The 57,671-nt window shown below is 69.4% G+C and carries 50 protein-coding genes and 8 pseudogenes (1 of these 58 cut by a window edge); 32 read left to right on the forward strand and 26 right to left on the reverse strand.

The window, feature by feature from the left end; all coding sequences use genetic code 11:
- From ACQEVC_RS24680 to ACQEVC_RS24775, 20 genes and pseudogenes are all read left to right on the forward strand, one after another.
- Positions 1-269: the end of a beta-galactosidase gene (locus ACQEVC_RS24680; protein WP_432881639.1), read on the forward strand. The gene continues 2,029 nt to the left of window position 1, outside the view; only the last 269 of its 2,298 coding nucleotides appear in the window; its start codon lies beyond the left edge, outside the window; the stop codon is at positions 267-269.
- 4 nt (positions 270-273) lie between these two features.
- Complete coding sequence (locus tag ACQEVC_RS24685) at positions 274-4,008, forward strand: glycosyl hydrolase (protein WP_432881642.1); 3,735 nt, start codon at positions 274-276, stop codon at positions 4,006-4,008.
- A gap of 289 nt (positions 4,009-4,297) precedes the next feature.
- A pseudogene (locus tag ACQEVC_RS24690) lies at positions 4,298-4,615 on the forward strand (transposase); the annotation flags it as partial.
- Between the two features lie 64 nt (positions 4,616-4,679).
- Positions 4,680-4,988 carry a hypothetical protein gene (locus tag ACQEVC_RS24695; RefSeq protein ID WP_432892115.1) on the forward strand — a complete coding sequence of 103 codons (309 nt, stop codon included), beginning with the start codon at positions 4,680-4,682 and terminating at the stop codon, positions 4,986-4,988.
- Positions 4,989-5,058: 70 nt separating this feature from the next.
- A complete protein-coding gene (locus ACQEVC_RS24700; RefSeq protein WP_432881644.1) occupies positions 5,059-5,445 on the forward strand; it encodes a hypothetical protein in 387 nt (128 codons plus the stop codon).
- A 242-nt stretch (positions 5,446-5,687) separates the two neighbouring features.
- Complete coding sequence (locus tag ACQEVC_RS24705) at positions 5,688-6,233, forward strand: hypothetical protein (protein ID WP_432881647.1); 546 nt, start codon at positions 5,688-5,690, stop codon at positions 6,231-6,233.
- On the forward strand, positions 6,221-7,258 hold the full coding sequence (gene pstC, locus ACQEVC_RS24710; RefSeq protein ID WP_432881649.1) for a phosphate ABC transporter permease subunit PstC: 1,038 nt from the start codon (positions 6,221-6,223) through the stop codon (positions 7,256-7,258). Before ACQEVC_RS24705 ends, pstC begins: the two co-directional genes overlap by 13 nt.
- A 44-nt stretch (positions 7,259-7,302) precedes the next feature.
- A complete protein-coding gene (gene pstA, locus ACQEVC_RS24715; protein ID WP_432881652.1) occupies positions 7,303-8,718 on the forward strand; it encodes a phosphate ABC transporter permease PstA in 1,416 nt (471 codons plus the stop codon).
- Complete coding sequence (locus ACQEVC_RS24720) at positions 8,711-10,360, forward strand: phosphate ABC transporter substrate-binding protein PstS (protein ID WP_432881654.1); 1,650 nt, start codon at positions 8,711-8,713, stop codon at positions 10,358-10,360. Before pstA ends, ACQEVC_RS24720 begins: the two co-directional genes overlap by 8 nt.
- Complete coding sequence (locus tag ACQEVC_RS24725; protein ID WP_432881657.1) at positions 10,357-12,936, forward strand: hypothetical protein; 2,580 nt, start codon at positions 10,357-10,359, stop codon at positions 12,934-12,936. The genes ACQEVC_RS24720 and ACQEVC_RS24725 overlap by 4 nt, the downstream gene beginning before the upstream one ends.
- Positions 12,937-13,232: 296 nt before the next feature.
- The gene (locus ACQEVC_RS24730) at positions 13,233-14,279 is read left to right on the forward strand and encodes a hypothetical protein (RefSeq protein WP_432881660.1); all 1,047 of its coding nucleotides are present in this window, start codon (positions 13,233-13,235) and stop codon (positions 14,277-14,279) included.
- Between the two features lie 344 nt (positions 14,280-14,623).
- Positions 14,624-15,736 (forward strand): hypothetical protein, encoded by a 1,113-nt coding sequence (locus ACQEVC_RS24735; RefSeq protein WP_432881662.1) that lies wholly within the window; start codon positions 14,624-14,626, stop codon positions 15,734-15,736.
- Between the two features lie 507 nt (positions 15,737-16,243).
- A complete protein-coding gene (locus ACQEVC_RS24740) occupies positions 16,244-16,993 on the forward strand; it encodes an Ig-like domain-containing protein (protein WP_432881664.1) in 750 nt (249 codons plus the stop codon).
- A 92-nt stretch (positions 16,994-17,085) separates the two neighbouring features.
- Entirely contained in the window at positions 17,086-17,967 is an 882-nt protein-coding gene (locus ACQEVC_RS24745; protein WP_432881666.1) for a hypothetical protein, read from the forward strand.
- Between the two features lie 150 nt (positions 17,968-18,117).
- Positions 18,118-18,885, forward strand: a complete 768-nt coding sequence (locus tag ACQEVC_RS24750) for a hypothetical protein (protein WP_432881669.1) — start codon at positions 18,118-18,120, stop codon at positions 18,883-18,885.
- Positions 18,882-19,877, forward strand: a complete 996-nt coding sequence (locus tag ACQEVC_RS24755; protein WP_432881671.1) for a sortase — start codon at positions 18,882-18,884, stop codon at positions 19,875-19,877. The genes ACQEVC_RS24750 and ACQEVC_RS24755 overlap by 4 nt, the downstream gene beginning before the upstream one ends.
- A gap of 13 nt (positions 19,878-19,890) precedes the next feature.
- On the forward strand, positions 19,891-20,721 hold the full coding sequence (locus tag ACQEVC_RS24760; protein WP_432881674.1) for a phosphate ABC transporter ATP-binding protein: 831 nt from the start codon (positions 19,891-19,893) through the stop codon (positions 20,719-20,721).
- Between the two features lie 298 nt (positions 20,722-21,019).
- On the forward strand, positions 21,020-22,243 hold the full coding sequence (locus ACQEVC_RS24765; protein WP_432881676.1) for an Ig-like domain-containing protein: 1,224 nt from the start codon (positions 21,020-21,022) through the stop codon (positions 22,241-22,243).
- 227 nt (positions 22,244-22,470) lie between these two features.
- Positions 22,471-23,547: a WxL protein peptidoglycan domain-containing protein gene (locus ACQEVC_RS24770; protein ID WP_432881679.1), complete on the forward strand. Its 1,077-nt coding sequence runs from the start codon at positions 22,471-22,473 to the stop codon at positions 23,545-23,547.
- Between the two features lie 152 nt (positions 23,548-23,699).
- A complete protein-coding gene (locus tag ACQEVC_RS24775) occupies positions 23,700-23,858 on the forward strand; it encodes a hypothetical protein (RefSeq protein WP_432881681.1) in 159 nt (52 codons plus the stop codon).
- Between the two features lie 107 nt (positions 23,859-23,965).
- On the opposite strand, the gene ACQEVC_RS24780 is transcribed toward ACQEVC_RS24775, so the two are convergent.
- Entirely contained in the window at positions 23,966-24,100 is a 135-nt protein-coding gene (locus ACQEVC_RS24780) for a hypothetical protein (protein WP_432881684.1), read from the reverse strand.
- 723 nt (positions 24,101-24,823) lie between these two features.
- Here ACQEVC_RS24780 and ACQEVC_RS24785 point away from each other — a divergent pair.
- Positions 24,824-25,606 carry a phosphotransferase family protein gene (locus ACQEVC_RS24785; RefSeq protein ID WP_432881687.1) on the forward strand — a complete coding sequence of 261 codons (783 nt, stop codon included), beginning with the start codon at positions 24,824-24,826 and terminating at the stop codon, positions 25,604-25,606.
- 42 nt (positions 25,607-25,648) lie between these two features.
- On the opposite strand, the gene ACQEVC_RS24790 is transcribed toward ACQEVC_RS24785, so the two are convergent.
- The 4 genes and pseudogenes from ACQEVC_RS24790 to ACQEVC_RS24805 form a co-directional block, all read right to left on the reverse strand.
- Positions 25,649-26,071 (reverse strand): tyrosine-type recombinase/integrase, encoded by a 423-nt coding sequence (locus ACQEVC_RS24790; RefSeq protein WP_432891678.1) that lies wholly within the window; start codon positions 26,069-26,071, stop codon positions 25,649-25,651.
- Positions 26,072-26,468: 397 nt separating this feature from the next.
- A complete protein-coding gene (locus ACQEVC_RS24795; protein WP_432881689.1) occupies positions 26,469-26,894 on the reverse strand; it encodes a hypothetical protein in 426 nt (141 codons plus the stop codon).
- A 259-nt stretch (positions 26,895-27,153) separates the two neighbouring features.
- On the reverse strand, positions 27,154-27,438 hold the full coding sequence (locus ACQEVC_RS24800) for a DUF6225 family protein (protein WP_432881692.1): 285 nt from the start codon (positions 27,436-27,438) through the stop codon (positions 27,154-27,156).
- Between the two features lie 464 nt (positions 27,439-27,902).
- Positions 27,903-28,477, reverse strand: a pseudogene (locus ACQEVC_RS24805) (DNA alkylation repair protein).
- A gap of 197 nt (positions 28,478-28,674) precedes the next feature.
- On the opposite strand from ACQEVC_RS24805, the pseudogene istA reads away from it, so the two are divergent.
- The 6 genes and pseudogenes from istA to ACQEVC_RS24835 all read left to right on the forward strand — a co-directional run.
- A pseudogene (istA, locus tag ACQEVC_RS24810) lies at positions 28,675-30,187 on the forward strand (IS21 family transposase); the annotation flags it as partial.
- Complete coding sequence (gene istB, locus ACQEVC_RS24815) at positions 30,176-31,135, forward strand: IS21-like element helper ATPase IstB (RefSeq protein WP_432891681.1); 960 nt, start codon at positions 30,176-30,178, stop codon at positions 31,133-31,135. The pseudogene istA and the gene istB, both read left to right, overlap by 12 nt.
- 62 nt (positions 31,136-31,197) lie before the next feature.
- Entirely contained in the window at positions 31,198-31,398 is a 201-nt protein-coding gene (locus ACQEVC_RS24820; RefSeq protein ID WP_432881367.1) for a hypothetical protein, read from the forward strand.
- A 60-nt stretch (positions 31,399-31,458) separates the two neighbouring features.
- Positions 31,459-32,178, forward strand: a complete 720-nt coding sequence (locus tag ACQEVC_RS24825) for a hypothetical protein (protein WP_432881695.1) — start codon at positions 31,459-31,461, stop codon at positions 32,176-32,178.
- Positions 32,179-32,344: 166 nt separating this feature from the next.
- Positions 32,345-33,037, forward strand: coding sequence for a hypothetical protein (locus ACQEVC_RS24830; protein ID WP_432881697.1), 693 nt, complete (start codon positions 32,345-32,347; stop codon positions 33,035-33,037).
- Positions 33,038-33,116: 79 nt separating this feature from the next.
- Positions 33,117-34,234: pseudogene (locus tag ACQEVC_RS24835) on the forward strand (IS630 family transposase).
- A gap of 458 nt (positions 34,235-34,692) precedes the next feature.
- Here ACQEVC_RS24835 and ACQEVC_RS24840 read toward each other — a convergent pair.
- Positions 34,693-34,866 carry a hypothetical protein gene (locus ACQEVC_RS24840; RefSeq protein ID WP_432881699.1) on the reverse strand — a complete coding sequence of 58 codons (174 nt, stop codon included), beginning with the start codon at positions 34,864-34,866 and terminating at the stop codon, positions 34,693-34,695.
- A 128-nt stretch (positions 34,867-34,994) separates the two neighbouring features.
- Between ACQEVC_RS24840 and ACQEVC_RS24845 the strand changes: the two genes are divergently transcribed.
- Positions 34,995-35,609: a DUF4241 domain-containing protein gene (locus ACQEVC_RS24845; protein ID WP_432881702.1), complete on the forward strand. Its 615-nt coding sequence runs from the start codon at positions 34,995-34,997 to the stop codon at positions 35,607-35,609.
- A gap of 280 nt (positions 35,610-35,889) precedes the next feature.
- On the opposite strand, the gene ACQEVC_RS24850 is transcribed toward ACQEVC_RS24845, so the two are convergent.
- The 12 genes from ACQEVC_RS24850 to ACQEVC_RS24905 form a co-directional block, all read right to left on the reverse strand.
- Entirely contained in the window at positions 35,890-36,894 is a 1,005-nt protein-coding gene (locus ACQEVC_RS24850) for an NAD-dependent epimerase/dehydratase family protein (RefSeq protein WP_432881705.1), read from the reverse strand.
- A gap of 105 nt (positions 36,895-36,999) precedes the next feature.
- Entirely contained in the window at positions 37,000-37,653 is a 654-nt protein-coding gene (locus tag ACQEVC_RS24855) for a response regulator (RefSeq protein ID WP_432881708.1), read from the reverse strand.
- Positions 37,650-38,768, reverse strand: a complete 1,119-nt coding sequence (locus ACQEVC_RS24860) for a histidine kinase (protein ID WP_432881711.1) — start codon at positions 38,766-38,768, stop codon at positions 37,650-37,652. Before ACQEVC_RS24860 ends, ACQEVC_RS24855 begins: the two co-directional genes overlap by 4 nt.
- Positions 38,769-39,489: 721 nt before the next feature.
- Positions 39,490-40,185, reverse strand: a complete 696-nt coding sequence (locus tag ACQEVC_RS24865; RefSeq protein ID WP_432881713.1) for an ABC transporter permease — start codon at positions 40,183-40,185, stop codon at positions 39,490-39,492.
- Entirely contained in the window at positions 40,182-41,231 is a 1,050-nt protein-coding gene (locus tag ACQEVC_RS24870) for a medium chain dehydrogenase/reductase family protein (RefSeq protein ID WP_432881716.1), read from the reverse strand. Before ACQEVC_RS24870 ends, ACQEVC_RS24865 begins: the two co-directional genes overlap by 4 nt.
- 90 nt (positions 41,232-41,321) lie before the next feature.
- Positions 41,322-41,738 carry a Dabb family protein gene (locus tag ACQEVC_RS24875; protein WP_432881719.1) on the reverse strand — a complete coding sequence of 139 codons (417 nt, stop codon included), beginning with the start codon at positions 41,736-41,738 and terminating at the stop codon, positions 41,322-41,324.
- 32 nt (positions 41,739-41,770) lie between these two features.
- The gene (locus ACQEVC_RS24880; protein ID WP_432881721.1) at positions 41,771-42,994 is read right to left on the reverse strand and encodes an MFS transporter; all 1,224 of its coding nucleotides are present in this window, start codon (positions 42,992-42,994) and stop codon (positions 41,771-41,773) included.
- 120 nt (positions 42,995-43,114) lie between these two features.
- Positions 43,115-43,282, reverse strand: coding sequence for a response regulator transcription factor (locus tag ACQEVC_RS24885; protein ID WP_432881723.1), 168 nt, complete (start codon positions 43,280-43,282; stop codon positions 43,115-43,117).
- The gene (locus tag ACQEVC_RS24890; RefSeq protein WP_432892118.1) at positions 43,230-43,580 is read right to left on the reverse strand and encodes a response regulator transcription factor; all 351 of its coding nucleotides are present in this window, start codon (positions 43,578-43,580) and stop codon (positions 43,230-43,232) included. The genes ACQEVC_RS24885 and ACQEVC_RS24890 overlap by 53 nt, the downstream gene beginning before the upstream one ends.
- A complete protein-coding gene (locus tag ACQEVC_RS24895) occupies positions 43,577-44,683 on the reverse strand; it encodes a sensor histidine kinase (RefSeq protein WP_432881726.1) in 1,107 nt (368 codons plus the stop codon). Before ACQEVC_RS24895 ends, ACQEVC_RS24890 begins: the two co-directional genes overlap by 4 nt.
- A gap of 444 nt (positions 44,684-45,127) precedes the next feature.
- Entirely contained in the window at positions 45,128-46,330 is a 1,203-nt protein-coding gene (locus tag ACQEVC_RS24900; protein WP_432881729.1) for an epoxide hydrolase family protein, read from the reverse strand.
- A 58-nt stretch (positions 46,331-46,388) separates the two neighbouring features.
- Positions 46,389-47,303 carry a helix-turn-helix domain-containing protein gene (locus ACQEVC_RS24905; RefSeq protein WP_432881732.1) on the reverse strand — a complete coding sequence of 305 codons (915 nt, stop codon included), beginning with the start codon at positions 47,301-47,303 and terminating at the stop codon, positions 46,389-46,391.
- 114 nt (positions 47,304-47,417) lie between these two features.
- Here ACQEVC_RS24905 and ACQEVC_RS24910 point away from each other — a divergent pair, with 114 nt between their 5' ends.
- Positions 47,418-48,125 (forward strand): hypothetical protein, encoded by a 708-nt coding sequence (locus tag ACQEVC_RS24910; protein ID WP_432881734.1) that lies wholly within the window; start codon positions 47,418-47,420, stop codon positions 48,123-48,125.
- Positions 48,126-48,219: 94 nt separating this feature from the next.
- On the opposite strand, the pseudogene ACQEVC_RS24915 reads toward ACQEVC_RS24910, so the two are convergent.
- A pseudogene (locus ACQEVC_RS24915) lies at positions 48,220-48,558 on the reverse strand (S1 family peptidase); the annotation flags it as partial.
- Between the two features lie 104 nt (positions 48,559-48,662).
- A complete protein-coding gene (locus ACQEVC_RS24920; protein ID WP_432881737.1) occupies positions 48,663-49,586 on the reverse strand; it encodes an RNA polymerase sigma factor in 924 nt (307 codons plus the stop codon).
- Between the two features lie 74 nt (positions 49,587-49,660).
- On the opposite strand from ACQEVC_RS24920, the gene ACQEVC_RS24925 reads away from it, so the two are divergent.
- Positions 49,661-51,136 carry a carboxylesterase/lipase family protein gene (locus tag ACQEVC_RS24925; protein WP_432881740.1) on the forward strand — a complete coding sequence of 492 codons (1,476 nt, stop codon included), beginning with the start codon at positions 49,661-49,663 and terminating at the stop codon, positions 51,134-51,136.
- Between the two features lie 261 nt (positions 51,137-51,397).
- On the opposite strand, the pseudogene ACQEVC_RS24930 reads toward ACQEVC_RS24925, so the two are convergent.
- Positions 51,398-52,117: pseudogene (locus tag ACQEVC_RS24930) on the reverse strand (NAD-dependent epimerase/dehydratase family protein); the annotation flags it as partial.
- 503 nt (positions 52,118-52,620) lie between these two features.
- On the opposite strand from ACQEVC_RS24930, the gene ACQEVC_RS24935 reads away from it, so the two are divergent.
- Both ACQEVC_RS24935 and ACQEVC_RS24940 read left to right on the forward strand, forming a co-directional pair.
- Positions 52,621-52,794 carry a hypothetical protein gene (locus ACQEVC_RS24935; RefSeq protein WP_432881743.1) on the forward strand — a complete coding sequence of 58 codons (174 nt, stop codon included), beginning with the start codon at positions 52,621-52,623 and terminating at the stop codon, positions 52,792-52,794.
- Between the two features lie 32 nt (positions 52,795-52,826).
- The gene (locus ACQEVC_RS24940) at positions 52,827-53,285 is read left to right on the forward strand and encodes an SgcJ/EcaC family oxidoreductase (protein ID WP_432881745.1); all 459 of its coding nucleotides are present in this window, start codon (positions 52,827-52,829) and stop codon (positions 53,283-53,285) included.
- Here the strand turns inward: ACQEVC_RS24940 and ACQEVC_RS24945 are convergent.
- The 5 genes and pseudogenes from ACQEVC_RS24945 to ACQEVC_RS24965 form a co-directional block, all read right to left on the reverse strand.
- Positions 53,265-53,871: pseudogene (locus tag ACQEVC_RS24945) on the reverse strand (transposase); the annotation flags it as partial. The gene ACQEVC_RS24940 and the pseudogene ACQEVC_RS24945 sit on opposite strands and share 21 nt — an antisense overlap.
- Before the next feature lie 112 nt (positions 53,872-53,983).
- On the reverse strand, positions 53,984-56,275 hold the full coding sequence (locus ACQEVC_RS24950) for a GMC oxidoreductase (protein WP_432881748.1): 2,292 nt from the start codon (positions 56,273-56,275) through the stop codon (positions 53,984-53,986).
- A gap of 171 nt (positions 56,276-56,446) precedes the next feature.
- Positions 56,447-56,686, reverse strand: a pseudogene (locus tag ACQEVC_RS24955) (integrase core domain-containing protein); the annotation flags it as partial.
- A 119-nt stretch (positions 56,687-56,805) separates the two neighbouring features.
- Positions 56,806-57,336 carry an IS3 family transposase gene (locus ACQEVC_RS24960; RefSeq protein WP_432881750.1) on the reverse strand — a complete coding sequence of 177 codons (531 nt, stop codon included), beginning with the start codon at positions 57,334-57,336 and terminating at the stop codon, positions 56,806-56,808.
- The gene (locus ACQEVC_RS24965) at positions 57,333-57,632 is read right to left on the reverse strand and encodes a transposase (protein WP_432881753.1); all 300 of its coding nucleotides are present in this window, start codon (positions 57,630-57,632) and stop codon (positions 57,333-57,335) included. Before ACQEVC_RS24965 ends, ACQEVC_RS24960 begins: the two co-directional genes overlap by 4 nt.
- Positions 57,633-57,671: the final 39 nt, after the last annotated feature.

The following is a 57,671-nucleotide window of genomic DNA, read 5'->3' on the forward strand; positions in this document are numbered from 1 at the left end:
CGCGATTCCTGCAGAATGCCGCCAGGGAAGCGGGGGTGCACATCTACAACGACGTGGACGACGTCTTCTACGCCAACCACGAGTTCATCGCTCTCCACGCGACGCAGGACGGGCCGCGTACGATTCGCCTGCCCCGGACGGTGGGGACCGTCACCGACGCCTTCGACCCGAGTCGCACACCGTTGGCGCGCGACACCGACAGCTTCACCATCGAGTGCGGCGAGCACGAGACCTACCTCTTCCGGCTCGACCGGGGTCGGCGGGGGTGATCCGATGAGACTCGTTCGTTCACGCCGCCACCGCGCCGTCGTCTACCTGCTGGCCGTCACCGTCGCGGCCACCTCACTGGTCGTGACCGGCTCGACGGCGACCGCCCACCCCGACGTCGCATCCAGCACCCGTCCGGTCGCCGTGCCGCTGCTCACCCGGGACAGTTTCGCCGACCCGCCGACCTCGGTGCGGCCGAAGTATCGCTGGTGGATGCCGCTGGCGTACACCGACGACCAACAGTTGGCCGCCGAGCTTGACCAGATGAAACAGGCCGGTGCGGGCGGCGCGGAAGTCGCCCCGTTTCTGTCCGAGGGACCCGGCCACCGCACCAACCCGTTCCTGTCCACCTACGGCTGGGGCACGCCGCGGTGGACGGAAAAGGTTGAGACCATGCTCTCGGCGGCCCGGGACACCGGTCTGAGTCTCGACTTCACCATTGGCCCGCGGTGGCCGGCGACCGTGCCGACGGTGGCCGACGTGAACCACCCGGCCGCAGCCCAGAAGATCGTCTTCTCGCACGAGTTCGGCGCCGGTGGCACGAGGCGCACCGGAGCACTACCCACCAACTTCGACACCGCGCCGCCGGTCGGGGCCAGCCGGACCCTCATCGCCGCGCTGGTCGCGAAGTGTGTCGACCCGCAGTGCGCCAGCCAGTCATCGCCCCGGCTGCTGGACCAGGCCAGCGTCACCGACGTCACCGCCCAGGTAGCCGCCGACGGCACGCTGGACATGGTGTTCCCGGGCGACGCGGAGAGCAGCTACGCGCTGATCGCCTTCTACCAGACCCCGAACGGCGGCAACCTCAACGGCTACACCGCGACCGTCACGAACTACGCGCTCGACACGTTGAGCCCGGCCGGCGCCCAAGCGGTGATCGACTTCTACGAAGACAACATTCTCACCCCGGACGTCCAGGCACTCCTGGAGCAGTTGGCCACCACCGAGTTGTTCGAGGATTCGCTGGAGCTGGGTGCCCAGAAGTGGACGTCGAACTTCGTCGCCGAGTGGACGCGACGGCGGGGCTATTCACCGGTCAGCCTGCTGCCGGCACTGGCCGGCGCCGGCGCCCAGGGCGGACTGCCGGGTCGGTTCCCCGGCCAGCCGTACTTCGACTTCGCCGACGGTGTCGGTGACCGGGTCCGTACCGACTACCGGCAGACGCTCAGCGACCTGTACATCGCGTACCGACTCGACGTGCTGCGCGAATGGACCCGCGAGCACCACATGAAGACCCGTGCGCAGCCGTACGGAGAGGCGATCGACGCTGCCGAGGCGGCCAGCCACATCGACGTCCCCGAGGGTGAGTCGCTGGCGTTCGGCCGTAACGACAGTGCGCACAGCAACGTACAGAACTACAAAGTCGTGGCCGCCGGTGCCCACCTCTCCGGCGCCCCGGTCGTCTCCGACGAATGCTGCGCGTTCCGGGGCAACGTCTGGGGGTCCACGGTGGGCGACGCCTCCGACACCTCCAACCTGCAGGCGGTTTACCGGGGTTACGCCGGTGGCGTCAACCAACTCGTCTGGCACGGCTTTCCGTACCTGAGCCGCGGTCCGGCCGGCTCCGCCGCGCAGTCGATCTGGCCCGGAATGAGCTACGGCGGCAACGCCTCGTACTCCGAGGCGTTCGGCGCCAAGGGCGGACCGAACTGGGCCGACTACCGACAGGTCAATGACCACCTGGCCCGGATGCAGCTGGTACTGCGCCAAGGCAAGCCGCGCTTCGACCTGGCCGTGTACTGGCAGGATTTCGGCATCGGCCTGACCGGCACGTCGGCGAACAAGCTGATTCCCGACTCGTCGGCAATGGCTTCCGCCGGGTACACCTACGAGTACGTCAGCCCGGCCCACCTGCGCGATCCAGACGCGACGGTACGCCACGGCGCGCTCTTCCCCGACGCGTCCGCGTACCGCGCGTTGCTGTTGAACAACCAGACGACCCTGCCACTGGACACCGCGCGCACCATCCTGCGGATGGCCCGGCAGGGCCTGCCCGTGGTGATTCTCGGCGAGTTGCCCAGCAGCACCCCGGGCTACCAGCCGGACCAGGACCCCCAGCTGCGCGCGGTCATCGCCGAGCTGCTGCGCCAACGTGGGGTGGTGCGGGTCGACAGCGAGGCCGCTGTCCCAGGTGCGCTGCAGCGCGCCGGGATCCGCGCCGCCGCCGCTCACGTGACGCCGTCCGACGCGATCCTCGACGTACGCCGGCACGGTGCCGGGGTCGACTACTACTACCTGTTCAACCAGAGCGCGTCCACCACCTACCAGAATCTGACCCTGACCGGCGACGGCGTGCCCTACCGTCTGGACACGTGGACCGGTGGGATCACACCGATCCCCGGTTACCGCAAGGGTCGGGGGACAGTCACCCTGCCGGTGCGGCTGGCCGGGCACGACGCGATGGTCATCGCCGTCACCGCCCGCCGCGACACGACGTTCCCCGGCCCCGCCATCCGCGATTCCGTAGCCTCCGGGACCGGGCCGGGCGGCCTGGCACCGCAACCGGTGCGGCTGACCGACTGGTCGCTGACCGTGGACAGCTGGACGCCCGGACCGTCCGGCCTGCCTGGCGACACCGCGCACACCACGATCGGGCCGGTGGCCGTGTCCGCCAACCCGGACCGTACGCTGCCCGCGTGGTCGCAGCTCAATGACGATTTCGCCGACGTCTCCGGGGTCGGTACCTACACCACCCGGGTCCGGCTCGGTCCGGACTGGACCCGGGTCCGTGGTGCACACCTCGATCTCGGCACGGTCGTCGACACGGTCAGGGTCAACGTCAACGGCCGCGACCTGCCACCGGTCAACCCGATGGACCTCGGCCGCGTCGACGTCAGCGCCCATCTGCGCCCCGGCGACAACACCATCACGGTGCGGGTCGCCTCCACCTTGCGCAATGCCGTCCGGGTCGCTCCGGGCACCGGTGCCGCGTCCCAGCCCCGAATGGATTATGGTCTGCTCGGCCCGGTATCGATTCGCCCGTACGCCGCCACCGCCGCAGTGCTCACGGTGGAGCCGACGCAACGGATGCTTCCGCTGGCGGCCGGAGGGTACACCGAGGCGGGAATGCTGGTTACCAACGCCTCGAACCAGCCGGTACGGGTGAACGTCGATGCCACCGGCCCGATCGGAATCACCGCGACAGGGCCACCGGCCATCGTCGTCCCGGCCGGCGGCTCGGCGATCATCCCTGCCGCAGTACGCAACTCCGGTCCCGACTCGGGCACCAGCGTACTGACCGTAACCGCCCGGGCCAGCAACGGCCTGACCGCTACCACCCAACAGTGGCTCAGCCACTCGAACAACCTCGCCCTCAACACCGAGGGAGCGCGGTACCCACGGCTCATCGCGGAAACCGGCCAGGATCGTTTCCCCGCAGAGCTGGCCGTGGACGGTCAACCGGGCACGTACTACTCGTCGTGGGGCAAGTCCGCCGGACAGGGCCCGACCGCAGACAACCCCGCGATGTTCGGGTTCGACTTCGGCGCGCCAGTCTCGATCAGCTCGGTCACGGTCGGCGGACAGTCGGATTTCGGCGTCCGTACCTTCACCATCGAGGCCTCGAACGACAGCAGATCGTGGCGGACGGTCGCCACCGTGCCCGGCCATCCTTCCGCGGGCGGCACCGTTTCGTTCGCCGCGATCATTGCCCGGTACCTGCGGCTGCGCATCACCGACACCTGGGATCCGGTTCGTCCGACCAGGAACGTCCAGATCAGCGAGGTGGCAGCCAGGGCATGAGTGGCGGTGTCGGGTGGTGGGGCCGGCCCGAGGGCGAGCGGGTGCATCAGGCGACCGCTGGGGGACCGGTCCCATACCCGGTGTGCGGCCAGCAACTGCCGTATCGCGGTGAATACATAGCCTCCGGTGTCACCGGTGACGGGTGTGTCAGGCGAAGGGCTCTGTCTCACATTCGGCTCTAGCACTCCACCAGTGCCCGGGCGCATCAACACGCGGCCGGCGCTCGTAAAAAGGGGATCTCCAGGTCGAACCGCCGGGCGGTGTCGACACCGAGCCGGACGACCATGCGTTGGGGCGGTCCCGGGGCGGGTTGACCACGAAGCTGCACCTGGGGTGTGAGCAGGGGCAGAAGCCTCTAGCCATGGTGGTGACCGCAGGGCACCGAGGCGACAGCCGGCAGTTCATCCCTGTCCTGGACGGCATTCGGGTACCGCGTCTGGAAGGTGGCCGGCCCAGGACCCGGCCGGACCGGGTCCTGGCCGACAAGGCGTACACGTCGAGAGCCAACCGGGAGGATCTGCGTCGGCGAGGGATCAGGGCCACCATCCCGATCCAGGCTGATCAGGCAGCACACCGGCGGAGGAAGGGGTCGAAGGGCGGCCGGCCGGCGACTCAACTGGACCGGCACCGTCGGCTTCGACGTCGCACTACTCGCGGTTCTGACGACCGTGGTGACCAGCCGGGTCTTCTCCCCGCAGTACATGCTCTGGCTGATCGCGACGGCGGCGGTCTGCCTGACCCGCCGGGACACGACGCAACGCGTCGCGAGCGGCCTGGTCGTCGTCGCGACCGCGCTGACCAGCGCCCTGTTCCCGTGGCACTACGCACAGGTGTCGACGGATCCCGACTGGCCGGGCACGGCGCTGCTGGTCCTCCGGAACGCCCTCGTCATGGCAGCGCTCGGCATCGGCTTCCACGCGCTGAACCGGCGGCGCCGGGCGCTACCCCGAGATCGGCGCGGCTCGGCCGCCTGCTCTTAACCCGCCCCATGTCCGGCGTCCGTGTTGGCGTGCGCCGGTCGCCACTGGGTATGCCTAACGTTCACACCCTGTGACGATCGATATTGGCGAGTGCGACCGGGCTGGACGAGGGCACCGGATCCCGCGGCGACGCCGCTGGCGGGTGGGGCTGATCGTACTGGTCGGCGTGGCCGTGCTCGGCATGCCGGCGTACGCGACTGCGGCACCGAGACCCAGCCCGGGCAGTGCGGGACTGGACGTCAGGGTCGAGGTCGCGCCCTCCGGCAGTCCAAGTCCCACGGTCAGCCCGAGCCCCACGGTCAGCCCGAGCCCGACTCGTACCTCGCCCGGTGGGTCCGGCGGGAACCTGCCGCGTACCGGTTGGTCGCTGGTGTCGTTGTTCGCCGGCGGCGCGCTCCTCCTGGCGATCGGGGTGGGGCTGCGGGTCCTGGCGCGCCGTCGGGCGGCGGTGCCGTGAGCCGGAATTCGGTGCATCGGGCAAATCATCGGAATAAGCGACGGCAAGTCGGCTACTGGCGTTATCGAGCCAATGCAGAATACGTCCTATTTCGTGACTCCAGGTGAACTGATGTTTACCCTGTGCACGTCTGGCGTGAGCATTCGGCTCCGCAGTGCGTCATGGGTCATGCACAACATGATCGCGGTGGTTGCCGATCGGGACCATTCAGATGGGCGTGTCAAGCCCCACGGGAGGATCCGGTGCACCAGCCGAGCTTCGTCTTCCTGGCCATGTCCGCAGGGTCGGGTACCCGGGTGGACGAGGCCGCTGAGGAGGTCATCTGGATGCTCATCTCGCCCAACAACCGAAAACTCGGTCGTGGCGAGGTGGGCTACCGGACGTACGTGGAATGTTGGGCGGCCGTCAAACGGTTGCGCGAGCAGCACCACCGGGCCAGTGCGCTGGCCCTGACCGACGAGTTCACCGGCCAGTGGGCGTGGCGGTTGGACCTGGACGGCGAGACGGTCGCCATTTCCAGCCGGTCCTACCTGCGGGCCCGGGAGTGCAACTACAACCTGGAACGATTTCTCGCCGCGATCCCGCTGGCCGGAATCGTCGAGGGGACCCGGCTGGTCCGCAAGGGGCGCCGCGTGGTGTCGCAGGGTGACCGGTCGGCCGGACATGCTGTGCCACGCGTCGTCCCGCCCCGGCCGGGTGACGGCCCGGTCGACCCGCGACGGCCACTGGAGACCGACGTCGCCCGGCGGACCGGCATCGAGACGAGGATCCAGCGATGGCCACGCTAGAAGCCCCCCGGACCACGATCCCGGGGCCTCCGGACGGGACGACGGACACGCCCCGCCGGGTACGGGAGCGGCGCGGCGGTGCGGACCTGCTGTTCCGCGGTCTGGCCCGGGGCGGCGGCATTGTCGTGCTCTGCGTCATGCTGCTCGTCGGCGGTTTCCTGCTGTACCGGGCGCAGGACGCGCTCGGGGTGGCCGGCTGGTCGTTCCTGACCACCCAGGAATGGGACCCCGACGCGGGCGCCGGGCGTTTCGGGATCGCCGCCGTGCTGACCGGTACCGTGCTGATCGCCCTGGTGGCGATCGTGGTCGCGGTACCGCTGGCGACGGGTGCGGCGCTCTACATCTCCGAGTACGCGCCGAGGCGGATCAGGCAGACCCTGATCAGCCTGGTCGACCTGATGGCCGCCGTACCGAGTGTCGTGTACGGGCTGTGGGGATTCTTCCTGCTTCAGGACAACGTGCTGGGGTTGAGCAACTGGATCGCCACCTATTTCGGGTGGATTCCGATCTTCGACGTCGAGGGCTCCGATCCGCGCGACCCACTCTCGACGATGACGGTCTACACCTCGTCGACATTTGTCGCCGGACTGGTGGTGGGCATGATGATCACGCCTATCGTCTGCTCGATCATGCGGGAGGTCTTCTCACAGGCGCCGGCCGGGGAACGGGAGGGCGCGTACGCGCTCGGCGCGACGAAATGGGGCATGATCCGGGCCGTCGTACTCCCGTTCGGGCGCGGCGGCATGATCGGCGGCACGATGCTGGGGCTGGGTCGCGCGCTCGGCGAGACGATCGCCATCGTAATGATCATCTCCCCGGTCTTCGAGATCCAGCCACACATCCTGGAGAACGGTGCCAGCTCGGTCGCGGCGTTGATCGCCCTCCGCTACGGCGACTCCACCGAGGCCGGCATCTCGGCCCTGTTCGCCGCCGGACTGGCCCTGTTCGTCATGACCCTGATCGTGAACTTCCTCGCCTCGATGATCATCGCTCGCAGCCGCTCCGGCGCGGCGAGCGAGGTCTGACGGGTGCCGACGATGAGCCGCACGACAGGCAAGGTGCACCGACGATGAGCCCGAAGCACGCGATCGACGAGCAGACCGACGACGCACCGGCCGGGTCCGGCCCGGCGGCGCCGAACGGGACCGGGCCGGCGGCCGGGGACGATCCGGCGCGACCGGCCGACCCGGCGGTCCCGGTCGCGCAGGTGCGGGCGGCGGGCGCACGGACCACCACCCTTCCGGTACGCCCCGAGCAGCCGGAGGCGGTCGAGGTACGGCGGATCACCGCCACCCTCCGGCGTACCGACATCTTCGCGGCGATCGGGGCGACGGTCGCCGCGCTGAGCGTGACCACCCTGCTCTACACCCAACTCGCCCCGTTCGACGGTGTGCTCGGCTTCGTCGTGATCGCCTACCTCGCGTTCCTCGGCTTCTACGGGCTGCTGGTGTCACTGGACGAGGACGGCCCCGCCGTACGGGACCGGCTGGTCGGCGCCGTGGTGCACAGCCTCGGTTTCCTGGTCCTCGCCGTACTGGCGCTGGTGGTCCTCTACACCTTCGCCGAGGGTTGGCCGCCGCTGACGCACCTCAACTTCTTCACTGAGGACATGTCGATCACCGGGCCGCTCGAACCGCTCTCCCAGGGCGGGGCCCTGCACGCGGTCGTCGGCACGTTGCAGCAGATCGCCCTGGCCCTGCTCTTCACCGTGCCGCTGGCGGTGATCTGCGCCGTCTTCCTCAGCGAGATCCCGGGACGGCTGAGCCGGCTGGTCCGGACGATCGCCGAGGCGATGACCGCACTGCCGTCCATCGTGGCCGGTCTGTTCATCTACGCGACGGTGATCCTCGCGCTCGGCTACCGCCACTCCAGCTTCGCCACCTCGCTGGCGATCAGTGTGATGATGCTGCCGATCATCATCCGCGCCGCCGACGTGGTGATCCGGCTGGTGCCGGGAAACCTGCGGGAGGCCGCGCTGGCGCTGGGCGCCTCGCAGTGGCGGACGGTCTGGCACGTGGTGCTGCCGACCGCCCGGTCCGGGCTGACCACGGCGGTGATCCTCGGCACCGCGCGGGGGGTCGGCGAGACGTCTCCGGTGCTGCTGACCGCGGGCGGCGCCACCAGCCTCAACCTGAACCCGTTCGAGGGCTGGAACAACTCGTTGCCGCTGGTGACCTACTCGCTCACCCGTTCGCCGGAGGAGAGTTTTATCGTCCGGGGCTTCGGCACCGCCGCGACCCTGATGATGCTGGTGCTGCTGCTCTTCGTCCTGGCCCGGCTGGTCGGCGGACGCGGCCCGGGACAACTGAGCCGGGGTCAACTGCGGCGCCGGGCCCGGGAGTCGGCCCGGGACGTGACCCGGTTCGCCCGCCGCGCCGGCCGACCCGCCAGCTACCCACCCGCGCCGCGCCCCGCGCCGGCCGGCGCCGACCAGCACGCTGATCACGCCGTTTCCCCACCTGAGAAGGAGAATCGCGATGGCTGAGACCGCTACCCGGATGCGCCGGGGGGTGGCCCGGCTGCTCACGCTCGCCCTGGTCGGTGCGCCGGTACTGCTCGCCACACCGGCCGCCGCCGCACCCCGGCTCGTCTCGATCACCGGGTCCGGCTCGACCTGGAGCCAGAACGCGCTCGACCAGTGGCGGGCGGACGTCCGGCAGAACAACATCACCGTGCACTACAGCGGCGTCGGCTCGACCGCGGGTCGCAACGCCTTCGCCCAGGGCACGATCGACTTCGCGGTCTCCGAGATCGAGTTCGGTGCGGAGGCGAACGAGGCCATCCCGCGCCGGAAGTTCGCGTACATGCCGATCGTGGCCGGCGGCACCTCCTTCATGTACAACCTGAAGATCGGCGGCCGGCGGGTGACGAACCTACGGCTCTCCGGCGACGTGATCACCAAGATCTTCACCGAGAAGATCAAGATGTGGAACGACCCCGCGATCCGGGCCGACAACCCCGGGCTCAACATGCCGGCCCGGAAGATCATCCCGGTGGTCCGCTCCGACGGCTCCGGCACCACCGCCCAGTTCGTCAAGTGGATGAACAACCAGTACCCGGACATCTGGCGCCCCTGGTGCCGAGACAAGGGCCGGACCGAGGCGCAGTGCAACGTGCTGTCGTTCTACCCACCCGGGTTCACCGCGCAGGCCGGGTCGAGCCAGATCGCCGGGTACGTCGCGGGCAGCAACGCCGAGGGCGCCATCACCTACGTCGAGTACTCGTACGCCAAGGAGAACGGCTTTCCGGTGGTCAAGGTGCTCAACAAGGCCGGCTACTACGTGGAGCCGACCGCCAACAGCGTCGCGGTGGCGCTGACCAGGGCGCAGATCGAGACGGGCAACCCGAACGCGCAGAACTACCTCACCCAGAAGCTGGAGGGTGTCTACAACGACCGGGACCGGCGCACGTACCCGCTCTCCTCGTACTCCTACATGGTCATCCCGCTCGCGCACGAGAACGGGGTCACCGAGGACAAGGCGTACACGCTCGGCCGGTTCGCCTACTACTTCCTCTGTCAGGGCCAGCAGAAGGTCGACCTGCTCGGCTACTCCCCGCTGCCGATCAACCTGGTGGAGGCGGGCTTCAACCAGGTGAAGCGGATCCCCGGGGTGGTGCAGGAGGCCCGGCCGATCCGCAGTTGCAACAACCCGACGTTCTCCACCGACGGCACCAACACCCTCGCCCGGACCGCTCAGAACCCGCCGGAGTGCGACAAGAAGGGCAACGGCCAGCAGTGCACGGCCGGCACCGGCGGCGCCGCCAGCACCTCCACCGAAAACAGCAACCCCGCCGGTGGCGGCAATTCGAGCACCGGCAACACCGGCAACACCGGTAACACCGGCGGCACCGGACCGAATGCCACGGCCGGCCCGAGCGCCAGCCAGTCGGCCGGGCCGGGGCTGATCGACCCGGCCACGGGTGAGGTGATCGGCGGCGGCGACGGCGGGGGTCAGCAGTTCGTCGCGGGGGTGCCGGTCTCGCTGGACGGCGAGGGTGGATGGCGACTGCGGCACAGCATGATGGTGCTCGCCGGGGTCGTGCTGCTCGCCCTGGTACTCGGGCCACCGTTGATCTTCCGGCGGTCCGGGGTCACCCGCACCGGCACCGAGGGGCGGGACAAGTGAGGCACTGGCCCGGCCGCCCGTCGCTGCGACGGCGCTGGACGGCGGCGGTGGCGGCGGCCCTGGTCGCGCCGACGGCGCTGCTGGCCGTCGGTGGGCTGGACACCCGGCAGCCGGCCCTGGCCGCCGTACCCGGAGACCGGCTCACCGAGTCGGCCATGACGGAGAACGGCCGGCGCGGCACGTACGAGGACTTCTCCGACCTGCGGGTCACCGTCTCACAGACCCAGAACCTCGTCACCCAGGGCATCGAGATCACCTGGACCGGGGGCAGGACGACCGCCCCGGAGAGCGCGTACGGCACCAACTATCTCCAGATCATGCAGTGCTGGGGGCCTGACCCCAACGCCCCCGACTTCCGGGAGACCTGCCAGTTCGGCGGCCTGACGGCAAAGGGCGAGGTCAGCGAGGAACTCGAACTCCAGGTCGGCGTCTCGGCCTCCAGCCGATCCGTCGACTTCAACCTCGACGCCAGCGGGAACCCCGCCGGCCGCGACCCGGACGAACGTCTGCCGGCCGACGCGCAGGTCATCCCGTTCCGCTCCTCGGACGGCCAACGTACCCGGATGAAGGACTTTCCGCCGGCAGACGCACCCGACGACGGCGTCCCCGACATCGAGGACTTCTTCCGACGTGACGAGACCAACGAGGTGGTGGCGGCGCGGACCAGTTCGGACGGCACCGGCCGGGTCATCTTCGAGGCCCAGCGCGGATCGGACGCCAAGGGACTCAACTGCGGCGAGGTCGTCGCCGGGGCTCCCGGCGCCCGGCGCTGCTGGCTGGTCGTCGTACCTCGCGGTGAGCGGGACTTCCACGGCAACGTCTACCAGAGCACGAGGCGGGCGAGCGGCTCACCGCTGCTGCCGACCTACTTCGCCAACCGGATCGTGTTCCCGCTGGACTTCGAACCCGTCCGTCCACCGTGCCCGCTCGGCGGTCAGGTCTTCGACACGGTCGGCTCCGAACTGGTGGCACCGGCCGCGGTGAGCTGGCAGGCCAGCCTCTGCGCGGGCGGCCGAGCGGCCTTCTCGCACACGGTCACCACCGAGGTGACCGCGGACGCGGCCGTCCTCTCGCCCGGCGCCGAGGGCCGAGGGGTCGCCTACGTCGACGAACCGGTACTCCGCGAGGAGACCGATCCACAGGTCGTGCACGCCCCGATCACCGTGAACGCGGCGGTGATCGCCTTCCAGATCGAGGCCCGGACGTCGAAGTCGGAGGTCCCGACTTCCTCGGCGGAGGCGCAGCGGATCAACGGCCAGCCGTTGCCGGAGCTGAAACTGACGCCACGCCTCGTGGCCAAGTTGCTCACCCAGTCGTATCAGCAGGACGTGCCCAATCCCGCCGAGAATCCGGACATCGCCAAGAATCCACGGTCGATTCGGGTCGACGAGGAGTTCGTCGAGCTGAATCCGATCTTCAAGAGCTTCTTCCCGACGTCGAGGCACTATCCGATCCAGTTGCCGGACGGCGAGTCGGTGCTGGCCCGCCGGGTGTGGCAGTGGGTCCTGGCGGACGAGGCGGCCCGCAAATGGCTCTCCGGAGTCCCGGATAAGAACGGCATGCGGGTGAACCCGGCTTTCGTGCCGCTGGTCTTCGGCGACGGGCAGGGCATTTCGCGATTCCCGAAGGAAGACCCGAGCTGCCGGACCGGGGAGCCCACGACCGGCGTACCGAAGTTCCCGTACTGCATGCCGGGTTTCGCCCCCTGGGCCGAGGGCCTGGAGGTCGCCGCGCGGCAGACCCTGCGCAGCGATGCCCGGCAGCGGATCGTCTGGGACGAGACCGCCGGCGGCATCGACCCGGCGAATCCCCAGGCGAGGCTGGGCGACTACAAGGCGGCACCACCGCCGTTGCCGGGCCGGAAGTTCGGGCTCGGGATCACGGATGCGGCGTCGGCGGCCCGGTACGGGCTGGCCACCGCGAGCCTGTGCAACGACGCGCAAGGCACGAACTGCGTCAGGGCGGACACCGTCGGCCTGCTGGCCGGGGTCGGCGCGATGGAACCGAGCCCGGTCGACGGGGTGTTACAACCCAACCCGACCCAGTCCGCGCCCGGCGCCTACCCGCTCACCATGCTGACCTACGCCGCCGCCAACCTCGACCGGGCGGAGCCCGCCCGCCGCGAGTACGCCCGGTTACTGCGCTACATCGCGAGCGACGGGCAGACGATCGGGTCCAAGCCCGGACAACTCCCGCCCGGCTACGCGCCCCTGCCACAGCCGCTGCGGAACCAGACCCTCGCGGTCGCCGCCGAACTGGCCAGCACCACTCCTCCGTCGCCCACGACGACCGGTCCCGCCCCGGGGTCCGGCCCGGATCCGACACCCTCCCCGGCCCCGTCCACCCCGGCGGGCGGGGCGACGCCCAGCCCCGGCGGGACCCCGGCGCCCACCCCGACACCTCCGGTCGCCGTGGCACCGGTCGCCGCGACGACGCCGACCCCCGGCCAGCCGGTCGGATGGATGCGGTTCCTGCTGCTCGGCGTCCTCGTGGCCGGGATGGCGAGCGGAATCTCGGGTCCGATCATGTTGATGCTCGGCTATCGCCGCCCTGCCCCGGACGGGACCGGGACGTGAGGAATTCGCGCTCGCCGGTCGTCGCGTATGAATGAACCTTTTTCAACCTGAACCGCGCGGCGCTCACACACCGCGTCCGACCTCGCGCTCCAACGGACCGCAAGGGGAGATTGAAAAAGGTTCAATATATATGGCAGACGATTCATTCGGCCTACATGTTGGCGAAATTTTGCGCACTGAAACGTTCCCCCGACGCAGGTATCGCCGCCCCGGCCCGGCGATTGATGCTCCACTCGGCTCACTCAGAAAGAGCAATGAGCCGAACCTCTTTCTGGAGGAAAGGGAGAACCATGCAGGTGAGGATAATTGCCAGCGCGGTGGGCGCCGCCCTCGTCGCCGCTCTCGGCGTCGCGGCGGTGGCCGGTCCGGCCACCGCCGACCCGAACCCCGTGACCGACTACCGGACGCTGGCCGGGGTCGGTTCGGACACCACCCAGGACGTGCTCAACGGGCTGGGCGAGGTGATCGCCGTCGGCGGTCAGAAGGTGATCGCGTCCTGGGACGCGCGGGGCACCGCCACCGTCAAGACCAAGGCCACGGCCTGCGAGCTGGCCCGGCCGAACGGCTCGTCCGCGGGCCGGACCGCGCTGCGGGACTCGGAGCTGCCCGGTAGCCCCACCGCCGGCTGCGTCGACTTCGCCCGGTCGTCCAGCGGTACCACCAACGTCCCCGCCGGCACCGGGACGTGGGTCCCGTTCGGGGTGGACGCGGTGACCTTCGCGATCAACCGGAACAGCGACCTGCCGATCAACATGTCGGTGGCGCTGCTACAGAACATCTACAAGTGCGTGATCAGCCACATCGGTGGCATTCCGATCCAGCCGCTGCTGCTCCAGTCCGGCTCCGGTACCCGGCAGTTCTGGAACGGGCAGATGTCCATCACCGACCAGGAGATCGCCCTCGGCGACTACCCGTGCCTGGTTCCGACGTCGTCGACGGTGCCGGACGGGACCGGCCTGCCGGAGGTGCAGGAGCACGACGCCCGGGTGCTGGAGGGGCACACCGACTACCTCATGCCGTACTCGATCGCCCAGCACATCGCCCAGGGCAACAGTCTGGTGGGGGTCGAGGACCGGCGTGGCCCGTCGGAGCTCGGCCGGATCAACACCGTGTCGCCGTACGCGGCCGGGGCGACCCCGCCGAACGAGGTACTGAACGTCAACTTCCCGCTGCGGCGGACGGTGTACAACATCGTCCCGACCGCCGACCTGACCAACAGCGTGATCGACCAGGTCTTCACCGGTTCGGACTCGCTGATCTGCCAGCAGGGCGCCCTCATCCAGCAGTACGGCTTCGGGGTCGCCTCCGACTGCGGTTCCGTCGTGCTGCGCGGCAACCTCTGACAACCGCCCGCTGAACCTTTTCCACCTCGATCCGTTCGTGCTCGTGGCCGACTCGCGTCGGTCGCGAGCACGATTTTTCTTCGGTCACCTCCGGGGACTCCGCCGCGAGACGCATCGAGGCGACGGGAATTCCCTCGTGACCGGCCCGCGACGGCGATACACCCGCCCGTCGACTACTCTGCGTGGTCAAATCGATTCATCTGGCCTTCATGCGGGCGAAGGATTGGGCACGGAACGTTTTCGAAATACCGGTGTCGACGCGTACGGGAATCAGGGAATGCTGATTGCGGCCCATTCATATAGGGGAATGGGTCGACCTCCTGTCTCTGACGAAAGGGAGAACGATGCAGGTTAAGTCCCTCGGGAAGGCGGTGGGGACGGTGCTCGCGGCCGCGCTCGCCGTCACGGCGGTGGCCACCCCGGCCTCGGCCGACCCGTTCAGCGGGTTCCCCCCGTTCCCGACCGACGCCGCCGCCTACCGGACCCTGGCGGGCACCGGCTCGGACACCACCCAGGACGTGCTGAACGGCCTGGGAGCGGCGATCGGCGGCGGCACCGTGCTCGCGTCCTGGGACGCGCGCGGCACCTCGCCGATCAAGACCAAGGTCGACAACTGCGTGTTCCAGCGGCCGAACGGCTCGACGGAGGGCAACCGCTCGCTGTGGGCCTCGAAGGTGCAGGCCCCGGCGGCGAGCACCATCGAGGACTGTGTCGACTTCGCCCGCTCGTCCAGCAGTACGACCCTGGTCGCGGGTGGCAACGGGACCTGGATCCCGTTCGCCCTGGACGCGGTGACGTACGCGATCAACGAGAACAGCGACCTGCCGACCAACATGTCGCTCTCGTTGTTGCAGAACATCTACAAGTGCGTCACCGGGACGGTCGGCTCGTTCCCGGTCCAGCCGCTGCTGATCCAGCCCGGATCCGGCACCCGGCAGTTCTGGAACCAGCAGATGGGCATCACCGACGCCGAGATCAGCGCCGGTGACTACCCCTGCCTCGTTCCGGCGTCGACGACGGTGCCGGACGGCACCGGTGTCCCGCCGGTGCAGGAGCACGACGGTCGGGAACTGACCGGCCACAACGACTACGTCATGCCGTTCTCGATCGCCCAGCACATCGCCCAGGGCAACGCCCTGCCGGGCGTCGAGGACCGGCGTGGCCCGTCGCTGCTCGGCAGCATCAACACCGTGTCGCCGTACGCGGCCGGGACGACCCCGCCGAACGAGGTGTTGAACCCCGCCTTCCCGCTCAACCGGCGGGTGTACAACATCGTCGCCTCCGGCGAGCTGACCGAGGAGTGGATCGACCGGGTCTTCACCGCCGGTGGAGCCTTCGGCTCGCTGCTCTGCGACCAGAGCGGGGTCATCACCAGCTACGGCTTCGCGACCATCGGCGACTGTGGGTCCACCACCCTGACCGGCAACCTGAACACCGCCGGCTGGCCGCCGGCCTGACACCCGGGGCGTAGCGCCCGGGAGCATCACCGACCGCACTCGTGGCCGGCGTTCTGCGCCGGTCGCGAGTGCGATCTCGCACAACGGTGGATGACGACACCTACTTGTCGGCACCATCCGTCGGCCGAATGGCGGATCACACGTTCCGCCGGGCGCCGCGCCCGCTTCGGGTTCATCTGGCCTTCATGTTGGCGAAGCATTGAGCACGAAACGTTCGCGAAGCGCGGGTGTCGATGTACCCGGTTGGCAGGGAATGCTTATCGCGGTCCATTCCACCGGGCGGTTGGACGGGCCGAAATCGGCGCGTCGCCCCGTCCGCCCGAAGAATTGGACCAACCGCAGGTCAGCGCAGAGGACCTCAATGGAGTTCGGTTAGGGCCACCGGACCGGACTCGGCGTTCTTCCCACGTTGCGTACCACCCCGGCGGCGTTTCCGCCGCTGATTCGAGGCCCCGGGTGCGAACCCGGGAACGGCAAACACGAAACCGCACCGAGAGGAAGTGCTTCGTGAGCAAGGCCAAGTCCCTGTTCGTCCGGACGACCGTAGCGCTGTCGACCGCCGCGATCGCGACCCTGGCGCTCGCCGGTCTGGCCGGCCCCGCGCAGGCGGAGAGCCCGGTTCTCGGCACCGTCGCGCTGGCGCCCACCGGCGGGAGCGTGCACGACAACCCGTTCGTGACGGCCGCCACCACCTCGGCGGCCTGCCCGACCGGCTTCGGCGAGAACGCCGCGCTGAAGGTCGGTCCGCCCGGTGGCCCGTACAGCCCGCTCGCCCGCATCGGCGGACTCGCCAACTACGACCAGGCGCCGTTCACCCTCGCGGCGAACCGTTCGCTCGCCACCGCCCTCGGCGCGGCCCCGGCGGACGGCACCTACGAGGTGGCCGTCTCCTGCTCGGGTACGACCGGGACGGCCCCGAAGGACTTCTCGACCCTGATCACCGTCACCGGCGACAGCTGGGCGGTGAAGAACGCGGCGGCCACCACTACCCGACTGACCGCCAAGCCGGGTCTGTTCGCCTTCGAGGGCCAGCGGGTGACGCTGACCGCGACGGTGCGGCACAACGCGGCCGGCAGCGTCGAGTTCTTCGCCGGCTCCACCAGCGTCGGCACGGCACCCGTCACCGACGGCAGGGCCGTCCTCACCAGCACCACCCTGCCGACCGGCCTGCTCCAGCTCAAGGCCACCTTCACCCCGGACGACCCGCGGCTGTTCGTGGCCTCGACGTCGCAGATCTGTTACCTCGTGATCGGTTGATCCCGCGCGCCCGAGGCGCGCACCCGGGTGGCCGGAGGTCCCTTTGGGGACGTCCGGCCACACGCCCGTGTTATCGACAAGGAAGGAACGCTGTGAAGACGCCAACCCGCCGGCTCGGCCGGACTGGCTCGACGTTCGTCGCGGTCGCGCTGCTCTCCGGCGCCGGCACGGTCGCCGCGGCGCTGGTCGGGCTCACCCCGCCCGCACAGGCGGCACCCTCGCTCGGCACCCTCACCATCGATCCGTCCAGCGGCAACGTGACCGACGGCTCGGCCCAGTCGCCCGCGTTCACCGCGCGGACCTCGGCGGGCTGCCCCGCCGGCTGGGGGGCCCAGGCGCAGATACGGGTCAGCCCGGCCGGTCAGCCGGGCCGGCCCGAGGGCGGCAACCTCGACCGGATCGCCAGCGCCACCGGCTACGACGCCGGCCCCTTCACCCTCGGCACCAACCGGTCGATCGCCAGAGCACTGGACCCGACGCCCGATGACGGAAACCACCCGGCGCCGGCGGACGGGGACTACCGGATCACCATCGAGTGCCTGACCGAACTGGCCGAACCGCACGAACACTGGTTCCAGACGGTGGTCACGATCAGCGGCTCGACCTGGCAGGTCACACAGGCGCCGACCGGCTCACCCACCCCGACCGGCTCCGCCACACCGAACCCGACGGCGACGCCGACCGCGAGCCCGACCCCGACGGGCAGCCCCTCGGCCACCCCGACGGAGACGGGCAGCCCCAGCCCGACCCCGACGGGCAGCCCCAGCCCCACCCCGACCGAGACGGGCAGCCCGAGCCCCACCCCGACCGAGCCGGAGAACCCGAGTCCGACCCCGACCGAGGGGGGCGGCGGCGGCAACCTGGCGCTGACCGGCGCTTCGCTGCCGACCCTGCTGACCGGCGGGTTTGTCCTCGTCGTCGCCGGTGCGGCCGCGATGCTGCTGGCCCGACGCCGCAACACCCCGCAGCCATAGCCGGATCCCCTGAGCGAGCAGGCCGGACCGAGCGGGTCGGTGCGGGAGACCACCCGGGCGTCCACCCCCGGTAACCGGACGTGACAGCACTCGTCGTCCGCGGGGAGCCCGGGGCGGCCCGTCGGCCCGCCGGGCACGAGAGAGGAAAACATGTCCGTACTGGGATCACTGAGGTGCCGAGGGGCGGCGCTGCTGCTCCCGGCGGTTCTGGTAGCCGCGGCCGGGCTGTCGGCACCGGCGTCGGGCGCGGCGGCCGTGCCGGCCCGGCGCGGTGCGGCTCTCGGCACGCTCACCGTCACGCCGACCAGCGGAACCGTCGGCGGCAACCCGATGCTCGTCTCGGCGACCACGTCGGCGCCCTGCCCGGCCCGGTACGGCTCCGCGGTGCTGCTGCGGGTCGGCCCGGCCGGCGGCCCCTACAGCAACATCGCCCGCCCGGGCGGGGCGGGCGGCTACGACACGGCACCGGTCACCATGCGCCCGAACCGGTCGATGACGATGTCGCAGGGCAGGCCGCCCGGCGACGGTGAGTACGTGATCGTCGTCGAGTGCGTCAGCGACACCCTGGGTACCCACCCCGACCGCTTCGAGTCGCGGATCGTGGTGAGCGGCGACACCTGGCGGGTCACGAGCGGCGCCGCCGGCCAGGCCGCACCGACGGCCACCGCGCCGGGGCGGACGACCGGCTCGCCGTCCGGCCCCGACCGTGACGCGACCCCGACGGCACCCGCCGCGCCGACCGGTGCCGCCGAGGAACCGAGCGTGGGGGTCACCCCGGCAGCCGCCTCACCCGACCTGGCCTCGCGGCCGGACGAGGGCGGCTCACCGCTGCCCTGGGCTCTCGGTGGGCTGGCCCTGCTGGCCGCGTGTGTGGCCGCCGTACCGCTGATCCGCCGACGAGGGAGCAGACAACCGTGACCGCGACCGTCGACCCACCGACCGTTCCACCGATCGACCTCCACCAGGGACCGCCGGTCGCGCCATCCCGACCGTCCCGGTCGGCATCCGACCCCGACGGGTCGCCGTCGCCGGCCGCACCGATCCGGACGTCCCGGCCCGTCGAGATCCCGGCGGTACGCGTCACCGGCACAGTACTGACGCTGCTCGGCGTACTGCTGCTGGCCTTCGTCGTACACCTGACGCTGATCTCCCAGCTTCGCTACGAGCGGGCCCAGCAGACGGCGTACGCCGACTTCCGCAAGGACCTGGCCGAGGGGATCGCACCGGTCGGCCAGACCGACCTCGACGGTGAACTGCTCCGCCCCGGTACGTCGGTCGCGGTGCTCCGGATTCCCGTGCTCGACACCCGGCAGGTGGTCTTCGAGGGGAGCACCGGAGCCGTGCTGCAGAACGGTCCCGGGCACCGCCGCGACACGGTGCTGCCCGGCCAGGCCGGGACGAGCGTGGTACTGGGCCGGCACGCCGGGTACGGCGGCCCGTTCGCCGGGCTGTCGCTGCTGACCGCCGGCGACGAGATCGTCGTGGTGACCGGGCAGGGCGAGCACCGGTACCGCGTCACCGGTCTGCGCCGGCCGGGCGACCCGCTGCCGCCCCGGCTGGCCGACGGGGCGGGCCGGCTCACCCTGGCCACCGCCGACGGCCGGCCGTACCTGCCGGACAACGTCCTCTACGCCGACGCCGACCTGGTCTCGCCGGTCCAACCGTCCCCGCAGCGGCGGTTCGGCGCGCAATCCCTGACGGCGGCCGAGCACGCGATGGCCGGCGAGCCCGACGCGTGGGTGCCGCTGGTGCTCTGGGGCCAGGCGCTGCTGATCGCCGCCTACGCGGTGAGCTGGGCCTGGGCCCGCTGGGGTGGCTGGCAGGCGTGGGTGTCGGGGATGCCGCTGCTCACCGTCCTGGGCCTCACCGTGGCGGACCAGGCCGTCCGACTCCTGCCCAACCTCTACTGACGACGGAGCCGAGATGAGCCTCGACAGTACGTCCCTGATGCCCGCCGCCCCGACCGGACCGGACGGCGGTCTGGCGGCCCTGGAAGCCCGGTCGATCTCCGCGTGGTTCGGCCGGCACAAGGTGCTCGACCGGGTGTCGCTGACCATGGCCGCCGGTGAGGTGACCGCCCTGATCGGACCGTCGGGCTGCGGCAAGTCCACGTTCCTGCGGATCCTCAACCGGATGCACGAGCTGATTCCCGGGGCCTCGCTGGCTGGCGAGGTGTTGCTCGACGGCCAGGACCTGTACGCACCGGTCCGCCGGATCACCGACGCCCGGCGGCAGGTCGGGATGGTCTTCCAGAAGCCCAACCCGTTCCCGACGATGTCGATCTACGACAACGTCATCGCTGGGCTGCGGCTCACCGGTACCCGGATCGGCCGCAACGACCGGGACGCGCTGGTCGAGGAGTGCCTGGCCAAGGCCGGGCTGTGGAAGGAGGTCCGGGACCGGCTCCGTTCCCCCGGCGGCGCGCTCTCCGGCGGGCAGCAGCAGCGGCTCTGCATCGCCCGCTCGCTGGCGGTCCGGCCGCGGGTGCTGCTGATGGACGAGCCCTGCTCGGCGCTCGACCCGACCTCGACCCGGCGCATCGAGGAGACCATCGCCGAACTGGTCGCCGAGGTGACGATCGTCATCGTCACGCACAACATGCAGCAGGCGGCGCGGGTCTCCAACCAGTGCGCGTTTTTCCTCGCCGAGCACGGCACGCCCGGGGCCATCGTCGAGCACGGCCCGACCGAGGTGATGTTCGACAGTCCGCAGGACCCTCGTACCTACGACTATGTGCACGGACGGTTCGGATAGGCCGCTCCGCCGACCGGTCGGTCGCGTCCACCGGTCGGCGATGGTGACGAAAAGATGAACACCCTGCTCGCGCCGCCTTTGACATCTTCCATTCACACGGCGGATCAACTCGATTCTTCGCGCCGTCAGTCCCATGTCAGTTCGGCCGTAACCCGCAATTTTCCTGCTGCATGTCCGGCCTTGGCGTTGGCCTGCACGGCGGGTCACGGCCCGTGTGCAGCCTGATCGAGGTCGCGGCGGTGACCGCTCCCGACGGGGGAGAGCCGCCGCACCGCACTCCTGGCGAAGGAAGTGATTCATGAAGGCAACAAAGGCCCTGCTCGGCCGGGCGGTCGCCCTGGCCGGCACGGTCGTGCTGACCACGGTCGGCCTGGTCGGCGTCGCGGCGCCGGCCCAGGCCGCCGCGGCGGGCACCATTACCCTCAATCCCACCAGTGGCACCGTCACCGACAACCCGATGCTGACCCAGGCCACCACCTCGGCGGCCTGCCCCACCGGCTTCGGCGACCAGGCCGCGCTACGGGTCGGTCCCGTCGGCGGTCAGGTGGCCAACCTCAACCGGATCGCCAGCGACACCGGCTACGACACGGCTCCGTTCACCCTGGCCGCGAACCGGTCGATGGCCACCGCGCTGGCCGGCACGCCGGCAGCCGGCGACTACGTCGTCGTCATCGAATGCCTCAGCGAACTCAACGGCGTACATCAGGACCGCTTCGAGACCGTCATCACGGTCGACGGCGGCAACTGGCGGGTCAAGGGCGCCGTCGACCCGGCCGTGCCGACCAGCACCGCGCTGGGCGCCAGCCCGGCCGGACCGATCGAGGCCGGCACCGCCGTGACCCTCACCGCCACCGTGGACCCGGCCGCCGCGGCCGGCACGGTCGCGTTCCGGAACGGCAGCACCTCGCTGGGCACCGCGCCGGTGTCGGGCGGTACGGCCCAGATCACCACCTCCACCCTGGCGGTGGGGAACAACTCGTTGACCGCCCAGTTCACCCCGGCGGACCCGGCGGCGTACCAGCCGTCGACCTCCACCGAGATGAACGTCCAGGTCACCGCCCCGGGCGCCGTCGACAAGGAGCAGCAGATCACGGCCGAGATCGTCGGCGGTGGGCTCTCCCTGGAGGTGGCGGGCACCGACGTCACCCTCTCCGGCGGCATCGTCGGCGGTACGGCCACCGGCACGCTGAACACGGCGACGGTGACCGACCTGCGGGGCACCAGCGCCGGTTGGAACCTGACCGGCCAGGTGGACGACTTCGTCGGTCCGGCCGCCGCCACCATCGACGGCAACCAGCTCGGCTGGACGCCGGACGCCAGCAAGGTCAGCGGCAGCGGCAGCGCCACCGCGGGCGCCGCCGCGACGCCGGGCTCCGGCCTCGGGGAGGCCAGGACGCTGTGCCGGGCCGACGAGGGCAGCAGCGCCGGCACCTTCGAGTGCGGCGCCGGTCTGAGCCTCGGCATCCCGGACACCACCACGCCGGGCAGCTACGCCGGCACCCTCACCCTGACGCTGGTCTGACCCGAGCGGTCCGACCGGCCGACGGCCGACCGACGGCGGAGGTACCACGGGCAGCCGGTCCGTGGCACCTCCGCCGCACATCCGTCTCCAGACCATCCCAGACCCGTGCCCGTGACCGAACGCCGCACATCCGTGCCAGCGCATCCCAGAGTCGTGTCCCTGAGCGCCGCGAGGACGTCAGCCAGCCCGGTCGACCAGGTCGTCGCGATGACGAGCGAGGAGCCATCATGACCGCACCCCGACCCCGCCGCGTCGTCGCCGCGCTGGTCGTCGCCATGACCCTGTCGGCGGCGGTCTCCGGCCCGGCCGGTGCCGCCCCCGGCGACGAGTTCCGCTGGACCGTGGAGCCCGACGCCGCGGCCGGTGCCGACCCGCGCGGCCAGTTCAGCTACGACCTCGCCCCGGGCCAGCAGCGCGACGACCGGGTGGTGGTGACCAACCGGTCGTCCGAGCCGCTCACCTTCACCGTGTACGCCACCGACGCGTCCACCTCGACGGACGGGGCGTTCGCCCTCCCGCCGGCCAGCCAGCCGGCGCGTGACGTCGGCGCCTGGGTCGACCTCGGCCGGCAGACCCGGACGCTGCGCCCCGGTGAGCGGATCGTCCTGCCCTTCCGGGTGACCGTTCCGCGGAACGCGACTCCCGGCGACCACGCGGCCGGGATCGTCGCCTCGGTCGCCGAGCAGCGCACCGACGCCGAGGGGCAGCGGGTCAACGTGGAGCGCCGGGTCGGGGCGCGGATCTACCTGCGGGTGAACGGGCCGCTGGCGCCGCTGGTCGACGTGGAGTCGGTGCAGGTCTCGTACGCCAGTCCGGCCGTGCCGTTTGCCCGCGGCCCGGCGACGATCACCTACCGGCTCCGCAACCCCGGCAACGTGCGGGTCGCCGGCACCGCCCGGCTGCGGATCACCGGCCTGTTCGGGATACCGCTCTCCGGCGGCCAGGACGTCACCCTGCCGGAGTTGCTGCCGGGCGCGCGGGTGACCCTGGTCCGGCGGATCGACGGCGTCCTACCGGCCGGCATGGTCACCGCCACGGTACGCGTCGACGCCACGAGCAGCGAGGGAGTACTGCCGGCGGTGACCCGTACCGGGACGATCTGGACCGTACCGTGGACGTTGCTCTACCTGCTCGTGGTGATCGGCGCGGTGCTGGCCCTGCTCTGGTGGCGTCGCCGTCGGCGGCGCGCGGCCGGTGCCGGGACGGAGCCGGCGGACGAGCCCGTCGAGCCGGCGGAGGTCGGCGGCCCGGACACCGATCCGGCGTACGACGGCGTCGGCACGCCGCTCGTTGCCGGACGCTGACCGGGCACGGTTCGGAGCGCATCGGTCGGGGTGGCCGCCGGCGCCATCACGGCGGCCGCCCCGTTTGCTTGTTGCGACTCCTGCTGCCGTCGAGGATGACTACCGGGCAGGTCAACCGGTCCTGTCTCCGGCCCGGTCAGAGAAGAACGACGATGGACACGACGTTCTGGGACGAGGTGGACCGCCTCCTGATCCGCTACGGAGTGAGCTTCACCCCGCGGATCATCGAACGTGCCTCCGGCGCGTACGTCTTCGATCGTCAGGGCACGCCGATCCTCGGCTTCACCTCGGGGCCAGATCCGCGCACGTGATCACGGGGCGAGGAAGACAGGCGTCACGGCGATCCCGCTCATGTAGATCGATCGGTGCTTGAGATGGCCACGAGGGGTATAGCCGTGTTGCAGCCCGGTGCAGGAGTTCAGCATTCGTCCCTTGCCAGGCGCGCGAACTCGTCGAGGGAGATGCTCTTCTGTACCTCTTCGTTGGTCTCGATGGTGGTGATCAGGATCGATCCGGGTTGCAGGCCGGACAGTTCAGGGAGCCGGAAGGTCACCGAGTGGGAGGTGAAGCTGTTGTTGCTGGTGACTCGCGCATTCGGAAGACTGCGTGCGGGTCAGGGGTCGGTTCGGGTGGGAAGCCCGTCAGGTGCACGGTGGCCGGTGAGGTCGCGTCGCGCTGCACGTCGTACCGCCACTCCGGCCAGTTCGCGGACGGCGTCGGCCCGGACGGGGAGGGCGAAGCCAGGTCTTTCTCGGCACGGAGATGTACCACGTCCGGCGGCTGGTCCGCGCACCAAGCCAGAGCCGCGAGCGGCCGTCCGTCAGTGTCCACAGTTAGGCCGGTGATGGCTTTGATCTCGGGTGTGCAGGAGGTCAGTCCGGTCAGGAGCAGCAGGGCGGTGGTCAGCGAAGCGGAGGTCCGCTGCGCGATCGTCGGCGCTTGAACGGCCATGCTCCGACGGTCGCAGGATTGTGTTGATCTACGACCACGGTCCGGTCTCGGGTCTATGACGGCTTCCGGCTGGGTGGCGCGCGCATTCCTTGGGGCTATGCGCGGATGCTCGGCCCGGCACGGTTGGTGTACCGGAAGCGCCGGCCACCGGACATGATGGTCCCAGCCTGGGCGGCGCGCATCTAGAGCGGCAGATCCAGATGTAGTCGCCGCCGCTCTAGTTTCCTGACGCAGGGGAGACCGAAGTACGGCTGCTGCGCCGAAAGCGCTGAGTTACGGTGCTCCGATGCAGGCGTATGCGGCCCAGCGGGCAACACGGGCAGCCATGTCGATCGCCTCATCGCTCGGCCTGACCGCCTACGACGCCGTCGTCCTGCACAACTCGAACAAGCTCACGCTGCGTCTGCAGCCCTGCGACGTGCTGGCACAGGTGGCACCGGCGGCGCACCAGTGCGCCCAGCTCGAAGTGGATACCGCTAAGCGACTGTTCGAGGTCGGGAGCCCGGTGGCCGCGCTGGAAGCGCCCGAGGTCTTCGTCTGGGACGACTACGTGGTCACTCTGTGGACCTACTACGAACCGGTGACTACTCAAGCGATCCCTCCGGCGGACTACGCCAGAGCGCTCGAACGTCTGCACGCCGGGATGCGCCGGGTCGACCTGCTCACCCCGCACTTCACGGACCGGGTTTCCGAGGCCCAAACGCTCGTGGCGGACCACGACCGGACGCCGAAGCTGGCCGGCGCGGACCGGATCTTTCTCGCCGGCACGTTGGACCGCCTGCGCCGATCGGTCAGCGATAGCGGCCGGCCCGAACAACTCCTGCACGGCGAACCTCACCCGGGCAACCTGCTCTCGACCCCGGTCGGCCTGCTCTTCATCGACTTCGAGACGTGCTGCCGGGGGCCGATCGAGTTCGACCTGGCCCACGCACCTGACGAGGTCGGCGGCCTCTATCCGGGCGTCGATCAGCACCTGCTCCGAGATTGCCGGACCCTCATGCTGGCGATGATCACTACGTGGCGTTGGGATCGCGACGACCAATTCCCCGACGGCCACAGGCTCGGCATCGAGTGGCTGAGCGAACTCCGGAAGGCGACGGCTCGGTAAATGACCGAGCCCCGCCATCGGCAGATCCGCTTGTCGTGGTCGCTAGGTTCCGGAGGCCATGTAGGCGGCGAGGATGTAGTTGGGGTGGCGGTCGAGGTTCTTGCGGGCGCGGTCGTAGCGCATGGTGGTGCGGGGGTCGGCGTGGCGGGCGGCGATTTGGACGTCGCGGAGGCTGACGCCGGCATCGAGCATGGTGGTGACGAAGGTGTGACGCAGCATGTGTGGGTGCATCCTCGGCATCCGGATCCCGGCGCTGGCGGCGAGCTGTTTGAGTCGGCGGGTGGCGGCGTGCCGGTCCCGCCGCGTGCCGAGGGTGTTGCGCAGGATGGGGCCGCCGAGGCGGTCGTCGACGGCCCGGTCGATGGCTCTGGCGACTGCGGGTCGCAGCGGAACCAGGACTACCTTGCCGCCCTTGCCGCGGACGCGTAGGACGCGGTGGCCGTGTTCCTCCCGGAGGTCGGCGATATTTGTCGCCGCAGGCTTCGAAGATGCGTAGCCCGAGGAGGCCGAGCATGGCGACCAGGGCGAAGTCGTTCGGGTTGGTCGATAGGCGTGCGGTGGTGATCAGGGCCTCGAACTGCAGGTGGCCGAGTCCGAGGGTGGGTGATTCGGGCGGGACCGTGGGTCTGCGGACGTAGTCGGCGGGTGAGTGCGGCAGGATGTCGTCGATGACGCAGACGCGGTAGAAGCCGACCACGATCGACAGGCGACGGGACACGGTCGAGGGCTGGAAACGGCGTACGTCCTGCAGCCAGCGCACGTACCGCTCTTGTCCGCGCGCGCAACCGATAGCGGATCAAGGTCATGGTTGGTGCACCAGGTCAGGTAGACGCGCAGGTCGGACTGGGTGTGTAGACGCGTGTCACCGCGGTAGCGGCCGAGGGAGGCGGCTACCGCCGCACGGAGAACAACACGATTTGGATACCCAGCCGTGTCGTCTGGTGTCCTGCGCGGCGTTGTCCCAGTCAGCGAACCGCGCGAACGGATCGGTGGCGAGATCTGCCTCAACGTCACAGGTCTCGCGGACCACCACAGAAGGGTAGAAGCGCGTCTCCTGGGCCACGTCGCAGTCGTCCGTCCGGGAAGCGACCAGGGCATCGCACTGTTCGCAGGCGACACACGGACTCCATCCCACCAGGGACCAGCAGCCGGTGAGAACGAGGTCCTGGACGAATCGTGTGCCGCGCACGTCGCCGGGTGAGAGCACGAAGGTGCCCACAACCTGGTCGCGGCCATACGTGGCCTCATCGATCGCGTAGATGCCCGGGTCGAGCAGCGGAGGGTTCACATGGTGACAGTCCAAGAGCGACCAGTGCACTCCCGCTGGCAGCTCCACCAGCCGGACCGGGACACTCAGCGCGTTTCCGCACGTCGCGCACCGAAAGCTCTCCACTGCAGCAGTGTGACGCACAGCCCAGGGCGGAGGCATCCAAAAATGCAGGAACATCTGAGAACCCGCCGCCTACGAAGCAGGACGGCTACGGCTGGTGGTGACGCGTACGGTCAGCGGCCACAGATGCGGATGCCAGCAACTGCCATGGTGGGACCTAGCCTGCCAGGTTCTTCCTGGGCAGCATGTACGAGCCCGAGGAATAGTCGACGCGGATGACGAGGTCTCCAGTCGAGAAGTCGTCCTTATCATCGACTGCTGCACTGGTAACGACGAACTGGTCGTTGCCCCACGGGTCGGGGTGGCCTGTGCTCGGCGCCAGCGCTACCTCGACTCGCAGCCCTGCCTCATCCGGCAGATCGCGCAGTGCCTCACGAAGTTGGCCTACGGTCCATCGCCGGACGTCGTGGCGGTAACGGCCATCGCGGTAGTCGCTGGTCACCTGCTGACGCTACTCGATCGGCGGAGCCATCCATCCCACCCCCAGCGACGGCTACCGGCAGTTCATCGCCGATCGGCCTGGTGGGGGGCCGCGAAGCGTAACGATTCCGACTGGGTCGGCACGCACGGACGGCGGCAGGAGCGGATGTGTGCCGGGGGCCGCGCGATCGGCAGCGATCAAGCCGCGTACCGGCGACAGGCGAAGGCGTGGGATGCTTCGAGCTATCCAGCGAGGCGACCGGCCTTGTGAATCTGGTAGTTCGTCATGATCGGCACGATCTTGTGCGCCTCGCGCATGCCGTCACCGCCCCCGACGCTGAGCATGGCGAGGTAGCAGCGCAGCGCCTGGACGAGGTCGGCGGTGTCCGCCGAAGCCGTCGCGGTACCAGCAGGGCTGGTAGCCGGCGGGCTACTGTGGGCGCCTCGTCTACCGCGCCGTCCAACACGCCGTCCGGTGGCGGGCGGTCAGGACGCGGGCTTGAGGTGAGTGCGGGCCACCCGAAGCGTCGGGCGGGTCATCCGATCACCGTGCTCGGCCAGGAAGGCAGACAGCCGATCCGGGTCCGCCTTGCCCACATCGCGCAGGGCGGTGCCGACCGACTTCAGGATCAACGGCTCGGGGTCGGAGAGTAGGCGCTCGGAGATGGCCAGCGCGTCGTCCACCTCGTTGTTGTGGATCAGGAAGAAGGTCGCGGTGATGGCGGTCCGGCGGCGCCAGCGGTCCGGGGACACCGCCAGCTCGTAGAGCGGGTCCCGGGGCTTGTCGAGCAGATACCAGCCGACCACCCGCGGGCGGCCCGGTCGACCAGGTCCCAGTTGTCGATCCGGTCGTGGTTGTCGATGTAGGTGTCGTAGAGGGCGCGCCGGTCGGCGTCCGGGCGGCGCGCATTGAAGTCGAGGATGCTTACGGCGCCCACTCGGGCCTCGTAGTACGGGTTCTCCAGCAGGCGCACACCTCGGACAGGGGCGCCTAGGTGAAGGCGCGCGCGGTGTCGAAGGTGATCTTCATCTGGATGCCCATCACCTGTGTCAGCGCTCACGTAATCCCCCAAAGGGCCGTGGTCCGCTCACGTAATTCCCCTGGTCCGCGCTCGTCATGGACTACCGGGTCGCTCGTGGTGTTCGTGAAGGGGACGGCGAGCGTTCCGCTGTAGTTGCCAAGATCCTTTCCTTCTCGCGTAGTCATCTTTCCGCCGGCATGCCCTTTGGGGAGCGGATGGCGAGGAGGACGTTCCACGTGATCGATATAACCGAGATCCTGGCGCATTGGTATGCGGGCCGGTCTCAGTACGACGTCGCGGGCTCGTTGGGAGTGGACCACAAGACGATCCGGCGTTATGTCGAGGCGGCGATCGCGGCGGGCTTCGTACCCGGCGGAACCCCGCCGATGAGCCAGGAAGACTGGGCGCCGCTGGTCAGGCAGTGGTTCCCGCATCTGACCGATACCCGGCTTCGGCAGGTGACCTGGCCGGACTTCGCCAAGCACCACGACTACATCGTCGAGATGCTGCGGGCCGGGGTGACCAAGGCGACGATCCACCAGCGGCTACGCGACGAGCACGGGGTTGCCGGCTCGCTGGCCTCGTTCAAGCGGTATGTCACGTCGAACCTGGTCGAGGACGCGGCGCGGGACAAAGTGACGGTGTTGCGGGCCGACCCCGAGCCGGGCCGGGAAGGGCAGATCGACTACGGGCTACTGGGCTCCTGGATGGATCCGCGCACCGGACGTTCGCAGCGGATCTGGGCGTTCGTCATGGTCTTGTCGCACTCGCGGCACATGTTCGTGCGGCCGGTGATCAGCATGGACCAGGCCTCATGGACGGCCAGTCACGTCGAGGCGTTCACGTTCTTCGGCGGCTGCCCTGCCCGGCTCATTCCGGACAATCTAAAGACCGGGGTGGACAAGTCCGATCTCTACGACCCGCAACTGAACCGGGCCTATGCCGAGCTCGCGGCGCATTACGGTGTCCTGGTCGATCCGGCGCGGGCGCGTAAGCCCAAGGACAAGCCGCGGGTCGAGCGGCAGATGCCTTATATCCGGGACTCGTGGTGGAAAGGCCGGGAGTTCACTTCTCTGGTCGAGATGCAGGCCTCGGCGTTGCACTGGTGCCGGGAGGTCGCTGGGCAACGCAAGCACCGCGGCCTGGACGGGCGCACCCCGATGGAGGTGTTCGATCAGGCTGAGGCGGGGACGCTGACCCCGCTGCCCGTCGAGGCGTTCACCTTGGCGGAGTGGTCGGAGGGCCAAGGTCGCCCCGGACGTCCACGTCAAGTGCGGCAAGGTCCTCTATTCGGTGCCCTGGAAGCTGATCGGGCAACTGGTCGACATCCGCGCCACCGCCACGATGGTGCAGGTCTTCCACCACGGCGAGCTCGTCAAAACCCACGTCCGCATGGACAAGGGCCGGCCCACGGACGTCGCAGATTACCCGCCGGAGAAGATGGCGTTCCACACGCGCACCCCGCAGTGGTGCCGCGAGCGGGCCGAGCAGACCGTACCCGCGACCGCCGCAGTGATCGCCGAGTTGCTGGACGGACCGGCGCTGCACCGGCTGCGTTCCGCGCAGGCGATCCTCAACCTGGCCGGCAAGTACTCCGACGCGCGGCTCGAAGCGGCCTGCCGCAAGGCCACCACGGCCGGCGATCCTTCCTATCGCACCATCCGCAACATCCTGGCCGCCGGGCTCGAGGACATCGAACACGACCGGCCCACCGGCGACGCCGGCGCGCCCGCGTTCCTGCATGGCCCCGTCGGCCTGTTCGCCGACGTCATCCCGTTCCCGCCCCGTCCCCGGCCGCCGCGACAAGCGCGGACACGACGAGCGAGCCGACACCCGATCGTCGTGACCACGCCGGGGACGACGAGCCACACGACGCCGCGTCATGACCCACACCCTGCTCACCCCCGCCGAAGCGACGAAGGCCGAGACGACACGATGACGGTCCTGCGCCCCGCACTGGCCGACAGCCTCCGGACCCTGAAACTGTCCGGGATGCTCGAGACCCTCGACGCCCGCCTCGCCCAAGCCCAAGGCGGCGACCTCGGCTATCTGGAGTTCCTGCAGATCCTCTGCGACGACGAGATCACCCGCCGCGAACAAGTCGCCATGACCCGCCGGCTGCGCCGCGCCCGCGTCGACACCGAGACCACTCTCGAAGGTTTCGACTTCGGCGCCAACTCGAAACGGCCCGCCGCGCAGATCCGTGACCTCGCCGCGCTGCGCTGGCCGCAAGCCGGAGAATCGGTCATCCTCTTCGACGCCGTCGGCGTTGGGAAAACCCACGTCGCTCAGGCCATGGGATACCTGGCCATCCGCGCTGGCGCCGAGGTCCGCTTCCACAAAACCAGCCGTATCCTCGCCGACCTTGCCGGCGGCCACGCCGACCGGACCTTCGACAAGCGCCTGGCCGCCCACGTCAAAGCCGACCTGCTCATCCTGGACGACTTCGCGATGCGCGAGTTCACCCCCGGCCAGGCCGACGACTTCTACGAACTGATCTCCCAACGCATAGCCGAAGGCCGCTCCAACGCGATCACCGCCAACCGGGCACCCCAGGACTGGTATCCGCTGTTCCCCAACCCCGTGGTCGCCGAATCGCTGCTCGACCGACTGATCAACAACAGCCACCAGGTCTTCATGAACGGCCCCTCCTACCGGCCGAACAAACGACCCAAGGCACCGGCCACCGCCAAGTGACCACCCAGCCGACGCCTCCCGGCACGACACCGCTCGACCCGCACCTCCCGAGAACCTACGGCATGACCAATCCGGCACCCGGCCTCGACATCCCGAAGCGAACCGAACGCGAGCGACTCAATGCCGCCCTGCACGCCGCCGACGCCGAAACTGGCTTCTGGGACGACAACGGCCGCCCCACACCATGGCCCGACGACATCGACGACTGGACCGCCGACATCCGCCAATCTCCCACCCCTGAACCTGAACACCCGCCCTTCTAGACCAGCTAGAGACCTTTGTGCTCAGGGTCTGGCTGGGGAACGTGGAGGTAGACTCGGGCGATGGCGCGCTGGAATCCATTTAAGACAAAGCGAGCTACGGGCGAGGAGTTGTACGCGGCCGGCCGCTACGAGGAAGCTCGTGCCGCCTTCGCCGCGGCCATCACCGAGAACCAGCAGCGGCTCCAGTCGCGCCTGGACGATGTGGAGCTCAACGCCGCCATCGCCCGCGACCTCAACAATCTGGGGCTATGCCTGGGTAGGCTGCGCCGCTTCGGGGAGGCGGCCAAGGTGTTTGCCGGTGCCGCCGCCATTTTTGAAAGCATCGAACAACACGACGATCCCGTACGGCGAGCGCTGTGGCAGGCGTTGCGAGCCGGCACGGTCCAGAGCATGGCCGGCGCGCTCGGCGACGCCGGAGACCTGGATCAGGCGCTGGCCGCCAGTCGCCAGGCCCTCGACCTGCGCCGCGGCCTACCCACAGTCGAGGACACTGAGATGGCTCGTACGCTGCGCATGTTCGCCCATGTGCGCGCCGAGGCAGGCGTGGAACTGGACGAGGCGCTGAGCGCCCTGAACGACGCGCAGGCAAGGCACATGAACGCGATCAGCAAGTCTCCCGACATGGCCACGGTCGACGAGATCTACACGACCGAGTTCGTCATGGCTCGCGTCCTGGCCCGCCAGGGCAAGGCCGCGGAGGCGCAGCGGGTCGAGGCCATGGCCCGCTCCCGGCACCTCGACGCGCTGCCCACGATGATGCGCAACCAGCAACGGGGCTGACAAGCGCCGCTGCCTCAACAGCGAGCCGAACAGTCGGCCATTCTCAACCGTGACGGCATTGGTCACGAGACGATCTCCACCATCCCAGCGAGACCTTGATCACGAAGGTCTCTAGTGCCCTGGCCAGAAACGTTGACGGTGTTGGTCACGTCGCTAGGCTCCGCTGATGCGTCCGGAAACCGTTCTCGAACAGACCAACTGGCGAGGCTTGGCACACAGCCACGGGCCAGCCTGGCCGGAGACGCCGCGACTCCTGGCGGGGTTACTGACCGGTGACCGTGACGACGCGCGGCGGGCTCTCTCCCATCTGTGGGAGGAGTTGTTTCACCAGGGCACCATCTACGAGGCGACACCCGCGGCGGCCCGGTTCGTCGCCGTGGCGCTGGCCGACCCGCGGGTCCGGGCCCAGCCCGGCCCCACCCGCGAATACGGTGACGGACCGCTGCGTGCCGCACTGCTGCTCTGGCTGTCCCAGCTCGGATACGCGATGGGTGTCCAGTGGCGGGAATGGTTCGGCGATGACGCCGCCGGCGGCGAGAACATCGGCGGTCCGCTCCGCCCGATGCGGCCGCGACTCTACGCCGTGGTCACCGCCTGCCTCGACGATCCCGACGAGAACGTGCGCGACGCAGCCCTCATCGCCGCCGTGAACCTGGCCTCTGCACCCGAACTCACCCCGCACCGCGCCGCACTGTCTGCCCGCGTCCGAGCCACCATCGCCGCCGACCCGCACTGGTGTCACACCGAAACCGCGGTGCTCAACCTGCGTTACTGGGGTGAGCACGACCTTCTTTGGACGGAGCCCGCGGAGCTGGCCTACGAGCCGCAGCAGGGCACCTACGACGACCCCCCTTTCTAGTGCTCTGCACGGGGGTCCGCCGGGTGGCCGCTGTCGCGATTGGATGTACGCGACATCCGATCCGACCGCTGGAGGCAAGGTGGCCGAGCCGGTCCGTGTGCGCAGGTTGACTGATCAGGAAGGGCAGAGGCTGCAGCAGATCGTGCGCCGGGGCAGCACCAGTTCGGTGCGTTACCGGCGGGCGATGATGCTGCTGGCCTCGGCAGGCGGCAACCGGGTCCCGGCGATCGCCCAACTGGTCCAGGCCGACGAGGACACCGTCCGTGACGTGATCCACCGGTTCAACGAGATCGGCCTGGGCTGCCTGGACCCTAAGTGGGCGGGTGGCCGTCCCGCCGGATCAGTAGCGACGAAGAGCAGTTCATCGTCGAAACGGCCAACACCCGCCCCGAGAAGCTGGGGCGGCCGTTCACCCGGTGGAGCATCCGCAAGCTCGCCGATCACTTGGGCTCGCATGCCGCCCGTCGGGTCCGTGTCGGGCGGGAACGGCTGCGGCAGATTCTGCACCGGCACCGGATCACCTTCCAGCGGACCAAGACGTGGAAGGAGTCCACCGACGCACAACGTGACGCCAAACTCGCCCGGATCGAGGAGGTGACCGCCCAGTTCCCGCAGCGGAGGTTCGCGTTCGACGAGTTCGGGCCCCTCGTGATCCGGCTGCAGGCTGGCATCGGCTGGGCGCCAGCGGGGCATCCCGACCGACTACCCGCGAACTACCACAAGCTGCACGGCATTCGGCAGTTTCACGGCTGCTACTCCGTGGGTGACGACCAGCTCTGGGGCGTCGTGCGGCGGCGTAAGAGCGCCGCGAATACCCTCGCCGCGCTCAAGCCGATCCGCAAAGCTCGCCCGGACGGGTCGCCGATCTACGTGATCCTGGACAACCTGTCTGCGCACAAAGGCACCAGAATCCGCAGGTGGGCGACCCGGAACAAGGTCGAACTCTGCTACACCCCGACCTACGCCTCCTGGGCCAACCCGATCGAGGCCCAGTTCGGGCCACTACGCACCTTCGTCATCGCCGGCTCGAACCACCCCAACCACCCCACGCTCGTCCGGAAGCTGCAGGCCTACCTGCGCTGGCGCAACGCCAACGCCCGCCACCCCGACGTCCTCGCCGCCCAACGCCGCGACCGCGCCCGCATACGCAGCGAACGACAACGACGCTGGGGCCAACCCGCCACCCGAGCAGCCTGACCCCAGCATCGTGAATGATCGTAGCCAGGACGCCCGTCCGGCTTGGGAACCTCACTCCACGCCGAACAAGGACTTCAGCAGGTCGTAAGCCGTGTTTCCGAGAACTCCCAGTGCCATCTGTCCAACGACCAGAAGCGACAACCGGATGAAGTTGGCGAGACGGTCGACAGACTTGCGGTGCTTCCCGGCGTAGCGTCTTCGCCGGATGTTTCTTCGGAGGCGGCTCTCCGGTCGATGTTGACCTTGGTGCCCGGTTTTTGGGCAGGGTCGGCTAGACCATCGCCTCGCGGCGCGTGTAGCGGCTCAAGGGGTTAACCGCTCCTGCCTGCCTCGGACATGGGTTCAGCGTACGTGACGGGCGCTCGGCGATCTACTGAAGCTGCTCGCCGTCGATCAACGAACTGCATGCCTAACTGCGCGCAGCCTGGCCAACGCCTTGGACGTTTGTGGTCACGGCACTAGTCGCGAGCGAGCTGGCGAAGCTTCGCCTCCGCCGGTGAGTCGGGCGGCGCCGAGGAGACGATGACGAGCTGGTCCTGGTCGCCCGGGTGGTACAGGGACTCGTAGTCGAGCTCGAACTCCCCGACCGCCGGATGGTCGAATCGCTTGACCCCGTACCGCTCTCGGCGCACCCGTGTGACGACATGAAGAGGCCGGCGCCGCAAATGCATGATCTACGATGTCCGTCGTGCGGTTCGGGTTCGCCGAGGCGCCCGGGGCACGGCAGCGGTGTTGGCGGTCGAGCGGAGAGGCTGGGTCCGTGCGGGAGGGTCCGATCGATTACGACCAGCAGTTCACGGTGGGCGAGGGTGCCAGCGGTGAACGGTACTCGATCGAGCGTACGTGGCTTTTGTTGCCGACCGGTCGGATAGTCGCTACGGATCCGCTCGCGTACGACGACGACCCAGCCCCTTTCGTCCAGGCTGTGCCGCCTGGACGCTATCGGGTGGATCTACTGGTGAAGGACCGACATATCGCTGCGGCACGGCTTGTTGTCCGGGACGAGTCGGCGGCAAGCTGGGAGAGCGCGTTGCCGGAAGGCTCCCTTGCGGGCAGCGATGCCGAGGCCGCCGGCTATGACGTCAATGCCGGTGCGGGGTGCTTCACCGACGAACAGACGTTTCAGCAGCTTTCGGAGGAGCCTGACCCCGACTGGCAGCTCACTCTCCTGGAGGATCTGGCCTGGATGCGCGATGGGCCCACCGTCATTCCGCGCTCCGAGGTGGACGGTTGTTCCGGCGACGAGGGTGACGAGAACGTACTGGTCGCGTTTCCCTCCGGTGAGGGTGACGGGACGTACCGCACCTGGGTCGGCCGAACGGGGCGCGGTGAGATCACCTGCTTCGTCACCGACTTCCTGTTGCAGGACCAATAAAACGCTCCCCGCGCCGGGCGTTTCGCGGTCGGCTGCGCTGGAGCGTTCGTGGGCCAGTTCCCGCACCGCCGGTGTCACGATGAGGTAGCTGGTGACGCGGCTGGGGGCGGCGACGGCGCGGGTCCGGGCGGTCGCTTCGGCAGCGGAAGCAGGAGGGCCGTGCCGAGCGGGAGGAATATTCGGCCGGCCTCGGTGAGCTGGAGCGGTCCATCACTCGGGCGCTGCGACGTCGAGGCGGCGCAGGCCACACCTGGTCAGCCGAGACATGTCGATGCGATGATCACCGCAGGGGAACCAGACCGTGCTGGATCATGCTTTCCGCGGCGTCCGTGACCGATTCCGTCGGCGGACGCATTGTCCACCCCAGTTCTTTCTGGGCCTTGGCGGCGCTGACCTGCTCACACCGGTCGTAGTACTTGACCGCCAGGCGGGCGCCCGGCTCGAAGCGACCGAGCACCCACAGGAGTGGGTAAGGCATCGAAAGCGTCCCGATCGGGTAGCCACGCGGTCGGTACCGCTCGGCCAGCGCCACCGCCACGTCGCCCGCCCACAGATGCGGGCCGGCGGCCACATACCGGTTGCCGGCCGCTCCCGGCGTCTGCATCGCGAGACGGTGCAGACGCGCCAGGTCGCGCACGTCCACGGTCGCCCAGCCGATCTTCGGGACGAGCGGAAGCTGACCCCGCATCATCCTGCGTATCAACTCCAGCGACGTGGGACGTTCGGCGCGCAGCAGCGGGCCGAGGATCGTTCCCGGGTTGACCGTGACCAGTTCCAGCCGGGACTGATGGGCGAAGTCCCAGGCGGCCTTCTCCGCCAGGGTCTTGCTCTTCGGGTAGGGGTCGGCCCGGCCCACCTCGGTCCAGTCCGCCTCCGTGTACGTGCGTGCGACGTCGTGCCCGTAGATGATCGCGGCGAGGGACGACGTGAGCACCACCCGGCGCACCGTGCTCGCCGCCGCGGCGCGCAGCAGCCGCAGGGTGCCGCCGACCGCAGGCCCGATCAGCTCGTTCTCGTCCCGGGGCAGCCGGGACGGGAAGGGCGAGGCGACGTGCCACACGAAATCGCAGCCGTCGACCGCCCGCATCCACCCGGCGTCCGCGGTCAGGTCGGCCTCGGCGAACTCCAACACTCCGTCAGTGGCCGCGGCGACCGTGCGCAGGTGCGCGACGTCGGCGGCATGCAGATCACGAACCGTGCCGCGGACCTCGTACCCATGTGTCAGAAGCTCTTCGATGCAGTGTCCGGCGAGGAAACCGGTAGCTCCGGTGACCAAGACCCTCATGGCAGGCTGCCCGGTCTAAGCATTGTTCAGACACTCCCTTGACCAAGATCTGGCATCAACGGCTGGACGTCGACCGGCCGACCCGGTGGCTTCGCCGGCGCTCGTTCATCCCCGTGGTTTGACGAGTCCTGCGTCGTAGGCGAAGACGATGGCTGCGGCGCGGTCGCGGGCGCCGAGTTTGTTGAAGAGGGAGCCGACGTGGGTCTTGACCGTGGTTTCCGCGAGGAATAGTCGTTCGGCGATTTCCCGGTTGGAGGCGCCGCGGGCCATCAGGCGGAGGACGTCGAGTTCGCGTTCGGTGAGCGCGTCGAGCCGGGTTTCGTAGTGGGTCGTCGGCCGCGCCGACTGTCGGTAGGAGTCGAGGATGGGGCCGAGGAGGGTGCCGTCGATCCAGGTGCCGCCGGAGGCGACCGTGCGGACTGCCTCGATGAGGTTCTCGGGGGTGGCGGACTTCAGTTCGAATCCTGCCGCGCCGGCGTCGACGGCGGACCAGAGCACCTCTTCGTCGCCGAAGGTGGTGAGGATGCAGACGGGTGGTCCGTCGGCGGCCCGTAGTCGGCGGGTTGCCTCGACGCCGTCCACGCCGGGCATCTGCACGTCCATGCAGACGAGGTCGGGGGAGCACTGGGAGAGGGTGTGGACGACGTCGGCGCCGTCGTCGCATTCTCCGACGACCTGGATGTCGGGCTGGGTGCGCAGGATCAGGCCGAGGCCGGCGCGGACCATCGGCTGGTCGTCGACCAGGAGTACGCGGATCACGCCGAGGCCCCGGCGAGGCGGCGGGGCAGCCGTGCCTGGACCACCCAGTGCCTGCCGTCCGGCCGGGCCTGGAAGGTCCCGTCGATGGCGGCGACCCGGTGGTCGAGTCCGGCCAGTCCCATGCCGCTGCCCGCACGCGGGGCACCCGAACCGAGCGGGCTCTCGACCCGTACGTCGACCCCGTCGCGGTCCACACCGAGCCGGATCGTCGCCTCGGGGGAGTGGGCGTGTTTGGCGACGTTGGTGAGGGCTTCTCGGAGCACGTCGTGCAGGACGATGCGGGGTGCCGCCGACACGCCCGCCATGTCACCGGTGACGTCGATGTCGATGCGCATCCCGGCGTCGCGGAACGTGCTCAACAGATGTTCGAGTTCGCCGGGTTCCGGTGGGGTGAGCGAGGGTGAGCCCTGGTGCATGAGCATCAACGCCTGGCGCAGTTCATCCATGCCCTTGCGGCCCACGTCGGCCGCCTGCCGCAGCGCCTCCGCCGCCTGCGCGACCTGCGGGGGCGAGTAGGTGAGGATCATCCGTGCCCCGGACAGGTGCAGCAGGACGACGCTGAAGCTGTGCCCCACCAGGTCGTGCAGGTCCCGGGCGATGCGTCGCCGTTCCTCGGCCACGGCGGTTTCGGCCAGCCTGGTGCGGGTACGTTCCAACTCGTCGATCAGCGCGAACTGCCGGCCGACGACGTGGCCGAAACCCCAGCCGATCAGCAGGCCGCTGAACCAGAGCCACGCGCCGATCCCCCGATGCCAGTTGTCGATCTCCAGCAGCCAGATCAGGAACGGCGACACCAGGCAGACAACCATTACGAGGCTGTCGAACCGTCGTCTGCGGCTGGCCGCGACGACTGCCAGTGCGGTGACGACCACGAGGTAGGCGGTCTGGGTGACGGCCGCCGCGTCGCCGACGACTGTCGGGATCGTCACCCAGGACAGCAGCAGCCAGCCCGGCATCGACCGCCAGACCGCCCGCACGATCAGCGCCGGAAGCATCAGCAGCGCCAGGACCCAGCCCCAGTCCGAGGCGGAGACGAGGTTCAGCACCCCCAAGCCGGTACCGAGAACGGCCGCCCCGATCACGAACTCGTCGCGGTCACGCAGCAGTACGGGCATCCCAGGAATATAGGTCAGCACCAGCGCCGTCAATTCCGACCACGGTGCCCGAACGCCTCCTACCGCAGTAGGAGCCGACGCCGTATCGCCCACCCGGGGGAGGGACCGGATCGACACCCCACTTCGAGGACCGAGGCAAGACAGCCAACGGCGGCCTTCACGCCCTAGGTTGCCCGGGACGTCGAGGATCAGGTCTCCGACCGACCGCGGCCGCGGGCAAGGCACATCGGCCCACCTCGTAACGATCGACGGGTTCCGTACGGCGATCATGTCGAGCAAGGCGTGGCAGTGCACAACGCGCCCGCCGCGCAACTGTCAGACCCAGCCGTACTCGTTCTGGTAGGCGCGGGCTGACGCTGCTGACGGCCCTCGCGAGATGCCCTTCTCATCGCTTCCTGAGACGGGTCCCTCATGCCCCGGCGGAGATCCCTGCCTCGGCCGTCGGACGGAGCAGCGGGGTGACCGCCTCTCGCCCCGCGTCGCTGAACGGCGCCGGCTGCATGGTGGCGGGGTCGAGCAGCACCGTCGCCGCACGATGCCCATCGCGTCCAGATCGTCGAAGTAGACCGGGACGATCTCGGCGTGCCCGTATTCGACCGTGGGGGGTATGGCCGTCATGTTCCTGGTTTCTCCCGGGTGATGGGGTGATTCGGCAGGTGGGTCACCGAGCCGACTAGGTTGGTCTCGCAGGCCGAAACGGATGCGAGAGGCGATTTCCAGATCAGTTCAACGTGGGTACGGGATCGGCGGTGCGCTGGGTCAGGTTGGCGTCCGTGGCGCTGAGGGCGGTAATGCGACGACGTTCCAGGACGGCGGCCACGGCGTAGCCGCCGCCGGCGGCGATGGCGAGGGTGGCGTAGAGGCCGGCCGGGGCAAAGAACAGGGCGGTAGCGGCGACGATGGCGAGCCAGGAGCCGAGGGTGTAGTGGAGGGTGTTGCGGCGTGCGGTGCCTTCGGCGATGGAGATCAGCCCGACGATGAGCACGGAGCCGGCGGGCCAGAGGACGTTCTGTAGCTCCGATATGCCGGTCGCCCTGGCCAACCCGGTAATGGCCAGGAACAGGGCGGTGAAGCCGGTACACCACGCTGCGCCGAGGAGCTTCTCCGCGTTCCGCCGGGACTCGCTCGCGCCCTTCTGCGAACGGATACCCGCACGCACGGCCAGCGTCAGCGCGGGCACCACGCCGGCACCGAACAAGGTGGCGGGCAGCCAGCCCGGCAGGTCGAGTAGCGGCTCGGTGCCTTTGGAGAGCGCGGCTAAGCCATGGCCGATCACGTAGGCCAGCGCGAAGACGGTGTACGCGGCGCGGCTGTCGACCTCCCCGGGCGGGACGGTGACGACCGGTGCCGACACGGCGGGGGCATTCATGGTGGGGGCATTCATGGTGGGATTCCTCCGAGATGTCGACGTGGTCACTTGGTGTCCTCCGCGACGATGACGACCTTGCCCAGTACGGTGCGCGACTCGGCGAGGGTCAGTGCGTCGGCGGCGCGGCGGAGCGGAATCCGCGCGGCGATCTGTGGTTGCAGTGCGCCGTCGGCGACAAGTCGCAGCACCTGGGTGAGGTCCTCGCGCATGCGGGCGCGGAAGGTGGAGAGGGAGCGCTTGCCGGCCCAGAGGTTGTAGAACAGGGCGCGTTTGCCGTTGGGCAGGTAGTTCCAGGCGTACAGGCGCCCGAACAGTGTCAGCATCGGCAGTAACGCGTTGCCCTGCTCGTGTTTCCTCGTCGCGGAGCCGTAGTTGACCAGGGTTCCGCCGTTGCGCAGCAGCCGCCAGGACTGCTCCAGGCCGGAGCCGCCGACGTGGTCGAAGACGGCGTCCACGCCGTCGGGGGCGAGCTCGCGGATCTGTGGGTACATGTCCGGGTCGCGGTAGTCGACCGGGATCGCCCCCAGCTGACGTACCGCGTCGTGGTGGCGGGCGGACGCGGTGCCGATCACTGTGATCCCGGCGTGCCGGGCCAGCTGCACCAGGGTGTTGCCCACGCCACCGTTGGCGCCCAGCACCACGACCGTCCCGCCCGCAGGGACCGCGGCGCTGCGGTGCAGCATCTGCCAGGCGGTGACACCGTTCACGAGTACGGTCTCCGCGGCGGCGGGGTCGAGTCCGTCCGGTACGGGCACCAGGTCCCCGGCCGCCAGGTGCAGATGGCTGGCCCATCCGCCGGTCTTGGTCACTGCGGCGTACCGGCGACCCTGTAACGCCGGGTCCACACCGGCACCGGTGGCGATCACGGTGCCCACCACGTCGTAGCCGGGCACGAAGGGGAACGGTGGCTGGTCGTAGTACCCGCCGAGGCGCATCTGCTGCTCGGCGAACGACACACCGGTCGCCTCCATCCGCATCAGGACCTGGCCCTCGCCGGGAGCTGGAAGCTCACGGACCCTGGCCTGTAGGCCGTCGGGCTCGACCGGGCCCGGCAGCACGATCTCGGTAGCGGTGATGGTGGTGGATCTGGTCATCAGGACCTCGTTCTCTGCCATGACGAAAGGAAGGCGGGCGTACTCCCGGTCGCCGCGAACACGCCCGCCGCGTGGCGATCTCCCGGTTTGTCAGTTCCCGTGCTTGCTGGGTGCGGCGCTGCCGCTGTAGTCGTCGAGATCGGCGACCAGGCCGGCGACATCGGGGTTGTCGGCGTACCGACGTCGGTGGATGTCGGCGATCTTCGCGCCCATTTCCGGGTCCGGGTCGTCGGTGATGTCGAAGGACATGAACTTCTCGGTCAGCGGCAGGCCGGCTCGGTCGATCTCGAGGTGTGCCGGGTGGTTCATCATCACCTCGTAGCCGGCCAGATCTTCGATGACGGAGACGGCGCCGTAGTCGTACTCGCCGCCGAAGTCGCGGCCGATGACGAACGACGTGATGGACGGGATCGCGCTGGAGGCGTCGTGCATGGCCTTGAGGCCGGCCGCCACTTCCTCATCTGAGATACCGGGCTTGAGGGAGAAGCGGATACCGTGGTAGATCATCGGGTTCCTTTCCGTGACGGTGTGACCGGCAGCTAATGTGGCTGGTGGATTGCTGCGCGTCGCCGGTAATTTGCGTTCCGCGTACCGGCGGCGGCGATGGCCGCGCCGATGAGCATGGCGATCCCGGCCCAGGTGAAGGAGGCACTGACCCCAAGGGTCTGGATCAGAGGTTGAACGACCAGTGGTGAGAGGAACTGGCCGAGGAAGATCCCAGCGACGAGTCCGCTGAAGACCCGGCCGCGACAGGCGGGTGGGGCGAGTTCGGACAGCCGCAGGGTGAGGTGGGGGATGGCGAATCCGACGCCGAGACCCCCGACGAGCAGGCCCGCGGCGATGCCCGCGATGGTGCCCACGGCGCCGGCGAGCACCCAGCCGGTGCCGAGCAGCGCGATGCAGACCACTGTGATGGCGGCCGGCCGCATGCGCCCGCGCAGTGCTGGGAAGGCGAATCCGCCGAGCGAACTGGCCAGGGTGCTGCCGGCGACGATGGCACCGACGAGGACGGGGCCGATGCCCTGGCTCGCCAGCAGGAAGGGCACCTGCGTCGGCGCCATGTAGAAGATCACTGTGGCGACCAGGGCCAGGGCATAGATGCCGAGTACGTCCCTGGTGAACGCGCGCCCGGGGGCGGCGATCGCCGGGGCGGCGACCTGCGGCCGGTCGCGCACGGCGAGGACGGCGAACAGCGCGACCACCGCGGCCATGCTGTAGAGCCAGAACGGTACCCGCCAGCCGACCGTGGCGAGCAGACCGGCCAGCGGCAGGAACAGCACGCCGCTGAGGCTCGCGAACACCTGTTGCAGGCCCAGGAAGGACGCCCGCGCCGGCCCGTCGAACCAGTCCGTGATGGTGGCGTTGACGGCCGTCATGATCCCGCCGACGGCGATGCCGAGCAGTGCCCTGCTCGCCAGCAGCAGCCACAGGTCGGTCAGGAAGTAGCCGGCGGTGCCGCTGAGCGCGTACAGCACGAGGCATGACACGAGCAGCGGGCGGCGGCCGGTACGGTCCGCCGCGAACCCGGCCAGCGGGGCGCTGATGGCGACGGTCAGTGAGGTGATCGTCATCGCGAGGCGGACCAGCAGGGAGGCACCGGGCCGGTCCGCGAAGACCTGCTCCATCGCCGGAAGGCTGGGAGCGGTGATGGCCGGTGCCATGATCGTCAGGGTCGCCGCGGCGAGGATCGTGCCACGCGCGACACGATCGGGTTCGCCGCGGATATGCGCCATGGCCACGGCACCGCGATCAGATCGACTCACGCGGCACACGGTATGGACCGACGGACACCGATGTCGTCGGGCTGCGGTACCCGGCCCGCTAGTTCCGAAGGAGGAACGGACCCGGCCGCTCCGACCGTGGTACCAGGGTCGCGGCGGGAGTCAGTACACCGCCGATCGGACGATTCCCGCGTCGTAGGCGTACACGGTTGCGGCGGCGCGGTCGCGGACGCCGAGTTTGGTGAAGATCGCGCTGCCGTGGGTCTTCACAGTGCGTTCAGCGGGGGCGAGATCGCCGGCGATCCTCGGGATGGTTCTCCCGGTGGCCATTTCGCGTCGAGCTCGCCCATGGTCGGCGTGTCGTCCTCGTCGCCGAGGGTGGTGAGCACATGGACGGGCGGGTCGCCGGCGGCGCGGCCCCCCGGCGGGTCGCCTCGATGCCGTCGGTGCCCGGCACGCGCCCGGCCATGCAGACGACGTCGGGTACGTGCCGGACGACCGCCGGCCTGACCTCGGCGCCGGCGCCGCATTCGCCGACCACCCGCAGGTCGGACTGGCTGGGCAGGAAGATGGGGGCGAGGCCCGCGCGGACCATCGGCTCGTCGTCAACGAACAGGACGCCGATCATGCCGGTACCTCCGCCAGGCGCCGGGGCAGCCGCGCCTGGACCACCCAGTGCTCTCGGTCCGGCCGGGCGTGGAACGTGCCGCCGACGGCGGTCACCCGGTGGCCGAGCCCGGCCAGTTCGATGTCGTTCCCTGCGGTGGCGTCGTGGCCGAGGGCGCTCTCGACGGTGACGGTGACGCGGTCGCGTCCGACGTCGACGTGGATGGCTGCCTGCGGTGTGTGGGCGTGTTTGGCGGTGTTGGTCAAGGCTTCGCGGATCACGTCGTGCAGCACGATGCGGGGCGCCGCGGCGATGCTGTCAAGGTCGCCGGCGATGGTGAAGTCGATCTGCATGCCGGCGTCGCGGAAGTCCCCGACGAGACGGTCGAGGTTCCCGGGCGTGAACGGGACGAGTGAGGAGGTGCCCTGGTGCATGAGCATGAGCGCCTGGCGTAGTTCGTCCATGCCGGTACGGCCGACGGCCTCGGCCTGCCGAAGGGCGTCGGCGGCCTCGGCGGGCGACGAGTCGAGGATCAGGCCTGCGCCGGACAGGTGCCGCAGGACCACGGTGAAGCTGCGTTCGACCAGGTCGTGCAGGTCGCCCGCGATGCGCTGGCGTTCGTCGACGACAGCGGCCTCCGCAAGCCGGGTCCGGGTCCGGTTCAGCTCGTCAATGAGCCGCCACTGTTCGCCGACCACAGCGCCGAAGCCCCAACTGATGAGCAGGCCGCCCGCCCAGATCCAGGCGCCGATGCCGCGGTACCACTCGTTGGTCCCCAGCAGCCAGATGAAGAACGGGGAGACCAGGCACAGCGCCATCGCGATCGTGTCAGCCCGCCGTGGCCGGTCGGCAGCCGCCACGGCCACGGCAACGATGATCACCATGTACGCGGTCGGCGTGACGACCAAGGCGTCACCGACCAGGGTCGGGATCGTCACCCAGGCGAGCAGCAGCCAGCTCGGCATGGTTCGCCACACCGTGCGCACGATCAGGGCCGGGAACATCAGCAGCGCCAGGATCCAGCCCCAGTCGACCGTGTAGACGAGGTTGAGCACCCCGAAGGCGCTGCCGAGGACGGCGGCCAGGGCGGTGAACCTGCCACGGTCACGAAGCGGTGAGGGCATACCAGGAATGGTAGATAGGTCGCCGGGCGCTGACCTCGGTGCCCGCAGCGGTCCCCCCGAGGTACGAGACGGCAGCCGGGCCTCCGCCTGAAGACGGAGAAGATCAGCTAGCCCGCTCCGACGACGGCCGGACCGGCCGCACCTACCGTCGTCGACATGCACGACGCCCCGGAGTACCTGGCCCGCGATCACTACGAGGCACTGGTCATGGGCAGGCGACGCGGCGTCGGCTCCTACTGCGGTAGGAGGCGTTCGGGCGCCGTGGTCGGAATTGACGGCGCTGGTGCTGACCTATATTCCTGGGATGCCCGTACTGCTGCGGCGGATCCGGGCGCTCGGCCCGGTGGGTGCGGGACGGGTCGGCGCGAGGCCCGCACCGCGGCGGCTGCGCGGGGCGGGACCACCTTCCCGGCTCGCCGTGTCGCCGCCCCGTCGTCGCGCAGTTCAGGAATTGGTCGGCTGATCTCGTACGTGGCGAAACGCGTCTCTGATTTCGGAGACCAGGAGATCCGGTTGTTCCAGTCCGGGAAAGTGTCCGCCACGGTCCAGCTCGTGCCAGGTGTGCAGGTTCTGGTAGCGCCGTTGCGCCCAGCGACGTGCGGTCGGCCAGGGCTCGGCCGGGAACAGTGAACAGGCGGTGGGGGTGGTCACCGGCCGCGCGTTCTCCTCCTCCGCGCTACGCGGTACCCACCTCATCGCCTCCCAGTACCAGCGGGCGCTGGAGGCTCCGGTGCCGGTCAACCAGTACAGCGCGATGTTGTCGACCTGCTTCGACACGCTCACACCACCACCGACCGCAGGTCGGGTGTCGGCGTAGGCGGTGAGTTTCTCACCGAGCCATGCCGCCAGGCCGGCAGGCGAGTCGAGCAGGGAGTAGCCGATCGTCTGCGGACGGGTGCTCATCAGCATCCCGAAGCCGTACCCGTCCATCAGATGCAGGTCACGCCGGTCCAACAGGCGCTGTTCCGCCGGGTCCGGTGCGATCCGGTCCTCCGGCAGGGGGGACGCCAACGGCATCGTCAGGTGCAGGCCCGCGACGCGCTCAGGAACAAGACGCGCCAGTTCGGTGCTTACGTAGGCACCCCAATCCCCGCCGTGTGCCCCGAAACGCCGGTAACCAAGCAGAGTCATCAGCTCGGCCCAGGCCCGGGCGGTACGGCCCGGGTGCCAGCCCCGCTCGCGGGGACGGTCACTGAACCCGAATCCCGGCAGCGCCGGTACGACCACGTGGAAGGCGTCACGGGCGGAACCGCCGTGCGCGACCGGATCGCTGAGCGGCCCGACGACGTCCTCGAATTCGAGTACCGAACCGGGCCAGCCATGTGTCAGCACCAGCGGCAGCGCCGTCGGCTCCGGCGAACGAACGTGCCAGAACGTGATACCCAATCCGTCAATGGATGCCCGGTAATGTGGAATCGCGTTCCACTGGGCTTCCCTCGCGCGCCAGTCGTGCTGTCGCCACGCGTCGAGCAACGCCGCGAGCTGCTGCAACTCGATTCCTTGCGTCGCGCCCGGCACCGTCTCGGGTTCGGGAAGGCGTACCCGGTCCAGACGAGCACGCAGATCGAGCAGGTCGTCGTCGCTGACATGAATGGCGAAGGGCTCGACGTCAGGCACGGTCGCTGTGCCCGAAGAGATATCGGTCATGCAAAAACCCTAGGAGCAGCCTGTCCATGGCCCAATGCCCGAGATTGCGGTGTGACGGTCAAGAATTGCGATAGACCGAGGGACGTGCTCCGGTGTGCCGCAGGAAGGCAGTCGACAGCGCGCCGGGGCTGGCGAAGCCGCACCGCAGCGCGATCTGGGCGATCGTCAGGTCGGTGTCGCGCAGCAGCCGTTTCGCCTCCGCTATCCGTAGTCGGGTGAGGAACCGGTGCGGTGTAACCCCGGTCACTTCCTTGAAGACCCTGACGAGGTGGTAGACGCTCAGATGCACCTCGCCAGCGATGTCAGCCAAGGTGATCGGGTCGGACAACCGGCCACGCATCAGCTCGACGGCGGCACGGACGCGTGCGTCCTCCCGGGGCGGCGTCCGAGGTGCCGGCACCCGCGCATGGCGGGTGAGCAGGTGTACGGCCAGGAAGGCGGCCGCCGACTCGGCATACAAGTCACCGGCATCGTTCGGGCGACCGACCGCCCGGACGGCCTCCTCGATCAGCGAGTCCCCGGCGGCCAGGGAAGCGGCCATCGCCTCGTAGTCCACCGCGCGGCCACCCAACTGGGCCGCGATCCGATCGACAGTGCCACGCGGGATGTGGACCTGCACGCTCCGCATCGCCCCGTCCCCGCGATAACGGCGAAGGACGGGCTGATCCGGGACGCCCAGCTCAAGCCGTCCCGGTGCCCACGTGTAGCGGCTCCCCCGGCCACCACTTCGGGTCTCCATCACCGCCCGTCCCGCGACCGGCAGCACCAGGTGCAGATCCGCCGTGGCCGGCAATTCCATGTCGTCGGCCACGGTGACGTGCTCGAACCGCTGGACGAGCAAGGACTGCCAGCCGGCGTCCTGCCAGCTGCAATACGTCCGCCGAACGTAGCGAGCCATGTCAAAACCAACGTATGGCTGGAGATCGAAACAAGTGGAGTCGAAAACCATGATACCGAGGTTACCGATCGTCACCGGAAGAGCGCTGGGCGCGCGTCCCACCTGGCTGGGAACCACTTCGGCCGGCCTGAGGGCGCCTGCGGCAGCACGGACCTGTCAAGTCAGATCTCCGCCCACGCTCGTGGCGAGGTGTCACCGGTTTCCCTGCCGCCGGCGCAGGGTATCGGATCAATTGACCAGGACAATTCGCCCATTGTGGAGGTGGATGTCGTGCACTCGTCCCGAGCGCTCGCCACCGGAATCGCCCTCGCCGCCGTCACGCTGACGACGCAGGGGTGCACGCCGTCCAGCGACACCACGTCTTCCGGCACGTCGTCGCCGGTTGCGGCCGAGACATCCGCCACGGCCCCGTCCGGCGGATCACCGTCAGGCGACACCGACCACTACGACGAGATCCTGGCCGGCGATCGCAAGGTCCTCATCCACATCGCCGAGGACGACAAGGACTGGAGCGCCACCTACGAGGGCCCGATCGCCATCGGCGGCGGCACCGACGACGGCGCGCTGTTCCGCATCGTCCCGGCCTCCGACGGCAGGCACCTCCTCGAAGCGCTGCGCGCGCGCGAGGAAGGCGGCCGCTGGTGCGTCTACGGCGACACACGCACCGAGCCTGTCAGGCTCAGCACCAAGACATGCGCGGAGGACGAGACCACTCTTTTCAAGGTCACCAAGGCTGGCGGGATGGACGACCAGGGCCGCGTCACGCACCACCTGACGAACGAGAGGTTCGGCGCGGTCCAGGTGAAGAACGACGGCTCGGCGCTTTACATCCAGGAAGTCGGGGACGGCGGCACCCGCGGCACGTACAGCTTCGTCGACCGCGGCCCGATTGCATGAGCCCATGATCCGGCAGATGGAAAGCCAGGCCGGGGAGAAGATGCGGTGGCGGCACCTCGGGCTCGGCGCAACCCTCGTGGTCCTGTGGATCCCTGGTGCACCCCCAGCCCAAGATGCGCACCGGGGTCTGCTCCGCGGCGGAATCCGCGATCGGCACGGGTCGCAGGGCCACCGGGGCGGTCAGCCGGATGACGGCCAGGTCGGCCTCCGGATGGGTCTCGAACCGCTCGGGCGTGACGAGGACGCCCCCGGTGTCTTTGCGGATCGAACCGATGCGCAGCTGCAACCCGACGAAGTTGTCAGCGCGCAGGCAGTGCGCGGCCGTGACGATCCACTCCGGACTCACCGGCGAGCCACCGCAGAAGTGGCTGTTCTTTTGCAGCGACACCATCCACGGATACGTCTGATCGGCGTCCGTGCCACCCACGATCATCGGCTGCGCGTACTCGGGCTCGGTCCGCGCCCTTCCGCCACCTGCTCACCGGCGGCGCTCGGTCATCGGACATGTAGGGATCACACAGCGGCGCCTCGATGGTTCTATGGCTGGGGAACGTGCAGCAGTCGGAACCGCTGTGTGCGACCGGCGTCAAGGAAGTGGAGCCAGACACCCGCAGGCGCGCAGTGCAGGGGCTTGTCGGGCGGGTTCAAGAACTCGGTCTCCCACACGGAGACATCGCTACTGGCCACGACGTTGGTCAAGCGGTACCGGACGCCGTCCTCGTGATTGGCGGTGATGATGCGCGCCAGCCGGCCGTATCCGTGCTCGAGAGTCCCGTCAGGCAACGCCACCTCGGCCGATGGAGACCAGGTTTCGGCGAGCGTCGCGGCGACCGAACCGGCACGCATCGCGGCCAGGCTCTCCTCGGCCTCCCGATGCGACCGCAGGGTGCGTGCGGCGGCGTCGGGATGGGCCACCGCGGCGGTCGCCCGCAACTGTTCGGCAAGCTTCTTGCGTGCTTCGCTGAGGCGGCTACGCACCGTACCCACGGGTACGCCACACAGTTGGGCGATTTGCGTGTACGCGTTGGCCTCGGTGAAGTAGCGCAGCAGCGACACCAGCCGCAGGTTCGGCGTCAGCTGTTCCAAGGCGTGCCACACCCAGTCTCGCAATGCCTGCCGTTCGAGCAACTCGGCCGGGTCGGCGGCAGCGGCGGCCACATCCACCCCGACGTCTGCGACGAGGATCGGGCTGCGCACGCGCCGGGAAGCCAGGCAGACCCTGCGGACGATGCCTCGCAGCCAGGGACCGACGGTCTCCGGGTCCCGCAGGGTAGCCAGGCGGGACAAGGCGACGACGAAAGCCTCCTGCACAGCGTCCTGCGCCTCGGGCCCGTAGCCGAGAAGGGCATACGCGGTCGCGAGCATCCGCGCCTCGTGACGATGTAGCAGCACGCCGAGGCCGGCGGCGTCGCCAGCCCGGGCGAGACGTACCAGATCCGCGTCCGACATGGCGTCGATCACTGTTCAAGACTATAGCTGCCGACATTCGTCGGCCGATCGGTCGAACTTTCGGCGCCGAGCGCGCACCTGAGGATATGAACCTCATCGCAACGACACGGGCCGGCAACGTGCGCGGCCGGCCGACGGCTTCCGGCATGGCCTTCTTGGGGATCCCGTACGCGGCAGCACCGTTCGGGCCGAACCGGATGCGGCCGCCGCAGCCCGTCGCCCCGTGGGAGGGCGTCCGGTCCGCCACCGAGTACGGTCCGACCGTCCCCAAGGGGCACTACCCGCCGCCGTATCGCCCGTTCTTCCCCGAGATCGCGGATCCGGGACCGGAGTGCCTGAATCTGAACGTGTGGACGCCGGACCCTGCTGCCGGCGGGTTGCCGGTGCTGGTCTGGATACACGGTGGTTCCTTCACCAACGGCTCCGGATCGGTCGGTGAGTACGACGGCAGCGCCTTCGCCGCAGCCGGGGTCGTCTGCGTGACGATCAACTACCGGCTGGCCGCCGAAGGTTTCCTGTACCTGCGAGACGGACACCCCAACCTGGGGCTGCTCGACCAGATGGCGGCTCTGCTCTGGGTACAGGACAACATCACCGCCTTCGGTGGGGATCCCGCCCGGGTCACCGTCGCAGGGGAATCCGCAGGCGCGATCAGCGCCGTCACGCTGATGTCGATGCCCGCGGCCAAGGGCCTGTTCAGCCGCGTGATCGCGCAGAGCGGCGCGGCCGCCAACACGCTCACCGTCGAGCAAGGGCTTCTGGTCGCCGGTCACCTCGCCGATGCGCTCGGCGTGGCGCCCACCCGTACAGCTATCGAGAACGTTCCCCTGCAAACGCTGGTCGATGCTGCCTCAGACCTGGTCACCGAGGTCCAGACCGCCCCCGATCCCGCGAAGTGGGGCGCGATCGCAGTGAGCCAGCTCGCGTTCGCGCCGGTCGTCGACGGCGATGTGCTCGTGGACACCCCGTTGGAGTCCCTTCGGCGTGGTGCGGCCGCGGACGTGCCGCTGCTTGTCGGCTCCAACCGCGACGAGGCACGGCTCTTCCTGGTCGCGTCCGGCGTCTGGGACCACATTGACGGCGACGCGGTGGCGGCGACCGCAGCGAGGTACGGCCTGACATCCGCTCAAGCAGCGGTCTACCGAGCCAACCGGCCGGAGGCAAGCCACGCAGAGATCCTCTCGGCCATCGCCACCGACTGGACCTTCGGCATTCCGGTCGTACGAGTCGCCGAAGCTCGGCGGGCGGCCACCTGGGTCTACCGGTTCGACCACCCAGAGCCCGCCGCGAACAATGGGCTCGGCGCCTGCCACGGCATCGATCTCCCGTACATCTTCGACACCATCGACCGGCCGGACGTCCGCCCACGCCTCGGCGATACTCCATCACGAGCGGTGGCTGAGACCATGCATGGCCTCTGGGTCTCTTTCATAACCGGCAACGCACCAAGCTGGGCCCCCTACCGCATCGCCGACCGAACTGTCGCGCTGATCACTAACCGGATCGAGGAGGTGACCGACCCCGCCGCAGACGAACGGCAAGTCTGGCAGGGCATTCGGTGACGAGATGAGCATCGTCAGCTCCTCGCTGGAGTCGTTTGGCCATGCCCAGCATCATCGGCAGTACGTGCAGTGCGCGGTTGAGGGCCGGGTCAACAACCCACCCGACTGACGAGCTGCCGGCCGGTGGAATCCGCCTGAACCATTTTCGCATCGCCCTCCGGGGTGGCGGAGTGTCCTCACTCCGCCACCCCGTCAGGACCAGGGCTTAAACACCTCGTCTGATACGCCCCGCTCCTAGCCGTGATGGGTGCGTTCGGATGGTCAGCGTTCGTTGCCGGCGCGTAGCCAGGAGATGTAGTCGGAGGTGGCGCGTTCGGTGTCGTACGCGGGTTGGTAGCCGGCGTCCTGTCGAAGACGCGTGATGTCGAGGTGGCCGCGGCTGCTGGTCCGGCCCGGGGGCAACGTGAGGTTGGCGTTGGGGATGACAGCTCTGATCGCGGCGATGACTTCGGCGTTGGTCGTGGCGCGGCCGGTGCCGACGTTGTAGGTGCGGTGGTGGAGCTTGTCGGCGGTTTGGAGGAGCGCGATCGCCCGGCCGGTGTCCTTGACGTAGCAGAGGTCGAGCGCGTCGTCGAGGTGTGCGGGCGTCCGGAGTCCGGAGAGATCCGGCGCGCGCCCGTCGACAGCGGCGTGGATGAGCTCGGGCGCGGGGAAGAACGGGTCGTGGTGGCCGAGCAGTCCCCAGGCGCCGGAGATTCGGCAGTTGACGATGTCGATGCCGGTCGCCTCGGCCAGGTGGGCGTTGAGTAGCTCGCCGATCTTTTTGAAGGCCGGGATCGGACGCGGTGCGGTCATCGGCAGGGGCAGGTTCTCGGCAAGCGCGCCTTCGGTCCCGACGCCGGCGTAGACGCCGATTGTGCTGGCGACGCCCACGCGTTTCACGTTCCAGTCCTGGGCGACCTGGATGATGTTGAGCAGCCCACCGAGCGCGCGACGGGTCGCGCCGACCGGCGGCTCCGGGCTGGGTGGCCAGGGCATCGAACCGGCGAGATGCGCTCACTTCGCAAGATCGGAAGCGCCTACGAGACACGTTGCAGCTCATAGTCGCTCAAGGCAACTCCGACAAGACCGATCGCCAGGGATTGGGGTGACCAACAAACCCGGCCGCACCAGAGGCAGATAACCGTCACGACGGTGTCGACCCATCGTGGGCGGCTGGCCCCGACCACCGCCAGGGCGGTAACCACCACGGAGTAGGCGCTCTGGGTGACGACCGCCGCGTCCCCGACGATCAGCACCGACGCCGTCGACCCCGACCGTGAGGCCCGAACGCCTCCTACCGCAGTAGGAGCCGACGCCGCCTCGCCCACCCTGGGGAGGGGCCGGATCGACACCCCACTCTGAGGACACCGCGGGGCCGGCGCCTACAGACTGTCATCGACAGGCATCCGGACCGACCGGACCGCGGAGGAGGTCGTCAGGTTCACTGCGCGCGGGAGGCTGGTCGTCCGGCGCGCCCGGCTGACCTCCTCGGCTCGCTGGTCGTGTTCGCGCTGACCGCGATCCTCAACGGGGTCCTCGGCACCCTGTCGACGGGTGGCTTCGACGACCCAGATTCGGACCTCGCTCAGGCGAGCAAGCTCCTCGAAGGCGAGTTCGGGGCCGGCATCCCCAACATCCTGCTCGTCGTCACCGCACCAAATGGTGACATCGAATAGCTTGAAGGCTGACAACGCAGAAAGGTAGTTACATGCAACACTCGGTCGAGGCGATCAGTGCCATCCCGGCCCGGATGAACGAGGCATGGAACCGCGGTGACGCCACCGCATTCTTTGCCGACTTCGCCGACGACGCTGAGTTCGCGGACTTCGAGGGGACCATCTACCGGGGACGCGAGCACATGATCGCCACCCATCAGCCAATTTTCGACACGGTGGTGAAGGGGTCGCGGCTACTGCACGGCGAGGTGCCGTTCGCCCGGATTATTGGGCCGGGCTGCGGCGTCGTACACCACCGCGTCGGGATCGCGATGCCAGGCGAAGAGGAGCCGCCGCTGAGCCGGTACTCCATGCAACTGTTCGTCATGAGCTGGCAGGACGACCAGTGGAAGGTCGTCGCCCTGCAGAACTCGCGCCTGATTTCGCTGGAGGCCGTGGCGGTCTTGGAATCAGTCAATCTCCAACGGCCGCTAGGATCGCAAACCGTCTAGGCCGCGTTTTCGTAAGTCGGAGTGGAGCCACTCGTCTGTCGCGGCGAGGTGGACGGTGGCCCGGTACCGGACGGCGAGTTCGTCGACGCCGGTGGCGACGGCCCGGTTGCGTTCGAGCCGCTTGATGCCACATTCCACGGCGTGGCACTGCTTGTGAATGTCGGGGTCGAAGGACGGTGGCCGGCCGCCCTTCGACCCCTTCTTCCGCCGGTGTGCCGCCGCTGCCCCTGCTCACACCCCGGGTGCAGCTTTGTCGTCAGCCCGCCCCGGACCTGCCCAACGCGTGGTCGTCCGGTTCGGTGTCGACTCCGCCTCGCGGTTCGACCTGGAGACCCCTTTTCTGCGGCACCGGCCGCGTGTTGATGCGCCCGGGCGCTGGTGGAGTCGACACTGACACCCCGGGTGATCAACCCTGCCGCGTCCGTCCTCGTCCGAAGCCCGGCCAGGATCTTCCGTCAGGTCCCGTCACGCTGCCAACGACGGAACAGCCCACCGACCGTCCACCAGGTCCCGTACTGCGGCGGCGCGTCCCGCCACGGCGAACCCGCCGGGTACGCCATCTGATTTCATCGGTGAACTGCCGTTTCGTTCATCTCGGCGTGCGTCCCGACTTCTTACCTTCACGGGTGCGACGACCGTGGGAAGGAAGTACGGGTCCGGACTCGTCTCGACGACTGACTCCCGCGGAACGTCGACGATCAGAGCTTCCGCGCTGCGGCTCGGTTGCGCCGGCCACTGCTCGGTCGCAGGTACGCGCGGGCGACCTGACCGGTGAAGAACCGACCGAACCGGGCGACGGTAGTCGCGCCACCGCCGCCGGTGGTGCGCAGTGACGATACAAGGCGGACGACCTCTGGCAGGCTGATGGTCATCCGGCCGGTGGGTTCGATCGCGTCGTAGCGCTTGTCAGGGTCGACGACGGCGACAGCGAGGCGGGTGGTGGCGTACCACGGGTTGTTCTGCCGGCCGCGGTGGACGTGTTTCGTGCCGAGCAGCAGCCAGGGGCTGCCGGTGTCATCGGTGAACGGCAGGTGGTAGGTCATGGTGCGTTCCGGGCCGCCGTCGACGGTGGCGAGCAGGTGCAGGCGGCCGCTGGAGACCATGGTCGGGCGGGCGGTCAGGCCGGTCACCCGGACGGTGCCGTAGATTTCGGCCGCGTGTGTCGGATCGTCGATCATGGCCTGTAGGTCGGGTATCACCACGGTCAGCCGCAGCTGGGCGGCGCAGGACGGCCTGGCCTCGTCGGTGGCTGCGGGCAGTCGTACCGTGCCGGTCATCACCTCTGTGAAGCGGACTCCGGCTGCGCGCCTGCGGATCGGGCCGCGAGTGGCGACTGCTTCCACGGCGGCGTCCTCCGGTACCGGGCGGGGTGCGGCGTCGGCGTGCTGCGGTGCCTGCCAGGCGGGGTCGGCGGTGATGCGGCGGATCGCGATCTCGATGCACCGTTCGGCGACTGCGGTGATGGTCAGCGAGGGATTGCCGGCGGTCGCGTCGGGCAGTAGCGCGCCGTCGAGGACGTAGAGGCCCGGGTGGCCGAAGACCTCGCCGTCCGGGGACGCGGCGCCGCGGCTCGGATCCTCGCCCATCGGTACGCCGCCGAGGTTGTGCACGGTGACCGGCTGGCGGAACATGCGCCATGTGGGTGGCGCGAACGGGGTGCCACCGAGCGCGCGAACGACGGCGGCGGAGACCACCTGCTCGTCGGTGTAGAGCGGGTCGTTGCGGGTGGTGTCCCAGACGACACGCAGCCTGTGCTGTTTGCCGCGCAGCTCGATCCGGCCGTCGGCACGGTCACGGCCCATGGCGAGCAGCACGGCTGTCCGGTCGGTACGCAGGTGGCCGGCGAAGGTCTGGGCGGTGCCGATGAGGGCACGGGCGCTGCGGTTCATGCGCTCGGTCAGGTAGGACGGCAGGTGCATTGAACTGACGAGCTCCGCTATGTGCTCGGAGTAGCCGCCCTCCTCGATGACGAACCAGCGCTCGTCGTCGGGGTCGCCGGCGCGGATGACCGAGGCGGTGGTGATGGTCGGGCCGACCGAGGGTGCGAAATCGGCGCCGAGGTCCCGGCCGAAGCTGAGGAAGTCACCGTTGCCGGAGAACCGGCTGCCGACTGTGGCGGGCAGGTCCGGCAGTGTGCCGTACTGGTCGCGGCTGCGCAGCAGGATCTCGGTGCTACCGAGCGCGCCGGCGCACAGGAAGACGTACCGAGCGGTGACCTCGCGTTCTGTGCCCAGTTTGCCGGTGCCGGGATGTCCATACTCGCGCAGCCGTACCCGGTAGCCACGGTCGCCGGCGGCGCCGATCCAGACCGCCTCGGTGCGCGTGCCGACCTCGGCGCCGGCCCGCTCGGCCAGCGCCAGGTAGTTGCGGTCGAGGCTGTTCTTGGCGCCGACGTTGCAGCCGATGTCGCACTGGCCGCAGTAGGTGCAGCCGCGCTGGGGCACGCCGAACCGGTTGGTCTGGCCGGGGCCGCGATCGTCGAAGGTGATCGCCAGGTTGGGGTGGAAGAACCCGTCGCGGTGGCCGAGCCGGGTGGCCGCCTCCGCCATCAGCCGGGTCTTGGGCGGCAGGTCGCGGTCGGCCGGCACCGGCGAGATGTCCAGCATGTGCGCGGCGAGGTCGTAGAACGGGTCGAGGTGCGCCCGGCTGTATGGGGCGGGCCAGTCGGCGAAGACCGCCTGCGGCGACCGGGCGGCCACGTTCGCGTACACCAGCGAGCCGCCGCCGTACCCGGCGGCCCGGACGGCGAGGATGTCGTTGAGCGGTAGCGCGTCGTAGAGCCCGTGGTTGCACAGCCACAGCCAGCCGTCGTCCAGCCGGGACAGGTCGCGCGGGAAGCTGCCGGCCGGCCAGCGGCGGCCGCGCTCGACGACGGCGACGTCGATCCCGGCCTGGGCGAGCCGGCAGACGGCCACCGCGCCGCCGAAGCCACTGCCGACGACCAGCGCCTCGTAGTGATCGCGGGCAAGGTACTCCGGGGCGTCGTGCATGTCGATGACGGTAGGTGCGGCCGGCCCGGCCGTCGTCGGAGCGTGGTAGCTGATCTTCTCCGTTCCCAGGGGGAGGATCGGCCGCCGTCCTCCTACCCTGGGGGCCCTATGGGTTTCGTCAAGCGGCTGCGGGGCGGGCTTTGTCAATCCCTGGAATCGTGGAGGGCTCCGTTAGGCGGCCTGGACCTCCAGGGTGCGGGTCTCTGATCGTTCGTAGTCGATGGGTGAGCGCCAGTCGCAGACGGAGTGCCGGCGGCGCCGGTTGTAGAACTCGGTGATCCAGGTGGCGATCTTCAGGCGGGCCTCGGTGCGGGTGCGGAAGTGGCGGCGGTGCACGTACTCGACCTTGATGGTGGAGAACGTGGCCTCGGCGACGGCGTTGTCGAAGCACGACCCGACCCGGTCCATCGAATGGCGTACCTTCCACCGGTTACAGGCTCGGGCGAAGTCGGCCGAGCGGTATTCGCTGCCTCAATCGCTGTGGAAGATCACCCCTCCGACGCTGCCGCCGCGGGTGACGGCGGCCATGTTCAACGCGGCGACGACCACCCGGCGTCGTGGTGGGCGCCCATGGCGTAGCCGAGGATGCGGCGGGAGTACAGGTCGATGACGGTGGCCAGATAGAGCTTGCCCTCGTCGGTGCGGATCTCGGTCATGTCGCCGCAGCAGGCGAGATCCGACGCCGGCGCGGTGAACACCCGCTTGACCAGGTCCGGCGCGGCCGGACGTGTGCCCTGACGGGTCAGGCCACGACGGCGGCGCTTGCCCCGAGCGGTCAGCCCGAACTCGGCCATGAGCCGCGCAATCGTGTTGTCCGAGACCTGCCAGCCCAGCTCGCGCAGCTCGATGCCGATGCGGGGACTGCCGTATGTGCCGCCCGAGTCGTCGAAGACCTTCCGGACCGCGGCTGTCAGCCGGGCACGCCGATCATCGCGGGGCGTCGGCGGCCGGTCACGCCATTTGTAGAACCATGACTCGGACACCCCCGACATCCGGCAGGCCATCGCGTGCGGAACGTCATGATCGGTCCGCTGGGAAGCGATGAAGGCGGCCACGCTCACCGGCCCGTCGCTTCCTTGACCCACAGGACCACGGATCGCTTGAGGACATCACGCTCCATCGCCAGCTCCGCGTTCTCCCGCCGCAGCCGGGCCAGCTCCGCCCGCTCGTCCTCCGCCAGTTGCCCGGCAGCGGTCTCACCGCGCCTCTCGCGATCCTTCTTCACCCAGTTGGCCAGGGTCCCGCCGTTGACCTCCAGGTCACGCGCGACCTGAGCGATCGACTTACCGGTCTCGCGCACGATGCGCACCGCGCCCGCCCGGAACTCCGGATCGAACTGGCGTCTCGTCTCAGTCATGAACCTCTATCCCTCAAGCTCCAGCCTCCACGCTATGAG

Origin of the sequence: Plantactinospora sp. CA-294935 (assembly GCF_050936445.1) — a bacterium.
In the GTDB taxonomy this organism is placed as follows: domain Bacteria; phylum Actinomycetota; class Actinomycetes; order Mycobacteriales; family Micromonosporaceae; genus Plantactinospora.

Coding starts and splice junctions, on each gene's coding strand:
- ACQEVC_RS24685 (WP_432881642.1), top strand. CDS start 274: ATGAGACTCGTTCGTTCACGCCGCCACCGCGCCGTCGTCTACCTGCTG.
- pstC (WP_432881649.1), top strand. CDS start 6,221: ATGGCCACGCTAGAAGCCCCCCGGACCACGATCCCGGGGCCTCCGGAC.
- pstA (WP_432881652.1), top strand. CDS start 7,303: ATGAGCCCGAAGCACGCGATCGACGAGCAGACCGACGACGCACCGGCC.
- ACQEVC_RS24720 (WP_432881654.1), top strand. CDS start 8,711: ATGGCTGAGACCGCTACCCGGATGCGCCGGGGGGTGGCCCGGCTGCTC.
- ACQEVC_RS24735 (WP_432881662.1), top strand. CDS start 14,624: ATGCAGGTTAAGTCCCTCGGGAAGGCGGTGGGGACGGTGCTCGCGGCC.
- ACQEVC_RS24750 (WP_432881669.1), top strand. CDS start 18,118: ATGTCCGTACTGGGATCACTGAGGTGCCGAGGGGCGGCGCTGCTGCTC.
- ACQEVC_RS24760 (WP_432881674.1), top strand. CDS start 19,891: ATGAGCCTCGACAGTACGTCCCTGATGCCCGCCGCCCCGACCGGACCG.
- ACQEVC_RS24765 (WP_432881676.1), top strand. CDS start 21,020: ATGAAGGCAACAAAGGCCCTGCTCGGCCGGGCGGTCGCCCTGGCCGGC.
- ACQEVC_RS24770 (WP_432881679.1), top strand. CDS start 22,471: ATGACCGCACCCCGACCCCGCCGCGTCGTCGCCGCGCTGGTCGTCGCC.
- ACQEVC_RS24775 (WP_432881681.1), top strand. CDS start 23,700: ATGGACACGACGTTCTGGGACGAGGTGGACCGCCTCCTGATCCGCTAC.
- ACQEVC_RS24785 (WP_432881687.1), top strand. CDS start 24,824: ATGTCGATCGCCTCATCGCTCGGCCTGACCGCCTACGACGCCGTCGTC.
- ACQEVC_RS24820 (WP_432881367.1), top strand. CDS start 31,198: ATGACCAATCCGGCACCCGGCCTCGACATCCCGAAGCGAACCGAACGC.
- ACQEVC_RS24825 (WP_432881695.1), top strand. CDS start 31,459: ATGGCGCGCTGGAATCCATTTAAGACAAAGCGAGCTACGGGCGAGGAG.
- ACQEVC_RS24830 (WP_432881697.1), top strand. CDS start 32,345: ATGCGTCCGGAAACCGTTCTCGAACAGACCAACTGGCGAGGCTTGGCA.
- ACQEVC_RS24850 (WP_432881705.1), bottom strand. CDS start 36,894: ATGAGGGTCTTGGTCACCGGAGCTACCGGTTTCCTCGCCGGACACTGC.
- ACQEVC_RS24860 (WP_432881711.1), bottom strand. CDS start 38,768: ATGCCCGTACTGCTGCGTGACCGCGACGAGTTCGTGATCGGGGCGGCC.
- ACQEVC_RS24870 (WP_432881716.1), bottom strand. CDS start 41,231: ATGACCAGATCCACCACCATCACCGCTACCGAGATCGTGCTGCCGGGC.
- ACQEVC_RS24875 (WP_432881719.1), bottom strand. CDS start 41,738: ATGATCTACCACGGTATCCGCTTCTCCCTCAAGCCCGGTATCTCAGAT.
- ACQEVC_RS24885 (WP_432881723.1), bottom strand. CDS start 43,282: ATGGCCACCGGGAGAACCATCCCGAGGATCGCCGGCGATCTCGCCCCC.
- ACQEVC_RS24890 (WP_432892118.1), bottom strand. CDS start 43,580: ATGATCGGCGTCCTGTTCGTTGACGACGAGCCGATGGTCCGCGCGGGC.
- ACQEVC_RS24895 (WP_432881726.1), bottom strand. CDS start 44,683: ATGCCCTCACCGCTTCGTGACCGTGGCAGGTTCACCGCCCTGGCCGCC.
- ACQEVC_RS24900 (WP_432881729.1), bottom strand. CDS start 46,330: ATGACCGATATCTCTTCGGGCACAGCGACCGTGCCTGACGTCGAGCCC.
- ACQEVC_RS24925 (WP_432881740.1), top strand. CDS start 49,661: ATGAACCTCATCGCAACGACACGGGCCGGCAACGTGCGCGGCCGGCCG.
- ACQEVC_RS24940 (WP_432881745.1), top strand. CDS start 52,827: ATGCAACACTCGGTCGAGGCGATCAGTGCCATCCCGGCCCGGATGAAC.
- ACQEVC_RS24950 (WP_432881748.1), bottom strand. CDS start 56,275: ATGCACGACGCCCCGGAGTACCTTGCCCGCGATCACTACGAGGCGCTG.
- ACQEVC_RS24965 (WP_432881753.1), bottom strand. CDS start 57,632: ATGACTGAGACGAGACGCCAGTTCGATCCGGAGTTCCGGGCGGGCGCG.